Annotated in this window: 48 protein-coding genes and 3 pseudogenes (1 of these 51 running past the window's edge); 30 read left to right on the top strand and 21 right to left on the bottom strand. The window is 69.2% G+C overall.

Annotated elements, in window-relative coordinates:
- Positions 1–90: 90 nt before the first annotated feature.
- The 3 genes and pseudogenes from ACIP6N_RS08800 to ACIP6N_RS08790 form a co-directional block, all read left to right on the top strand.
- Positions 91–1,276: pseudogene (locus ACIP6N_RS08800) on the top strand (AAA family ATPase); the annotation flags it as partial.
- Positions 1,277–1,377: 101 nt separating this feature from the next.
- Positions 1,378–2,206 (top strand): annotated as a pseudogene (locus ACIP6N_RS08795) (IS5 family transposase).
- Complete coding sequence (locus ACIP6N_RS08790; protein WP_401814006.1) at positions 2,203–2,649, top strand: hypothetical protein; 447 nt, start codon at positions 2,203–2,205, stop codon at positions 2,647–2,649. Before ACIP6N_RS08795 ends, ACIP6N_RS08790 begins: the two are co-directional and overlap by 4 nt.
- 718 nt (positions 2,650–3,367) lie before the next feature.
- On the opposite strand, the gene ACIP6N_RS08785 is transcribed toward ACIP6N_RS08790, so the two are convergent.
- Positions 3,368–4,369 (bottom strand): RHS repeat-associated core domain-containing protein, encoded by a 1,002-nt coding sequence (locus ACIP6N_RS08785; RefSeq protein ID WP_401814005.1) that lies wholly within the window; start codon positions 4,367–4,369, stop codon positions 3,368–3,370.
- Positions 4,370–5,526: 1,157 nt separating this feature from the next.
- Here ACIP6N_RS08785 and ACIP6N_RS08780 point away from each other — a divergent pair.
- Complete coding sequence (locus tag ACIP6N_RS08780; protein WP_401814004.1) at positions 5,527–5,970, top strand: hypothetical protein; 444 nt, start codon at positions 5,527–5,529, stop codon at positions 5,968–5,970.
- A 230-nt stretch (positions 5,971–6,200) separates the two neighbouring features.
- On the opposite strand, the gene ACIP6N_RS08775 is transcribed toward ACIP6N_RS08780, so the two are convergent.
- Positions 6,201–6,755: an NUDIX domain-containing protein gene (locus ACIP6N_RS08775; protein ID WP_401814003.1), complete on the bottom strand. Its 555-nt coding sequence runs from the start codon at positions 6,753–6,755 to the stop codon at positions 6,201–6,203.
- On the bottom strand, positions 6,752–7,162 hold the full coding sequence (locus ACIP6N_RS08770) for an ATP-binding protein (protein ID WP_401814001.1): 411 nt from the start codon (positions 7,160–7,162) through the stop codon (positions 6,752–6,754). The genes ACIP6N_RS08775 and ACIP6N_RS08770 overlap by 4 nt, the downstream gene beginning before the upstream one ends.
- Positions 7,163–7,365: 203 nt before the next feature.
- Between ACIP6N_RS08770 and ACIP6N_RS08765 the strand changes: the two genes are divergently transcribed.
- The 3 genes from ACIP6N_RS08765 (at position 7,366) to ACIP6N_RS08755 (ending at position 8,687) form a co-directional block, all read left to right on the top strand.
- Entirely contained in the window at positions 7,366–8,217 is an 852-nt protein-coding gene (locus tag ACIP6N_RS08765) for a helix-turn-helix domain-containing protein (RefSeq protein WP_401814000.1), read from the top strand.
- Positions 8,214–8,420, top strand: coding sequence for a DUF397 domain-containing protein (locus ACIP6N_RS08760; RefSeq protein WP_401813999.1), 207 nt, complete (start codon positions 8,214–8,216; stop codon positions 8,418–8,420). The genes ACIP6N_RS08765 and ACIP6N_RS08760 overlap by 4 nt, the downstream gene beginning before the upstream one ends.
- A 63-nt stretch (positions 8,421–8,483) precedes the next feature.
- The gene (locus ACIP6N_RS08755) at positions 8,484–8,687 is read left to right on the top strand and encodes a DUF397 domain-containing protein (protein ID WP_401813998.1); all 204 of its coding nucleotides are present in this window, start codon (positions 8,484–8,486) and stop codon (positions 8,685–8,687) included.
- Here ACIP6N_RS08755 and ACIP6N_RS08750 read toward each other — a convergent pair.
- A complete protein-coding gene (locus ACIP6N_RS08750) occupies positions 8,674–9,501 on the bottom strand; it encodes an alpha/beta fold hydrolase (protein WP_401813996.1) in 828 nt (275 codons plus the stop codon). The genes ACIP6N_RS08755 and ACIP6N_RS08750 overlap by 14 nt on opposite strands.
- Positions 9,502–9,641: 140 nt before the next feature.
- Between ACIP6N_RS08750 and ACIP6N_RS08745 the strand changes: the two genes are divergently transcribed.
- Both ACIP6N_RS08745 and ACIP6N_RS08740 read left to right on the top strand, forming a co-directional pair.
- The gene (locus ACIP6N_RS08745) at positions 9,642–10,052 is read left to right on the top strand and encodes a hypothetical protein (protein WP_401813995.1); all 411 of its coding nucleotides are present in this window, start codon (positions 9,642–9,644) and stop codon (positions 10,050–10,052) included.
- A gap of 139 nt (positions 10,053–10,191) precedes the next feature.
- Positions 10,192–10,683, top strand: a complete 492-nt coding sequence (locus tag ACIP6N_RS08740; RefSeq protein WP_401813993.1) for a hypothetical protein — start codon at positions 10,192–10,194, stop codon at positions 10,681–10,683.
- A 65-nt stretch (positions 10,684–10,748) separates the two neighbouring features.
- On the opposite strand, the gene ACIP6N_RS08735 is transcribed toward ACIP6N_RS08740, so the two are convergent.
- Together ACIP6N_RS08735 and ACIP6N_RS08730 are read right to left on the bottom strand one after the other, a co-directional pair.
- The gene (locus ACIP6N_RS08735) at positions 10,749–11,372 is read right to left on the bottom strand and encodes an NAD(P)-dependent oxidoreductase (RefSeq protein ID WP_401813991.1); all 624 of its coding nucleotides are present in this window, start codon (positions 11,370–11,372) and stop codon (positions 10,749–10,751) included.
- 28 nt (positions 11,373–11,400) lie between these two features.
- Complete coding sequence (locus ACIP6N_RS08730) at positions 11,401–12,234, bottom strand: inositol monophosphatase family protein (protein ID WP_401813990.1); 834 nt, start codon at positions 12,232–12,234, stop codon at positions 11,401–11,403.
- Between the two features lie 110 nt (positions 12,235–12,344).
- Here ACIP6N_RS08730 and ACIP6N_RS08725 point away from each other — a divergent pair, with 110 nt between their 5' ends.
- A complete protein-coding gene (locus ACIP6N_RS08725) occupies positions 12,345–13,256 on the top strand; it encodes a LysR family transcriptional regulator (RefSeq protein ID WP_401813989.1) in 912 nt (303 codons plus the stop codon).
- Positions 13,257–13,393: 137 nt separating this feature from the next.
- Here ACIP6N_RS08725 and ACIP6N_RS08720 read toward each other — a convergent pair whose 3' ends face one another.
- From ACIP6N_RS08720 to ACIP6N_RS08710, 3 genes are all read right to left on the bottom strand, one after another.
- Positions 13,394–13,972 (bottom strand): hypothetical protein, encoded by a 579-nt coding sequence (locus ACIP6N_RS08720; RefSeq protein WP_401813987.1) that lies wholly within the window; start codon positions 13,970–13,972, stop codon positions 13,394–13,396.
- 71 nt (positions 13,973–14,043) lie between these two features.
- Positions 14,044–16,212 carry a hypothetical protein gene (locus ACIP6N_RS08715; RefSeq protein ID WP_401813986.1) on the bottom strand — a complete coding sequence of 723 codons (2,169 nt, stop codon included), beginning with the start codon at positions 16,210–16,212 and terminating at the stop codon, positions 14,044–14,046.
- Positions 16,212–16,667, bottom strand: a complete 456-nt coding sequence (locus ACIP6N_RS08710; protein ID WP_401813984.1) for a hypothetical protein — start codon at positions 16,665–16,667, stop codon at positions 16,212–16,214. The genes ACIP6N_RS08715 and ACIP6N_RS08710 overlap by 1 nt, the downstream gene beginning before the upstream one ends.
- 232 nt (positions 16,668–16,899) lie before the next feature.
- Here ACIP6N_RS08710 and ACIP6N_RS08705 point away from each other — a divergent pair, with 232 nt between their 5' ends.
- Positions 16,900–17,400: an MOSC domain-containing protein gene (locus tag ACIP6N_RS08705; protein WP_401814409.1), complete on the top strand. Its 501-nt coding sequence runs from the start codon at positions 16,900–16,902 to the stop codon at positions 17,398–17,400.
- A gap of 30 nt (positions 17,401–17,430) precedes the next feature.
- Here the strand turns inward: ACIP6N_RS08705 and ACIP6N_RS08700 are convergent, their stop codons facing one another.
- Positions 17,431–17,964 carry a DinB family protein gene (locus ACIP6N_RS08700; RefSeq protein ID WP_401813982.1) on the bottom strand — a complete coding sequence of 178 codons (534 nt, stop codon included), beginning with the start codon at positions 17,962–17,964 and terminating at the stop codon, positions 17,431–17,433.
- 64 nt (positions 17,965–18,028) lie between these two features.
- Here ACIP6N_RS08700 and ACIP6N_RS08695 point away from each other — a divergent pair, with 64 nt between their 5' ends.
- Together ACIP6N_RS08695 and ACIP6N_RS08690 are read left to right on the top strand one after the other, a co-directional pair.
- Positions 18,029–18,847, top strand: a complete 819-nt coding sequence (locus ACIP6N_RS08695) for a hypothetical protein (protein ID WP_401813980.1) — start codon at positions 18,029–18,031, stop codon at positions 18,845–18,847.
- 72 nt (positions 18,848–18,919) lie between these two features.
- Positions 18,920–19,294 carry a hypothetical protein gene (locus tag ACIP6N_RS08690; RefSeq protein WP_401813978.1) on the top strand — a complete coding sequence of 125 codons (375 nt, stop codon included), beginning with the start codon at positions 18,920–18,922 and terminating at the stop codon, positions 19,292–19,294.
- A gap of 21 nt (positions 19,295–19,315) precedes the next feature.
- Here the strand turns inward: ACIP6N_RS08690 and ACIP6N_RS08685 are convergent, their stop codons facing one another.
- Together ACIP6N_RS08685 and ACIP6N_RS08680 are read right to left on the bottom strand one after the other, a co-directional pair.
- Positions 19,316–19,729 (bottom strand): nitroreductase/quinone reductase family protein, encoded by a 414-nt coding sequence (locus tag ACIP6N_RS08685; RefSeq protein WP_401813977.1) that lies wholly within the window; start codon positions 19,727–19,729, stop codon positions 19,316–19,318.
- On the bottom strand, positions 19,726–21,054 hold the full coding sequence (locus ACIP6N_RS08680) for an SAM-dependent methyltransferase (protein ID WP_401813976.1): 1,329 nt from the start codon (positions 21,052–21,054) through the stop codon (positions 19,726–19,728). Before ACIP6N_RS08680 ends, ACIP6N_RS08685 begins: the two co-directional genes overlap by 4 nt.
- 109 nt (positions 21,055–21,163) lie before the next feature.
- On the opposite strand from ACIP6N_RS08680, the gene ACIP6N_RS08675 reads away from it, so the two are divergent.
- The 3 genes from ACIP6N_RS08675 (at position 21,164) to groL (ending at position 24,514) form a co-directional block, all read left to right on the top strand.
- Positions 21,164–22,126 carry a polysaccharide deacetylase family protein gene (locus tag ACIP6N_RS08675; RefSeq protein ID WP_401813975.1) on the top strand — a complete coding sequence of 321 codons (963 nt, stop codon included), beginning with the start codon at positions 21,164–21,166 and terminating at the stop codon, positions 22,124–22,126.
- A gap of 350 nt (positions 22,127–22,476) precedes the next feature.
- Complete coding sequence (gene groES / locus ACIP6N_RS08670) at positions 22,477–22,785, top strand: co-chaperone GroES (RefSeq protein ID WP_023539274.1); 309 nt, start codon at positions 22,477–22,479, stop codon at positions 22,783–22,785.
- Between the two features lie 97 nt (positions 22,786–22,882).
- The gene (gene groL / locus ACIP6N_RS08665) at positions 22,883–24,514 is read left to right on the top strand and encodes a chaperonin GroEL (protein ID WP_401813973.1); all 1,632 of its coding nucleotides are present in this window, start codon (positions 22,883–22,885) and stop codon (positions 24,512–24,514) included.
- Positions 24,515–24,662: 148 nt separating this feature from the next.
- Here groL and ACIP6N_RS08660 read toward each other — a convergent pair whose 3' ends face one another.
- Together ACIP6N_RS08660 and ACIP6N_RS08655 are read right to left on the bottom strand one after the other, a co-directional pair.
- On the bottom strand, positions 24,663–25,436 hold the full coding sequence (locus tag ACIP6N_RS08660; protein ID WP_401813971.1) for an SDR family NAD(P)-dependent oxidoreductase: 774 nt from the start codon (positions 25,434–25,436) through the stop codon (positions 24,663–24,665).
- 143 nt (positions 25,437–25,579) lie between these two features.
- The gene (locus ACIP6N_RS08655) at positions 25,580–26,278 is read right to left on the bottom strand and encodes an MOSC domain-containing protein (protein ID WP_401813969.1); all 699 of its coding nucleotides are present in this window, start codon (positions 26,276–26,278) and stop codon (positions 25,580–25,582) included.
- Positions 26,279–26,359: 81 nt separating this feature from the next.
- Here ACIP6N_RS08655 and ACIP6N_RS08650 point away from each other — a divergent pair, with 81 nt between their 5' ends.
- On the top strand, positions 26,360–27,250 hold the full coding sequence (locus ACIP6N_RS08650) for a LysR family transcriptional regulator (protein ID WP_401813968.1): 891 nt from the start codon (positions 26,360–26,362) through the stop codon (positions 27,248–27,250).
- A 267-nt stretch (positions 27,251–27,517) separates the two neighbouring features.
- Here ACIP6N_RS08650 and ACIP6N_RS08645 read toward each other — a convergent pair.
- Positions 27,518–27,841, bottom strand: a pseudogene (locus ACIP6N_RS08645) (WhiB family transcriptional regulator); the annotation flags it as partial.
- 370 nt (positions 27,842–28,211) lie between these two features.
- Between ACIP6N_RS08645 and ACIP6N_RS08640 the strand changes: the two are divergent.
- From ACIP6N_RS08640 to ACIP6N_RS08625, 4 genes are all read left to right on the top strand, one after another.
- On the top strand, positions 28,212–28,823 hold the full coding sequence (locus tag ACIP6N_RS08640; RefSeq protein ID WP_003948568.1) for a response regulator transcription factor: 612 nt from the start codon (positions 28,212–28,214) through the stop codon (positions 28,821–28,823).
- Positions 28,824–29,097: 274 nt separating this feature from the next.
- Positions 29,098–29,673 (top strand): sigma-70 family RNA polymerase sigma factor, encoded by a 576-nt coding sequence (locus tag ACIP6N_RS08635; RefSeq protein WP_401813967.1) that lies wholly within the window; start codon positions 29,098–29,100, stop codon positions 29,671–29,673.
- 144 nt (positions 29,674–29,817) lie between these two features.
- Positions 29,818–31,320 carry an IMP dehydrogenase gene (gene guaB / locus ACIP6N_RS08630; RefSeq protein ID WP_401813966.1) on the top strand — a complete coding sequence of 501 codons (1,503 nt, stop codon included), beginning with the start codon at positions 29,818–29,820 and terminating at the stop codon, positions 31,318–31,320.
- Between the two features lie 134 nt (positions 31,321–31,454).
- On the top strand, positions 31,455–32,579 hold the full coding sequence (locus tag ACIP6N_RS08625; protein WP_401813964.1) for a GuaB3 family IMP dehydrogenase-related protein: 1,125 nt from the start codon (positions 31,455–31,457) through the stop codon (positions 32,577–32,579).
- Positions 32,580–32,675: 96 nt separating this feature from the next.
- Here the strand turns inward: ACIP6N_RS08625 and ACIP6N_RS08620 are convergent, their stop codons facing one another.
- Positions 32,676–33,938 (bottom strand): nucleotide sugar dehydrogenase, encoded by a 1,263-nt coding sequence (locus tag ACIP6N_RS08620; protein ID WP_401813962.1) that lies wholly within the window; start codon positions 33,936–33,938, stop codon positions 32,676–32,678.
- Positions 33,939–34,170: 232 nt separating this feature from the next.
- Between ACIP6N_RS08620 and ACIP6N_RS08615 the strand changes: the two genes are divergently transcribed.
- Positions 34,171–35,877 (top strand): glycerol-3-phosphate dehydrogenase/oxidase, encoded by a 1,707-nt coding sequence (locus ACIP6N_RS08615; protein WP_401813961.1) that lies wholly within the window; start codon positions 34,171–34,173, stop codon positions 35,875–35,877.
- Between the two features lie 355 nt (positions 35,878–36,232).
- Here ACIP6N_RS08615 and ACIP6N_RS08610 read toward each other — a convergent pair whose 3' ends face one another.
- Positions 36,233–37,477, bottom strand: coding sequence for a serine hydrolase domain-containing protein (locus tag ACIP6N_RS08610; protein ID WP_401813960.1), 1,245 nt, complete (start codon positions 37,475–37,477; stop codon positions 36,233–36,235).
- Between the two features lie 202 nt (positions 37,478–37,679).
- Here ACIP6N_RS08610 and ACIP6N_RS08605 point away from each other — a divergent pair, with 202 nt between their 5' ends.
- The 5 genes from ACIP6N_RS08605 to ACIP6N_RS08585 all read left to right on the top strand — a co-directional run bounded on the left by ACIP6N_RS08605 (position 37,680) and on the right by ACIP6N_RS08585 (position 48,743).
- Entirely contained in the window at positions 37,680–39,662 is a 1,983-nt protein-coding gene (locus tag ACIP6N_RS08605) for a serine/threonine-protein kinase (protein WP_401813958.1), read from the top strand.
- Between the two features lie 190 nt (positions 39,663–39,852).
- The gene (locus tag ACIP6N_RS08600; RefSeq protein WP_401813957.1) at positions 39,853–43,128 is read left to right on the top strand and encodes a protein kinase; all 3,276 of its coding nucleotides are present in this window, start codon (positions 39,853–39,855) and stop codon (positions 43,126–43,128) included.
- A gap of 91 nt (positions 43,129–43,219) precedes the next feature.
- On the top strand, positions 43,220–45,034 hold the full coding sequence (locus ACIP6N_RS08595) for a protein kinase (protein ID WP_401813956.1): 1,815 nt from the start codon (positions 43,220–43,222) through the stop codon (positions 45,032–45,034).
- Positions 45,035–45,144: 110 nt separating this feature from the next.
- Positions 45,145–46,854, top strand: a complete 1,710-nt coding sequence (locus ACIP6N_RS08590) for a succinic semialdehyde dehydrogenase (RefSeq protein WP_401813954.1) — start codon at positions 45,145–45,147, stop codon at positions 46,852–46,854.
- A gap of 53 nt (positions 46,855–46,907) precedes the next feature.
- Positions 46,908–48,743, top strand: a complete 1,836-nt coding sequence (locus ACIP6N_RS08585) for a GMC oxidoreductase (protein WP_401813952.1) — start codon at positions 46,908–46,910, stop codon at positions 48,741–48,743.
- Positions 48,744–48,806: 63 nt separating this feature from the next.
- Here ACIP6N_RS08585 and ACIP6N_RS08580 read toward each other — a convergent pair whose 3' ends face one another.
- A complete protein-coding gene (locus ACIP6N_RS08580) occupies positions 48,807–49,874 on the bottom strand; it encodes a hypothetical protein (protein ID WP_401813951.1) in 1,068 nt (355 codons plus the stop codon).
- Positions 49,875–50,385: 511 nt separating this feature from the next.
- On the bottom strand, positions 50,386–50,679 hold the full coding sequence (locus tag ACIP6N_RS08575) for a chorismate mutase (RefSeq protein ID WP_401813949.1): 294 nt from the start codon (positions 50,677–50,679) through the stop codon (positions 50,386–50,388).
- Between the two features lie 341 nt (positions 50,680–51,020).
- Here ACIP6N_RS08575 and guaA point away from each other — a divergent pair, with 341 nt between their 5' ends.
- Complete coding sequence (gene guaA, locus ACIP6N_RS08570) at positions 51,021–52,604, top strand: glutamine-hydrolyzing GMP synthase (RefSeq protein WP_401813948.1); 1,584 nt, start codon at positions 51,021–51,023, stop codon at positions 52,602–52,604.
- Between the two features lie 78 nt (positions 52,605–52,682).
- Here guaA and ACIP6N_RS08565 read toward each other — a convergent pair whose 3' ends face one another.
- Entirely contained in the window at positions 52,683–52,940 is a 258-nt protein-coding gene (locus ACIP6N_RS08565; RefSeq protein ID WP_401813946.1) for a hypothetical protein, read from the bottom strand.
- 310 nt (positions 52,941–53,250) lie between these two features.
- Between ACIP6N_RS08565 and ACIP6N_RS08560 the strand changes: the two genes are divergently transcribed.
- Both ACIP6N_RS08560 and ACIP6N_RS08555 read left to right on the top strand, forming a co-directional pair.
- Complete coding sequence (locus ACIP6N_RS08560; protein ID WP_401813945.1) at positions 53,251–54,516, top strand: hypothetical protein; 1,266 nt, start codon at positions 53,251–53,253, stop codon at positions 54,514–54,516.
- Positions 54,517–54,766: 250 nt separating this feature from the next.
- On the top strand, positions 54,767–55,285 hold the full coding sequence (locus ACIP6N_RS08555; protein ID WP_401813943.1) for a DoxX family protein: 519 nt from the start codon (positions 54,767–54,769) through the stop codon (positions 55,283–55,285).
- A 162-nt stretch (positions 55,286–55,447) separates the two neighbouring features.
- Here the strand turns inward: ACIP6N_RS08555 and ACIP6N_RS08550 are convergent, their stop codons facing one another.
- Positions 55,448–56,692, bottom strand: partial view of a PspC domain-containing protein gene (locus ACIP6N_RS08550; RefSeq protein ID WP_401813941.1) — the 3' portion only. The gene runs 234 nt beyond the window's last position; only the last 1,245 of its 1,479 coding nucleotides appear in the window; its start codon lies beyond the right edge, outside the window; the stop codon is at positions 55,448–55,450.

Raw genomic sequence — 56,692 nt, 5'->3', positions numbered from 1 at the left:
ACCGTCCGTCCGAGCGTCTACGCTGACGGCATGGTGGCCTTCCCGGGCCGCATGCCTTCCCTGCGATCCGCCAGCCGATAGGTTCACCCCATGCCCGGCCGCCTTCGGGAACTCCATGTCGAGAACTTCCGCAGCCTTCGTGACGTGACCATCCCACTCGGGCCGCTCACTGTTCTTGTCGGCCCGAACGGTGTGGGCAAATCGAATGTCCTCAAAGTGTTCGACTTCTTGCCGCGATCATTCGAACTGACCTACAGCCCGCGCTGGATGAGCGTGGCGGATTCGATGAAGTGGGATTCTGGGGAGGCGACAAACCTCCGACCTCGATGGTGATTCACCTCAAGGCAGACTGGACGACTCATGCCAGTGCCAAAGCGCCGGACGAGTACTCGCTGACCATTCGCAGACGGTCCACGCCGAACAGCCGTGGCTCCTAAACTCTTTCGCGTCAAGAGAGCTTCGCGTTCAAGCGCACGCAAGCCAGGGGGCAGGCGCATCACGATCTCGGGCGGCGAAGCCCGCGTCGTTGACGCAAAGGCGGGGCGCGAGTCCGATGGGGGCAGTTTTGGTATTCAACGGCTGAGTAGCGGGTTGTCTACGCTGCCCCGGCTGGGGCGTTCGGACGGAGGTGAGGAAGTCGCGCGAGTCGCCGACCGGCTTTCGTCCTTCCGGGTTTTCGATGTGGATGTGACAGCTGCGCGGCAGCCCACGCGTACCCGTTCCCTACGTTCCGGCCGCCTGGAGCCTCACGCCGAGAATCTGGCCGCTTTTCTGATTCACCTCAGCACAGATGAACAGCGTTGGGATCTCTTGATGAGAGATGCGCGACGTGTTCTGCCTCAGCTGGAAGCCATCGAGTTCGAGCAGGTCGGAGGCTATACCGACAGACTCGCGGTGGTTCTTCACGAACGAGGACTGCGCCGGCCCACCCCGCTGGCGGATGCCTCGTTCGGCACAGTTCGCCTCCTGGGGCTGCTGGCCATGCTCTACGATCCGCACCCGCCGGCCCTGACCTGTGTGGAAGAGATCGATCATGGCTTGCACCCGCAGGCCCTTGAGTTGATCGTGGAACGGTTGCGCGAGGCGTCTCAGCGAACGCAGTTCATCGTGGCGACCCCACTCATCCGCGCTTGTCGATCGACTGGAGCCGCAGGAGCTCATCGTCTGCGACCGCGACGAAGGGGGTGCTTCCATTATTCCCGCCCTGACCGCCGTGGAGATCGAGGAGATCGTGGCGGAGACAGGGGATCAGCCTCTTGGAGAACTGTGGTTCTCAGAGTGCGGTTCGCACTGTAATGCCGGGTTTGGTGTCGCTCGATGGGGTGGCGTTGTGGCATCTCTGCCGGTCGGGCGTTCGGGATTCGCTTGGGTGGCGGGATGAGTGGTCGCAAGCCGTACCCGAGTGATCTCGCCGACGAGCAGTGGCAGTTGATCGAGCCCGTTATCAGTGCCTGGAAGGCCGAGCACCCCTCGGCCACCGGCCATCAGGGCAGATACGCGATGCGGGAGATCGTCAACACGATCCTCTATCAGAACCGCACCGGCTGTCAGTGGGGATACCTGCCGCATGATCTGCCGCCGAAGAGCGCGACGTTCTACTACTTCGCCGCCTGGCGTGACGACGGCACCGATCAGAGCGTGCACGACCTCCTGCGCTGGCAGCTGCGCGCGAGCCGGAAGCGATGAGCCGACCCGACGCTGGTGGTCCTGGACACCCAGAGCATCCACGCCGTCGTCGGCGTCCCGGCCGACACGACCGGCAAGGACGCCTCGAAAAAGGGTGCCGGGCAGGAAAAGATGCCTGGCCGTGGACGTATTGGGCGTCGTCGAGGCCGTCGCCCTGCCCGCGTCCGCGCACGACAACGCCGCCGGCATCGCCCTGCTCAACGGAGTGGCCGCGCAGACCGACACGGTGCGCAAGGCCCTGGTCGACCAGGGATTCAAGAAGAGCGTCGTCGACCACGGCGGGACTCTCGGCATAGATGTCGAGATCGTCGAACGCAATCCGGCCGAGAAGGGCTTCGTTCCGCAGGGCAAGCGGTGGATCGTGGATCAGACGAACGGGATCCTGATGTTCTACCGCCGTCTCGTGCGTGACTACGAACACCGGCTCGCCACCTCCCGCTCGCGGGTGTTCTGGGCGATGACGTCGGTCATGGCCCGCCGTCTCACCGGCATCGCCCTCGCCTGCTGGAGGAGCGCGTGAGTGAGATTCTCCAGGTCGAAGCCGTACTGGCCTACATCGAGGTCCGGATAAGCGAAGTCGCCGAGCAGGCCGGACGAATCCGGAACCAGATCGCCGAACTCACTTCCCACCTACGCGAGTTCGAGACCGAGAGCGAGAATCTGCAGATCACCCACAAAACCCTCCTTGGCCTCCCCAGACCCGCACCCGCACCCGCACCCGCACCCGCACCGGTCGACGATCCACCCCGCGCCGAGGTGCCGGAACACCCCGCCTACCAGCAGATCCTCACGGTCCTCGCCGACACCGGCGGTCCGATGCGGGCCCGCGACATCTGCGACGCCCTCGACCTGCCGATCCTGCCGAAGAACACCGAGGGCATCCGAGCCAAGCTGAAACGCCTGGTAGACCGTGGCATCCTCACCGAACCCGAGCCCGGCCTGTTCACCCAGCCCCGCCCCTGAGGACCAGACCACCCCACCGAGCAGGACACCTCACCCAGACCTCACCGCGAATCGGGCATCACCGCGCGAACCGCACTCTGAGAGCGGCAGTCAGTCCTTACGTCGTGACCGCACTACAAGCAACCTGAAGATACTGAACTTGCTCCAGCTGAAAAAGTTTTCCCTTTCCTGGCAATGATGAAGCAGACTCCGCCAAGACTATGAGCAATCCGATCACCATGGGAAATATCGCGAGGGTCTGCCCTCTTGTGGCATTATTGACAGCCATCATGAACAGGAGCAGCCCGCAATAGACGGCCACTGGTGCGCCCACCACTACGAAGGTTCGTCTCACTTGGCGCACCCTTCGGTCATCAGGGACTCAAACCGCCGGAGTCCGGCCACTGACGGAGGCTCCCCCCGTTTGCCGGGGTGGCGGCCTTTGCCGTTTCGCGCTCAACGCTCTCAGCTTGGCGATGAATTCCGAGGACCGCGGATCATAAGCACAGTCAGGGTAATGGCACCGAGAATTGCCCCGATGCCCAGGACAAGTGGAATTATCGGTTGGTGACCGCCACGTCCAGAAACACTCAGGAAGATTGCGGCGGCGCCGACAAGGTATGCCACCGCGATTGCAACTTTAAGCTTCAGCATTGATTCAAGCCTTTCCTGATCCTCAGCTGTACGTCCGGCGATCCATGGCGATACTGGCTCGCCGGACGTTCCTCAATTCAGTCCGTTACTGGTAGGTGATGATATCCGCCCCGTAGTAACCAGCAACTCCTCCGACCAAGCAGCTGGTGCCGACCGCCACACCCGTGCCTACGGGACCGAAAACGCTCGCAGCTTCGATCGCTCCGGAGGTGGCCGCTGCGCCAATTCCACCGATGCACCCCGAAACGACACCGAAAATGTTGCTGCCTATGTCAAGCGCGCCGGACCAACTGAAAAGTCCAGTGGGATCGACCCGATTGATCGGGTCACCCGCAGCGTAGAGGTAGAGATTCTGTTCCTTGCCGCTGGGATCGGGTTGGGTGAAGCGGCCGGTGGTCTGGTCGTAGTACCGAGCACCCATTTTGTACAGCCCGGTGATGTCGAGGTAGGCGCCGGCGTAGCCGAAGGGTTCGGCGACGGGGGTGGTGGTTTCTGGGCGGGCGTTGCCGGTGGGGCCGTAGTCCCAGCGGTTTTGCTCTACGCCGGTGTTGTCGACGAGGACGGACGGGGCGCCCTGGTTGTTGGTGACGTAGTAGTACGGGTTGGCGCCGCTTGTCATACCGATCAGGGTTCCCGCTGGATCCCGTACGAATCCCGTGTTTTGCCCGTCGGTGGTCGTGCTGGAGATGCCGGCGGGGCCCTGGTCGATGCGGGTTGCGTCGGCGGTGAGGCGGTTGGAGCTGTCGGTGCCCGCGTAGGTGTAGTGGCTCGTGGTGCCGCCGGTGGTGATCGCGGTGAGCTGGTTGAAGTCGTTGTACGTTTCGCCGGTGCGCGGGAGTTGGCCGGCGGCGGAGAGTTCGTTGCCGTTCTTGTCGTAGGACCAGCCGGTGGTGTTGCCGTTCATGCCGGTGATCTCGTTGGCCGTGTTGTAGGTGTACGTTGTCAGGCCGGAGGTTGCCGAGCAGGCTGACGCGGAGCCGGAGGTGGCGGTCGGGGGCTGAACTGGCCATGACTGCTGCGACGTTGGTGAGGAAGGCGCGGCAAGGCGAAACTGAAGGCGGGACAGTTCGTGGGCATTACCGTCCACGAAGACATGGACGCCTGCCCCAGCCTCGCTTACGACACAGCGCGCCGTGCGGTCTCCGCGGCGCTTGCCAAGGCGAGTGAATCAACCTCGTCCGTCTATGCTCTCGCGGCTGCGGAGTCGGAGGGATGGCTCCTGCTCCTCCCTGACGCCTTCCCGCTCTACAGGTCGTCATGGAGGATCCCGGCGCAATGGCAGGGCCGTGACACGGGTAGGCGGCTGACTCCCAAGGAAGACCTGGAGGCTGAGCTCGCCGGTCCTCGTTTCAGGGAGAGCGACGGGCCCGAGATCGTTTCCAAGGCTCTGGCTGCGGGGCTGCTTGCCTCGCCCAACGGATCCAATCGTTCATACAGCGAGTTCGTCGAAGACCTTGCCCAGTGGGAGGTCCCCCGCAGACCGAGCCGGTGATGCGCCGCAGCGGGCACAGCGGTTCGACACGTTGGTGCTTCCCTGTCCGGCGGGAGGGATCCGCACCGGATCCGTTCAAGAATCCGCGACCCCGCCCTCTTCGCACCAAGTGGATCCGGGATGATTGCGCCTCCCTGGCAGGCGCGTTGGGTACGGACCGACCGGAGACCTCGGTCGTCGGCGGCGGGGCGAAGTATGAAGAGCGCGCATGTGGGGCTCGGCGCATTCGAGACGAAAGCGGGCGAGGCAGCGCGGACCCTGCTGCACAACCAGGGGTACGACGGCGGCTGGGGCTCACGCTGACCTCGGTGTCATCGATCGTCTATACCAGCGAGGTCCTGGCGATCCTGCGGTCCGCCGGGATCGCGGGTCGGCCGGCCCGTCAAGCCCTCGGCTTCCTGGCCGGTGCCCTCGCGGAACACTGCCGGCCTCGGCAGAGGGGCGGCCGGGGTGAGCACATGCGCCTACTGCCCCGCACGATGTCCCAACCCCGCTGGACGTTGAAGCGACATGGGGCAACCATCCCACCTGGAGCAACCAAACCACACGGGGCAATCGCCCTGCACGGGATCATTGGGCAAAGAGTCCTGCTCTCTTTGACAACCGACCGAGCTGGGACAACTGGAACGAGAAAAAGTAGCCGTGCCGGTGCCGACGCCTTCGGGGGGCCGGCACCGGCCGCGCCGAGTCGCCGCGCTGAGAGGTTGTTGTGGATACCCGCACGATCCCCGGCACGAGCGTCACTTTCGACGGTGGGAAGTACCGCTGCCTGGACCTTCGAGGCAACGACCTCTCCCAGCTCCGCGGCCTCGGTACACCGGCCGCTGCCGAGCCTCGACGCAGGTGATCTGACGGGGCGCCTCGACGTCGCCGCCGTCCTCGATCCGCTCAACGGCCACTGGCCGTCCAAGCTCCTGGGATGCGCGGTCGCTCCCGCCAACCGGGTCGCCACCACGCAGGACTTCACCGCCCAGCGGCGCACCGGCCTTCACGCCGACGATTTCGATCGCCTGCCGCACGCCGCGCGTCCCCGAGGCCGCCGCCGGCTGTGCCGCAGCCTTGGCCCGGCCCGCGTTACCTCCTGGTGGGCAACCGGGACCTTCGGCAGATCTGTTGAGCCGTGTACCCCGAACCGGAACGGCACCACCCCCACACCGATGACGTGCGCCGGTACGTTGCCGCCGGACACCGGCTGAGCTGACTGCGCATCGGCCTCGAACGGGGCGGCGGATACATCGCTCCGACCGAGTTCCTGCCCCACGACGGCTCGATCGCCGGAATCGACCAGCCATCTGTTGCCGCCTTCTGGCTCGGCCGGCCCTGACCCGGCGGCGACGGGGTCGTCAGCCCCGTAGAACTGCGACGGCCAGTGCCGAGCCGATCGTCAACACCGCGCATACGTAGGCGACTTGCTGCGCCACCGGGCTCATGGTGCATCCGTCAGAGTGGCGCGCAGGCGGGCCCTGAGGAGCGGGTGGCCGATCTCTTCGAGCGGGACCCAGCGGGTGCGGCTCGGCGTCGGCGCTTCGGCGGGGAAGAGGACGCCGGAGTGGGCCCGGAAGAGATACCGGAAGCCGTACCGCGTCCGTCGTCCGTCCTCGGGGTCGGCGGGCGAGATGTCGATCAGGAGAGGATGCTCGGCCCCGGGAATCGTCCACACGTCGCAGGCCCCCGCAGCCTCCGCCAGTATGCGTACGGCGGTCCTGCTGAGCGAGTGGTCTGCCACACTCGGATCCCCCTCGGCGAAGACCCAACTGCCGGCCCGCTTCAACGCGAGCGCCCGTCCGCCCTCGTTGACGAGTACCGCACCGGCCTTGACGATCGGACACAAGCCATCGTGCAGGCAGTCCCCTTGGCGGGCGTGGTCGAGGAGCGTGTCGAAGAGCGGCATCAACGCCGGTGTCTCGTCCGGGAAGTGCAGTAAGTAGGAGTTCAACTCCTTGACGACGACGCTCTCTTCGATGGTCTCTTCGATCCTCATGATCGGCCCTCCCCGGTGTGTGCGGCAGGCATGCGGATCACACACCTGACGTCCTTGCCGGAAGCGGTGAGCACGGTCTCCCAGTGCTCGGTCAGCTCATTGATGAGAATCAGCCCCCGGCCTTCTTCGGCGGTCCTGGAGTACGGGCGCTTGGTCGGTACGTCTATCAGCCGGTCGCTGACGGTGATGAGGAGATGCGGTTCCACCGGCACGACCAGCAGGTCGCACTGACCCCCGGCGTGCTTGTAGACGTTGGTCAGCAGCTCCACGACAACGAGAACAGCGATCTCCGAGACCGGCGCGAATCCCCAGTCCTCAAGCCGTTTGACCATGTCACGGCGGATGAGGCCCAGTTCATCGGGCTGCACGGTGAGGCTGAGCCGCAGTTCTCTTCCAGTACCGGCCACGCACACCATGGCTCCTCCACTGCCGCCCTCGCGGGCAACACGGTTGATCGCAGCGAGTCACCTTGGCGGTGCGCTGCGTTGCGAGATGATGGTGGAGGGTGAAAGGTTGTCCTGGCAAGTTATTCCGTGTTGAATTCATCTCTAGGGGTGAATCTGACGCATGAACCCTGTGAACACTGGAACTGCCGCCCCATCATGTGGTCATGCCTCAAGACAACATGCCCACCATGCGGAGCAAGCGACTCGGCAACGAGTTGAAGCGTCTACGAGTCGAACGGGGGTTCCGAGTCCAGGACATCGCCGACAAGCTGCAGTGCGGTCAGCCGAAGATCTCGCAGATCGAGAACGGCAAGCGCGGCATCAGGCCGCTCGACCTGACGGTGCTGATGGAGTTCTACGCGATTGATGACGCCGGGTACATCGCGAGCATCCGGCGACTGGCGAAGGACATCCACAAGGTTGACTGGTGGAGTAGCCAGGGACCCTTGCTCTATGACGAGCTTCGGGACTACCTGACCCTGGAGGCCGACTCCGAGTTGGTCCGTGAGTACAACCCGGCGGTGATCCCTGGGTTGCTCCAGACCGAGGCGACCATGCGGCAGATCTTCAGCGCCGGTTCTCCTCCAGAGAAGGTCGGCCCGCTCGTCGAGACGCGCATGAAGCGGAAGGAACTCCTTGAGGCGCATCTGGACTTCAGGCTGCGCACGATCATCGATGTGACGACACTGCACCGCATCAGTGGGACGCCGGAACAGGTGCGAGAGCAACTTGAACATTTGCTGGAGATGGGCAAGTTGAGCAGCGTCAACCTCCAGATTCTGCCGCTCGACGCGTCACTCCCGGCCGCGCAGTACGTGCCGTTCATGCTCCTCTCGCTCCGGGGCGAACCGTCGATTGATGTCGCCTGGTTGGAGCACTTGACCGGTGGTACTTTGTTGGAGCAGCGGAGTGACGTTCAGGAATACGGCCAAGTGTGGGACGAGCTCACAGCCGCAGCCCTCTCGCCGTCCGCGTCTCAGAAGTACATTCGTGATCTCATCAAGGACAGTGGATGACCTCCGAAGAGTTCGTCGGTGCGTTTTGGCACAAGAGCACCTACAGCGGGAACAACAACGCCTGCGTTGAGCGCGGCATGCTGTGCTCCGGCCGTCAGGCTGTCCGTGACACCAAGGATCGTGCGCGTGGCGTGGCAGTGTTCGAGCCGGCGTCCTGGCAGGTGTTCGTCGCCGCTGTGCGGTCCGGCGAGCTGTCTGTCTGAGTCGCCAAGTTCGGCCGAATTGGGCCCCAACTCCTCGTGGAGTCGGGGCCTATGTTCTGTGTCATGACCTCTGACGCGTTCGATGGAGCGCTCTGGCACAAGAGCACGTGCAGCGGCAACAACAACGGTTGTGTTGAGCGCGGTGTGCTGCGCTCCGGCCGTCAGGCCGTCCGCGACACCAAAGGCCGCACGCGCCCCGCCGTTGTGTTCTCGCCGACCGCCTGGCAGGCGTTCGTCAGCGCCGTCGGGTCCGTCAGCTCTCGATGAAGGCCATCAGGTCCGCGTTGAACGTGTCCTGATAGGCGGGGAGTTGGGCCAGGCCGTGCGGCGCGCCGGGGTAGACCTTGAGGGTGGAGTCCTTGATGATCCGCGCCGACTTCTGGCTCGCGGCCACGATGGGCACGATCTGGTCGTCGTCGCCCTGGGCGACGAGCGTGGGGATGTCGAAGAGCTTGAGGTCTTCGGTGAAGTCGGTCTCGGAGAACGCCTCGATGCAGTCGTACGCGCCCACGAGGCCGACCTGCATGCTCCACATCCAGAACGAGTCGTGGATGCCTTGCGAGACAGCGGAGCCGGAGCGGTTGGCTCCGTAGAAACTCTCGCTCAGGTCCTTGTAGTACTGCGAGCGGTCGGTCGCGACACCGGTGCGGATGGCGTCGAAGGCGTCGATAGGCAACCCTTCCGGGTTGGCGTCCGTCTTGAGCATCAGCGGCGGGACGGAGGCGAGCAGGACGGCCTTGGAGAGCCGGTCGGTGCCGTAGCGGCCGATGTAGCGGGCGACTTCGCCGCCGCCTGTCGAGTGGCCGACGAGTATCGCGTCGCGCAGGCCGAGTTCCTCGAAGAGCTGGGCGAGGTCGTCGGCGTAGGTGTTCATCTCGTTGCCGTGCCCCGGCTGGCTGGAACGGCCGTGGCCGCGACGGTCGTGGGCGATGCCCCGGTAGCCGTGGTCGGCGACCAGCTTGAGCTGGGTGTCCCAGGCGTCACCGTTCAGGGGCCAGCCGTGACTGAACACGACGGGCCGTCCGCTGCCCCACTCCTTGTAGAAGATGCTGGTGCCGTCTTTGGTGATGATCGTGGACATGATCCATTCCTCCGAATCGGGACAGCGGGATATATCCGACGATACGGCGGATATTGGCCCCCGTCGTGCGGGGCCGGAACGAGTGCACCGCGCTCCGGCTCCGCGCCCGATTGTCAGTGGCCGCTGCGAGCATGTGCGTCATGACACCTTTACTTCTGACTGACATCGAACGCGCCATCCGCAGCAGCTGGGGTGCCGACACGTGCACGCCGGAGTACCGGTCGCGCTGGAGTACCGACAACCCGGCCCGGGACCAGTGCGGCGTCACCGCCATGGTGGTCAACGACCTGCTGGGCGGCGAGCTGATCCGCGGCGAAGTCCGGGTCAACGGCGAGCAGACCGACTTCCACTGGTGGAACCGCCTGGGTATGGGGGTGGAGATCGACCTCACGCGCGAGCAGTTCGGGCCGGAAGAGATCGTCACGGGAGGCGACGTCATACCCCGTCCGCCGGTCGGCGAGCTGCGCCGTCTCCGTGAGGAGTACGAGCTGCTGCGCGACCGCGTGGTGTCGGAGCTGAAGCAGCGGGAGGCGGTTTCCCCGCCGAGGTAGTTCGCGTGCGGGTCGCGGTGGACAGGGGTCTGGGAGGCCCGCGTACCGGCGGGTTCTCCCGGGCCGCCGGGTTGTTCGCCCGGTGGGGCGGGCAGCCGGTCCGGAACTGACCACGTACTGAAGGAACGAGGGATGGGCGATGGATCTGGTACTCGACCCGCCGCGCGGAGTCGCGCCGATCATGCTGGGCATGACGCTCGACGAGGCGGTCGCCGCCGTGCCCGACGGCTGGGGCGCGCCCCGCGTGTGGCGGGAGCCTGGCCCGGCGAAGGCGTGCTGGGACCTCGACCACGTCGACGTGCAGGCCCTGGTCGAGGGTGGCACGCACGTCACCGCGATCGAGTTGTGGTGGCCCGGTGAGTGCCGTACCTCCAGCACGCGTGTCCTGATCGAGGGAGACGAGGTGTTCACCACCCCCGCCGAAGATCTCTTCCGGTCCGCCGCAGCGCGGGGCTGGACCGTCGATACGTCGGATCCTGAATACCCGGTGATACCCGGTGTGTCGCTGGGCTTCACGCGGCAGACCTCGCAGGAGGCCGAGGAGGACGCCGACGGCTTCCCGAGGCACGTCACCTCGGTCCTGGTGGGCGGCCCCGACTACTACGACTTCCGTTATGAAGAGCGCGGTTGATCGGCTTCGGGGTTGATTGCCTTCGATTTCGGGGTTGACTGCCTTCGACGGCCCGCGGGCGTGGCCTACCGGTGGCCGAACAGCGTGATGACGTCCTCGCCGGCGAAGCGGGCGTCTTCCGCTTCGTTGAGCATGAGGGTGGCGACACCGGCCCGGGGGGCCATGGGCGGCATCATCCTCGGCTTGAACGTGCCGGCGCTGACCAGGCGTCCGCCGCCCTCATAGGGCTTGTTGGTCAGAGGACCCGCGTACACGACGGTTCCTCCGGCGCTGTTGACCGCCCGGCCGGCAACGCCTTTCGCGTCCCACTCGTGGCGCAGGACGCGCTTGAGCAGGGCACCGTTCACCTTGCCGAGAGCGCCCTCGGTCGCGCCCAGTCCCAGCGAGCTGAGCCAGACCACGCGGGGGGCCGCCGAGGCCAGCAGGCGCGCCCCGTCGACCAGGACGCTCGGGTCCTGCTTCTTCGTGATGCCCAGGCCGCTGACGACGACATCGGCGCCTTCGAGGGCGGCCAGGACGGTGGACGGCTCGTTGGTGTCCGCGCGTACCACGCGCAGCGCGCCGGTCGCGAGGTCGGAGAGCCGGGCAGGGGTGCGGGCCAGGGCGATGACCTCGTGGCCGCGGGCGAGGGCCTGGGTGACGAGCAGGCGGCCGGTCTGGCCGGTGGAACCGAGTACGGCGATCTTCATGGTGTGCTCCCGGAGGGGTTGGTGCGGCTCAGTACAGTGTGGACAAAACGTGCACGGTTTCTGCGTGGATACCGGGCGCGGCGGCGAGGAAGTCGCGGCTCGCGAGGGTCCACGGCCTGCCATGGGTGTCGGTCACGGCGCCGCCGGACTCCATGACGAGCAGCGCGCCGGCAAGCAGGCCCGAGCGGACGTCGGAGAACTGCCAGAAGGCGTCCATCCGCCCGGCGGCGACATGGGCGAGCTGCAAGGTGGCCGGCACGGAGACACGGAGGAGAAGCGCGCTGCTCAGCATGGCGGTGACGGACGCGCCGATGCGCTGGTAAGTCGCTTGGCCCTCGCCGGGCTTGGCCTGGCCGGTGCCCACCATGGCCGCGTTCAGCTCCGTCTTCGCCGACGGGCGCAGCGGCTTGCCGTTGAGGTGCGCGCCGCGGCCGGCCAGCGCGGTGTAGGTGTCACCGGTCAGCGGGAGGTGGACGACGGTCAGCACCGGGGTGTTGTCACGCACCAGCGTGGCGGTCACCGCCCACTCGGTCAGGCCGTGGACGTGGTTGATGTTGCCCTCGACGGGGTCGACGACCCACCACTCACCGGTCGGCAGGACCCCGCTCTCCAACTCGTCCTCCACCCATCCGGAACCCGGGCGGGCCGCGAGCAGTGGCGCCTTCAGGACGCTGAGGACGGTTTCGTCGTTGGCGTGGGCCGCGGTGGCGATCTCCCTGAGGTCCCACAGGCGGGCGTCGGGCGAGAACCGCTCGCGCAGGTACGTGCCGGCCGCGAAGACGCAGGCCGTGACCTGGGAGAGCAGGGCATCGTCCTCGACGGAGGCGGGCCGTGTGGTGCCGGCCGGCTGGTTGTCGGACATGGAGCCCTCCTCGGAATCGGTGCTTGGCGGAGTTGGGCCGCCTTCATTCGAAGGTAGGGCCGGTCATAGTTATCGACAAATGCAGTCTTGTTATGAATAGAATTACCTGCATGCAATTGGATTTGAACCTGCTGACCGCACTCGACGCGCTGCTGGAAGAGGGCAGCGTGGCCGCCGCGGCCGACCGTCTCCATGTGTCCGCGCCCGCCATGAGCCGGACCCTGGGACGCATCCGGCGCGCGACCGGCGACCAGATCCTGGTCCGCACCGGCCGGACGATGACCCCGACCCCTCACGCCGTCGCCATCCGCGAAAGGGTGCACAGCCTGGTGCACCAGGCGCATGCGGTGCTCGCGCCCGATCAGGACGTCGACCTGGCGACCCTGGAGCGCACATTCACTCTGAAGTGGCACGACTCCCTCATGGACGCGTGCGGTCCGGCCCTGCTCGCGGCCGTCCACGCGCAGGCCCCCGGGGTCCAGCTGCGGTTCATGGCCGAGACGAGCAAGGACAGCCAGGACCTGCGGCGCGACGAGGCCGACCTCGAAGCCGGTTCCGCCGCGCCGTCGCTGCCGGAGATCCGCCGCGAGAAGGTCGGGGAGGGCAGGCTGATCGTCGTGGTCCGCGCCGGTCATCCGCTGACGGAAGTCCCGCTCACCCTCGACCGGTACGCGGCGGCCGAGCACATCACCGTCTCGCGGCGCGGGCGCCTCAGCGACCCCATCGACGACACGCTGCAAGCCCACGACCAGCGCCGCCGTGTCGTCGCCTCGGCGCCGACCGGCTCCACCGCGCTCCAACTCGTCCGCCACAGCGACCTGGTCGTCGCGGTTCCCGAACTCACCAACAGGCCAGAGCCGAACGACCTCAGCCTGCGCACGCTGCCGTTTCCCCTCGACATGCCCGCGATCCCCATCTACCTGTCCTGGCACCAGCGTTACGACGGCGACCGCGCGCACACCTGGCTGCGCGACGAGGCCCGCAAGGCGGTGCGGGCGCTCACGCTCCCGCCGGAGGAGTAACCAGGCCGGGCCGGACGTGCCGGTTACGGCCGGACGGCGACGGCGCCTGCGCCTGTTGGGCATCCGCCGGGGAGCGCGTCCGCTGAAGCGCACTGCCTGGCGGCCGTGCCGCTCAACTCTCCTGTCCTGCGCGGCGGTTACGACCCGATCTCAGGCGCCCCGGCGGGCAGGGCGCCGGCGCCGGGGCACTTCAGGATGTCCTGGGCGGCGACCCGCAGGGTCTCGGCAGCCAGAGTGGCGAAGTTCTTGCGAACCTTCTCGTTCTCCTCGTCCGGGAAGTCCGGGCCTTCAGCGCTGACCGCGACGATTCCCTCGTCTTCCGGCGTCGTGCAGTCTGCGATGATTCCGGCACTGTGTGACCCGGAATAACCGACCGTGTTGCCACCGGTTACCGTGCGGAATTCCGACTGTTCGGCTTTCCGTTTGTAGTCCGTACGCCATTCGCGGACGAAATCGCTGCCTGTGATCTTATAGTAGACGAGGGTTATGCCTCGGTCGCCGGCCCAGAGGATGCATGTCGGAGCCGGACGGCCGTCCTGAAGTTCGAATTTGTTGTCGACGTCTTCGTTGAAGGCGCTGCCTGTCTTCGGCAGTAGTTCGGAGACAATTTTCCCGGACAGCTTCTCCCCGCACACGCGCTGAGGTATGGCTACTACGGGATCCTTTGACGGCCAGAAGTACCACACCACCAGTCCGGTCAAGGCGAGCGCGGTCAATATTGCGGAGATTGTCCACGACTTGCGCCTCGGCCTGTTTTCGGATGCTGATACAGAAGTGCTCATCGATATTATCCCGTCGCCCGCTGTCGTCCCTGGCTGTAGCTACTGCTGGCCTGCCGCTGAGCCGCATCGGCGTTGCTCGCCGCGTTCTCAGGATCGATACCGGCCTCGATTGCTGCGGTGTACGTCGCGTCGTACACCGCGGCAGCCGAACTCTTTCGCTGCCGCTCCAGAAAGGCGTCCCTTTCTTGTGCTGCCTCTTCGCTGGAGTCCCGGGTGTAATGATCGAGTACGGCTTCCCGGATGTCTCCCGTAACAGTGCTGACCACATCGCCGCCCACGGGAATCTTCCCTATTCCCATATCGATCACGCGCCCAACCCACATGTCGGCGTTTGTGATGCCTTCATTGAATTCTGCGTCGGAGGCAATTTTGTCGTCGTAAACAGATTGGGTTCGGGACTCGGCCATTATTCCGGAAATCTCAATACCCGGGGCGACTTTGTTGCTCACCTCGGCTGAGAGTTCTTTGAACTTGTCCCTGTCTTGGTATGTTTCATTGATGAGTTCAGTGGTGACGGCCTGCTGGGAGTTCAGGATGGCGCCATACGCATCGGGGTCCTTGCCCACTCCCGCCAGGAAGTTCTTCAGGGCGGCTGGATCGCCCCCGAGGTTCGCGTTGCTGCCGTATGTAGGGATCTCACGCTCCCCGTTCAGTCCGTCCTGGACATCTCGCATGTACTCGGCGGTTATGTTGCCGAGGCTGCTGCTCATCGGGAACTCCTCGATGAGCTTCGGGTCGCTGCCGAATGTCTTGACGATCTTCTGCACCAGCAGAGAGCTGTCGGCACTGTGTTTCCCCGGAGGGGTATCGCTCCCGTGCGGAACGCCGCTGGTGGCGGATTCCAGTGCGTGTCCGACCTTGCCATAGAGGTCTTCCTTGGCATCCGTGTCGGCGGGCCACTTGCGGGCTTCCTCGTCCTTGCCGAACAAGTAGTCCCAGTTGCGTTCGACCTCTTCGCCTTCGCCGGTCGAGGCGTTGAAGAAGTTCACTGATGCTTCAGGGTTGTGGCCGAGTGCTTCCATGAATCCGGCCATGGGGTCGTTCACGCCATCCGGATCGGGCGGATAGCTGAGCTGCAACTGACGGGTGGGGTGATCCCAGAGCCAGCCCGCGTCCACGTTCCGGGCTTTTCCGGTGAAGTCGCGCTCGAACTCGACCATTTTATCGCCGTAGGAATTCAGAAACTCCGTATCGAACTTCCCCTTGCTCATCAGGCTGCTCATGATCTGGAAGCCATACGGCTTGGTCATGACACCGTCGTGGCTGAACTGCTTGCCACCCGCCGCGAGGATGTCGTTCTTCCATGCCTCCATGGCCGGCGTGTGACCATGGGTGGCATTGGCGAGAGACATGCTGAGATTGCCCTGAACTTTTTCCAGGAGCTTGGCCCTGTCTCCCTCCGGGGTCTGGCCGTGCCCGGGGTCGGCCAGGTCGCGCCAGAACTGAAGCGTTCCGTCGGCGCCCATCCGGGTGGCGAATGTTTCCGTGAAGGCGGGGTTGTCGCGCTGGTTCTTCAGGACATCGTTGAAGCGCTGCAGGTCCTCGTCGCTCCACTCATCGGCATGTCCCTTTGCCGCTTTCTTGGCCCAGTACTCCGCGTCTTCCTTGCCTTGCCTGCGGTCAGCTTCCTTCAGGCTGGACGGGCCGCCGTCGGAGAATCCGTAATCTCCCTTCGCCAGCGCACGCAGAGCTCTGTTGGCGATCCGATCCGCTTCGTCAGCCTCCCAGAGGATGTCGGCTACCCGCCGCTGGGCGGAATCCAACTCTTCCTCCGTCGGCTGATGGAAGGTCCCACTGCCAGCTGCCGCACCGCTCGGGAGGGTGGCGATTGCGTGGCCCTGGTCGGTTATGTATATGCTCTGCTTCTCCATCTCGCCGACCGCCGCGTTCAGTTTCTTCTGGAAATCGGCCAGTTTTTCACGAGTGTCCTTCAGGATGTCGCGAATGGAAGTGGCCTGAGAGACGGCGTCGGTGAATTCCCCTGCCGTTTTGTCGATGAACTGCCGTGAGACGGTGGCGTTGACGCCGGCCCAACTGGCTTTTTCTGCCTTGCTCTTCATATCGTCCCGAGCGTCCTTCTCCAGCCTGGTGAGACTTTTGATCACGGATGACCAATCTTTGACCGTCTCGTCCAGCGCCGCGAAGTTGGCGTATCGCAACGTATCAAATTCCATCAGCTTTTACCCCCGTCATCGAATCCTCTGTCCAGTGTGGCGATACTACTGACAGCGGAAGAGATGAAGTGTTCGTCGCCCTGGTGAGCCTTCTCGGTGAAGTCCATGTGGTTCGAGATGTGCGCGCAGGCGTCGAGCAGTGATTGCAGTTGTTTCTCCCACTGCTCCTGCACGATATGAAGTCCACTGCCGAAGTCGAACTTCTGCGTCGTGAGGTTTCTGGCGGCCGTCTGACTGCTGGACCAGGCGTCACGGCCGTACCGGCCCAACTCCTCGAACAGCCTGAACGCGCTGTCCCCTACGGCAGCCAGATCCTGCTGGTTGACCTGAAGATCACCCTGCGGGCCATCGCCTCCATCTCCGCCGCCGCTCGCAGCCAGCTGATTGAGCTGCATCCGAGCGGAGTGCTTCTGGGCCGCCTCCGCCTTGAGCTGTTCCCATTCGTCCCATGCCATTGGCCAACTCCCCCTTGTGTACTGCGCAGTCAGCCTCGACTCTATGCAACGCGAAGTGTCGATGCTCTCGTTGAGGACGCATGGTCCCGGCCTTCGCGATCTCCCGCGCAAAACCGTTCGCCAACACTGTGGTTGTGTAAGTTCGTTGAGGCGGGTTCATCGCTACGGATGACGATGATGAGGGGCCGTACAGGAGTGGACGGTCACAGCGGTCAGCAGCAATGGTGAGCACCTGTTCAGCAAGCCCAATCGCGGCAGCATCACGCTGCTCGCCGGGCTCGGCGTGGAGGGCGACGCGCACGCCGGTGTGACGGTCAAGCACCGTTCGCGCGTCGCGCGTGACCCCTCGCAGCCGAACCTGCGGCAGGTCCACCTCGTACATGAGGAACTGTTCGACGCGGTCGGCGAAGAGGGCCTCAAGGTGGCGCCGGGCGAACTCGGCGAGAACGTCACCACCCGGGGCATTGACCTGCTGGGACTGCCGGCGGGCACGCTTCTGCGGATGGGTGACGAGGCGGTCGTCGAGGTCACGGGCCTGCGCAACCCGTGCGCGCAGCTCGAGAACTTCCAGCCGGGACCGCTCAAGCAGGTGGCCGGCCGTGACGAGGCCGGGAACGTTGTGCGCAAAGCCGGCGTCATGAGCGTCGTCAGGACGGGCGGAGTGGTGCGCCCCGGCGACGAGATCAGGGTCGAACTCCCGGAAGGGCCTCTGCGGCTCCTCGGACCGGTCTGAGGTCAGAACCTCGGTCGGCCGCCGGCACGTTCATGCGCCGACCACGCCGTCGATGCCCTCCCGCAGCAAGTCGGCGTGGCCGTTGTGGCGGGCGTATTCGTGGATCATGTGCAGCATCACGAACCTGAGCGAGACGTCCTGGCCCCACCTGGCCTGATGGCCGGTCATGTCCAGTGACCCCGCTTCCTTTTCGATACGGCGCGCGTGCGCGACTTCTGACCGCCAGGTGTCGAACGCCTCGGTGCCGGTCGACGCGCTCGCGTCGTACGCGGCCTGGAAGTCGCCTTCGGCGGACCATGCGAGCGGGATGTCCTCGGCGTTGATCACCCGGCGGAACCAGGTCCGTTCCACCTCCGCCATGTGCCGGACCAGGCCCAGCAGCGTGAGCGTGGACGGGGGCATCGAGCGGTCGCGCAACTCGTCGTCGGAGAGGCCGTCGGTCTTCATCGCGAGCGTCGCGCGGTGGAAGTCGAGGTAGGCGCGCAGCATTTCGCGCTCGCCTCCGGTGCAGGGCGGGCCGGTGCGAGTGTCGACGGGCAGTTCTGCGGCTGGGTCTTTTGGCATCGGAGGAGGATAGCGCCGGACCCGCAGCGCGGGTGCGGGTTTTCGCGGCGCTACTGTCGGCCGCATGATCAGCAGTTCTGAGGGGCCGGGGGAGTCGGTGGAGTCTGAGGATCCGGTGCGTGAGCGTGGGGATCCGGCTGGGCGTGCGGATCCGGGCGGGTCCGGGTGGCCTGCGGGGGCGGAGGGCGACGCGGGCGCGGGGCGCGGCGGTCAGGACGGTGACGAAGCCGCGGAGTACGGCGATCCGGACGGTGACGAAGGCGCGGAGTACGGCGATCCGGACGACGACCTCTCGTACTGGGCCGATGACGAGTCGCTGCTCGCCGACCGGACCGCCGCGATGCTCTGGCTGACCGGGCGCGGGCTGGCGGTCGAGCGGCTGCTGCTTCTCTGGGGTGCGGGGCTGGCCGCCGTGCTCGGCTGGGCGGCCGTCGGGCTGGCGGTGCAGAGCTTCGAGGCGGTGGGCCTCGGTACGGCGAGCGGGCTGGTGGCGCTGGGGCTCGGGGTGGTCCTCCTCGTGCCCGCCGTGATCGTGGCCGGGGTCTGGATCGGCCGGGGGCAGGACATACGCAGGCAACTGGTGGACTGGGCCGGTCTCGGCCCCGTACCGGTGACGGACGCCCGGCTGCGCGCCCAGCGCCGTTGCGTGCTGTGGCTGCTGCCGTCCGCCGCGCTGTGCGTGGCCGGGGTGGTGGCGACAGTACGGGCCCTCGTGCGACCGGCGGCTGTCACTGTCGGTGAGACGGTGTACGCACTCGGGTTCGGCGGTACGGTCCTGCTGACCGGTCTGTTCGGGGTGGTTCAGGCGGTGGGACACCAGCTCTGGTCAGGCACGTTGCTGAACGCGGTGCCCGTCCGCAGGCGCGGCGGCGCGCACCGCTGAGGCGGTTTTCACCATGTCCGCCCTATCCTGAAGTGGGAACGCATGCGCCATTTCAGGGTTAAGGGGCGGCGGATGAACTGGATTTGGTTGATTTTCGTCTTCTTCATGGTCGGCGGCTTCGGCTGGATAACCGATACCGGCCGTACGGCGCTCCAGACCCGCCACGAGCGAAGAATTGAACGGTTCAAATTGGCCGAGGAAGAGCGGCTGGCCCTGGAAGAGGCCCATAAGCCGCCGAAGTCCCCGGAGCCGGTGTGCGGCTGCTCGCACCACCTGGCAAAGCACGACCGGAAGGGCAAGTGCCACGAGGACGTGGAGGCGGCGACGGAGTGGGACGAGAACAAGAAGCCGCTGCGGTACGAGCGCAGGCAGTGCAACTGCCAGCAGTACGTCGGACCGCAGCCGCTGTCCCAGATCTACGCGGATGAGCTGACCGACCTGACGTAGCCGGCTCTCAGGGGCGGGCGTTCAGCCGGCCGGGGTGAAGCGCACGAGCGGGAAGGGGCGTGAGGTCATTTCCTCGTAGCCGTCGAGCGCGCCCGGATACGCCCTCTTGACCTCGGCGTAGAGCCTCGCCCGCTCCGCCGGGTCCGTGACGACCGACGGCGCCACTTCCAGGATGCGGTCGCCCACCTCGATCGTGGTCTCTGGCATGGCCGCGAGATTGGCGACCCAGGCCGGGTCCTTCTCGCCGCCCGCGTTGGATCCGCACACGACGTAATCGTCGCCGTCCCTGATGTACGCGACCGGGGTGACCCGCCGCAGGCCGGTGGTCCTTCCCGTGTGGTGCATCAGGATCAGGTGCATGCCCGACAGGTCGCCGCCCACCATGCCGTCGTTGGCGCGGAACTCGGCGATGATCCGCTCATTGAAGGTCGTCATACGCGGATGCTATGCCCGCTTTCGCTCGTTTCGGCGGGACCGCCGATCAGCATGGCCGGCGCGCCCGCGACCCGGGTGAGGAACACCGTCGCCGCGTGGCGTCCCTTGAGTTTCATCCGTCGGCGCAGTTCCTCCGGCTCCACTGCGGAGCCGCGCTTCTTCACGGTCAGGATGCCGACCTCGCGCTCGCGCAGCAGGGCCTTCAGCTTCTTGAGGTTGAAGGGCAGTTCGTCGGTGATTTCGTAGGCGGTGGCGTACGGGGTGGGGCGCAGGGTGTCCGCCGTGATGTACGCGATCGTCTCGTCGATCAGTCCGCCGGCCAGCTCCTCGGCCGCCTCGGCGACGAGATGGGCGCGGATGACGGCGCCGTCCGGCTCGTACAGGTAGCGGCCGACCGTACGGACCTGCGGGTCGGGGAGGCCGCGGCCGACGAGGGTGGCGCCGGAGGGGAGGAGGGTGGCGCGGCGGGCCCCGGGGGAGATGCGGTGCGGTCCGGCCGCATCAGCCGTACCGGCCGCATCAGCCGCTCCGGCCCCTTGGGTTGCCCGGTGCTCCTGACGTCCGCCGTGCCAGAGCACGGCCTCCTTGACGTCGCCTCCGTCGGAGATCCACTCCGCCTCGAAGTCGTCGGGGACCAGCTCGTGCGGGATGCCGGGCGCGATCTTGATGGCTCCTGCGCCGACCCTGCGCACCGCGTCGACCGCCCAGGACAGCGGCGGTGAGTACGCCTCCGGGTCGAAGATCCTGCCCCGGCCGCCGCGTCGCGCCGGGTCGATGAAGAGGGCGTGCGCGCCGTCCAGGCCGTACTCGCGTACGTCCGCGTGGGTCACTGTCGCCGGTGGCGCGTCCGGGGCCAGCGTACGGAGGTTGGTCCGGGCGATTTCGCAGGTCAGCGGGTCGAGGTCGACGGCCTCCACGGCGAAGCCCGCGCGCGCCAGCTCGATCGCGTCGCCGCCGATGCCGCAGCAGAGGTCGGTGACGCGCGCCTCCGGGGCGAGGCGGCGGAAACGGGCGGCGCGGTAGGCGGCGACGGTGGAGCGGGTGGCCTGCTCGACGCCGTTCGGCGTGAAGTACATCCGGTACGCGTCCTCCGCGCCGAACTTCGCCACCGCGCGCTGGCGCAGCCGCGCTTGCGCCAGGACCGCCGAGACCAGCTCGGCCGGGTGGTCGCGGCGCAACCGGGTGGCGACGGTCAGCTCCTGCGCCGGGTCGTGGTCGCGCAGCTCGGCGAGGAGCGCGCGCCCCTCCGGCGAGAGCAGCGGGGCCAGCAGTGGCGAGGCGGGGGCGGGGGCCGGAGAGGGGGTGCGGTCGGTCACCCGATCCATTGTGGGCCAGGTGGGGGACGGTGCGGATCGGGCGGCGGTGTCTGCCGGGCGGGCGCGGGGCGCGCTGACAGGATCCAGCACCATGCAACTAGTACGACAAAAAGAAAAAATGCCACGAAGCGCCCCGCAGATGGTGCTCCCGAGGATGGCGTCCCGGACAGGGCCGGTCCGGGCCGTACTCGCCGCGCTCCTGGTCGCCGCGATCGGCTCCGGCTGCGCGACAGAGGCCGGCAGTGACCAGGCGGAGGGCGTCCGGGAAGCCCGTAAGGCCCCTCACGCGGCGCCGCCCGCCGCCCCGTACGCCGGTCCCGCCGGTGCGCTCGCCGCGTACGCCGCGAATCTGCGGCGCGTCGAGGCCGCGCGCGTCGCCGTTGCCAGGAGGTGGAAACTCGCCAGGGCCCCGCTGGTCGCACCTCCGCCGCCCGCCGTCAAGCCGGTGATCACCACCCGCAAGGGGTTCGAGGTCGAGGACGCCGAGCCCGGGCTGCCGCCGGTCTTCACGACGGTCCCGGTCAAGGACCGCGTCGTCTTCCTGACGATGGACGACGGCGCCGAGAAGGATCCGCAGCTGCTCCGCATGATGTCCGAGCTGAAGATTCCCTACAGCGCCTTCCTGAGCGACTACCTGATCAACGACAACTTCGGCTACTTCAGGCAGATGCAGGACCGCGGTGTCGTCCTGGGCAACCACACCCTCCACCACCCGTATCTGCCCGGCCTCTCGTACGAGGAGCAGCGCGACGAGATCTGTGACCAGCAGCGGAAGCTCACGAAGCGCTACGGAAAGGCGCCCGCGCTGTTCCGCCCGCCCTTCGGCAACTACAACGGCGACACGCTGCGCATCGCGAAGGCGTGCGGCGTCAAGGCCGTGCCGCTGTGGGCGGCCGAGGCGTTCCCGGACCACATGGAGTGGCGCGAGGAGGACCAGGACCTGCACCCCGGCGACATCATCCTCACGCACTTCCGCGGCCGCGAGGAGTGGAAGGGCTCCATGCCCGACCTGGTCCGGGCGGTCATGAAGGTGATCACGGACAAGGGGTACGCCGTGGCCAAGCTGGAGGACTACGTCTGAGGCGCGGGCCGGGGTGCCTGCGGCGGCAGCCCTGCGGGGTGAGCCTGCGGTGGTGAGCCTGACCGCAGGGGGATTCGTACGCCCGTTTTCCGAGCGGACGGGCATGCGGAATCTCCGCCGCTCAGGCCCTGTTCAGGCATCGCCAAAGAGCCGCCACGCGGCCACGCATTGGCACTCCGCTTGACCGAGTGCTAATCGCGGTCATAGTCTCTGGTCTGGCACTCCCCACTGGAGAGTGCCAACCGCGCGACTGGCGGATCCGGCACCCGCGACGACGGATCCATCTGCTCGCCACCCTCAGACAGTTGACGACAGTTGACCCCGAGATCTCCGAAGGGGGAGGTCGGATCGTGACGACCGCCAGCACCAAGGTTGCCATCAAGCCGCTCGAGGACCGCATTGTGGTCCAGCCGCTCGACGCCGAGCAGACCACGGCCTCTGGCCTGGTCATCCCGGACACTGCGAAGGAGAAGCCCCAGGAGGGCGTCGTCCTGGCAGTGGGCCCGGGCCGTTTCGAGAACGGTGAGCGGCTTCCGCTCGACGTTTCCGTCGGCGACGTCGTTCTCTACAGCAAGTACGGCGGCACCGAGGTGAAGTACAGCGGCGAGGAGTACCTCGTCCTCTCGGCTCGCGACGTGCTCGCGATCATCGAGAAGTAATTCACCAGACAGATTGCTTTTGAACTGCGCCCTCGGCCCCCCTGCGATTGCCGGGCGGACGGGGGCGCAGTTCATTTGAGAGGACACAGAAGCTCTAATGGCGAAGATCCTGAAGTTCGACGAGGACGCCCGTCGCGCCCTCGAGCGCGGCGTCAACAAGCTTGCCGACACGGTGAAGGTGACGATCGGCCCCAAGGGCCGCAACGTTGTCATCGACAAGAAGTTCGGCGCCCCGACCATCACCAACGACGGTGTCACGATCGCCCGCGAGGTCGAGCTGGACGACCCGTACGAGAACCTTGGCGCGCAGCTCGTCAAGGAGGTCGCGACCAAGACCAACGACATCGCGGGTGACGGCACCACCACCGCGACCGTCCTGGCCCAGGCGCTGGTCCGCGAGGGCCTGCGCAACGTCGCCGCCGGCGCGTCCCCCGCCGCCCTCAAGAAGGGCATCGACGCGGCGGTCGCCGCCATCTCCGCGAACCTGCTGGAGACCGCGCGTCCGATCGACGACAAGTCCGACATCGCCGCCGTGGCCGCGCTCTCCGCGCAGGACCCGCAGGTCGGCGACCTCATCGCCGAGGCGATGGACAAGGTCGGCAAGGACGGTGTCATCACCGTCGAGGAGTCCAACACCTTCGGTCTGGAGCTGGACTTCACCGAGGGCATGGCCTTCGACAAGGGTTACCTGTCGCCGTACATGGTGACCGACCAGGAGCGTATGGAGGCCGTCCTCGACGACCCGTACATCCTGATCAACCAGGGCAAGATCGCGTCCATCCAGGACCTGCTCCCCCTGCTGGAGAAGGTCATCGCGGCGGGTGGCTCCAAGCCGCTGCTGATCATCGCCGAGGACGTCGAGGGCGAGGCGCTCTCCACCCTCGTCGTCAACAAGATCCGTGGCACCTTCAACGCCGTCGCGGTGAAGGCTCCCGGCTTCGGTGACCGCCGCAAGGCCATGCTCGGCGACATCGCCACCCTCACGGGTGCGACCGTCATCGCCGAAGAGGTCGGCCTCAAGCTCGACCAGGCCGGTCTCGACGTGCTGGGCTCCGCCCGCCGCGTCACGATCACCAAGGACGACACGACCATCGTCGACGGCGGCGGTAACAGCGCCGACGTCACCGGTCGCGTCAACCAGATCAAGGCCGAGATCGAGTCCACGGACTCCGACTGGGACCGCGAGAAGCTCCAGGAGCGCCTCGCGAAGCTGGCCGGCGGTGTGTGTGTGATCTCGGTCGGCGCCGCCACCGAGGTGGAGCTGAAGGAGAAGAAGCACCGTCTGGAGGACGCCATCTCCGCGACCCGCGCCGCGGTCGAGGAGGGCATCGTCTCCGGTGGTGGCTCCGCTCTGGTGCACGCCGCCAAGGTGCTCGAGGGCAACCTCGGCAAGGAGGGCGACGAGGCCACCGGTGTCGCGGTCGTCCGCCGCGCCGTCGTCGAGCCGCTGCGCTGGATCGCCGAGAACGCCGGTCTCGAGGGCTACGTCATCACCTCGAAGGTGGCGGAGCTGGACCTCGGTCACGGCTTCAACGCCGCGACCGGCGAGTACGTCGACCTGGTGAAGGCCGGCGTCATCGACCCGGTCAAGGTCACGCGCTCCGCGCTGGAGAACGCCGCGTCGATCGCCTCGCTGCTGCTCACGACCGAGACCCTGGTCGTCGAGAAGCCGGCCGAGGAAGAGGCCGACGCCGGCAACGGCGGCCACGGCCACGGCCACAGCCACTGAGGTCACACCGACTGAATCGTTGACCCGCCGCCGGTTCGCCCGGCGGCGGCAGCCGGATCAGTACGAGGCCCGGTGCCCCCGTTCGCGGGGACACCGGGCCTCGGTGCGTCCGGGCACGGTCTCGCGCCGGCCCGACGCGGTGGCGTCTCTACTGAGGCCCGTACTTGCGGCCGCCCTTCGAGGTGATCTCGCCGAGCAGCCCGCGCGGCGTGAACTTCACCGCTCCCATCAGCGCCTTGTAGCGCGGATCCGGTACGGACATGGTCCTGCCGCGCGCCAGATCGGCGAGCGCGGCCGTCACCAGCTTGTCCGCGTCCAGCCACATCCAGTCCGGGATGTTGTCCGTCCCCATCCCCGCCCGTTCGTGGAACTCGGTCCTCACGAAACCGGGGCACAGGGCCATCAGCCGCACCCCGGAACCGCCGAGATCGCGCGCGGCGCCCTGGGTGAACTGCACGATCCACGCCTTCGAGGCGCCGTACGTCCCGCGCGGCAGGAAGGCGGCCACCGACGCCACGTTGACGACTCCGCCGCGCCCGCGCTCCCGCATCCCCACGACCGCGGCCGAGGTCAGCCGCAGCACGGCCTCGCAGTGGACCTTCAGCATCGTCAGCTCGTCCGCCATCGGGACGTCGAGGTAGCGTCCCTTGTTGCCGAACCCCGCGTTGTTGACCAGCAGATCGACGGAGTGTCTGCGGTCGGAGAGCCGCTTCTCGACGGCCTCGATCCCCCGGTCGGTGGCGAGGTCGGCGGTCAGCACCTCGGCCTCGATGCCGTGCCGGTCGTGCAACTCGGTGGCGTGTTCACGCAACCGCTCGGTGTTGCGGGCCACCAGCACGAGGTTGTGCCCGTCGGCTCCCAGCCGCCGCGCGAAGGCGGCGCCGATTCCCGCGGTCGCGCCCGTGATCAAAGCAGTCGTCATATGCGGCACGTTAGTGCCTGCGCCGGTAGCTCTGATGAACACGGTTCAACCGTGGACAGCCTGCTTCCTGTCCTGGCGTCAGTTCACGTAAGCGTTCCCGCCGACTCCGGCCCGGACCGGCTCAGGCTCCCGCCCGGACTCGCTCAGACTGCCGCCCCGTCGTAATTCCCGGACGCCGGGCCGTATTTGGCGACGTACTGACGCGCCACGCGCAGATTGTCGGCGTTCAGGGTGTCGCTCGCGGCGAGGAGCCGCGGCAGCAACTCCCGTTCCAGAGTGATCGCCCGGAAGGCCATTCCCACCGTCACTTCGTGGTCGGGACGGTGCACGATCGTGATCGGATCGCCTGCCTGGACCTCGCCAGGGGTGATCACACGCAGGTACGCGCCGGTCGCGGCATGCCGCGTGAAGCGCCTGACCCAGCCCTTCTCGCCCAGCCAGCCCTGGAACGTACGGCAGGGAAAGCGCCCGCTCGTCACTTCGAGGACAAGCCCGGAACCGATCCGCCAGCGCTCGCCGACCTTCGCGTGCGTGATGTCGAGCCCGTGCGTGGTGAGGTTCTCGCCGAACGTGCCGTTGGTCAGCGGCCGGCCCAACTCCCGCTCCCAGAAGTCCAGATCCTCGCGGGCGAACGCGTACACCGCCTGGTCGCTGCCGCCGTGGTAACGCAGATCGCAGACCGCGTCCCCGGCGACACCGCTCGCGCCCTCGCCCTTGGGGCCGGGATCGGCCACGCGGACCCGGGAGTCCGTCGGCTGCTTGTCAATGCCCGTGGTGCCGCTCGGAGCGTCGGTGTATTCCTCGGCTCGCGGGCGCCCCACGTTCACGGTCAGAACCTTCATGGCCAGCACGCTAACCGCCCGCCCCTCAAAGAATCCACTTCTTATCGCATCCTTACTCCAAGGAGTGCTTATAGTCGGGAGATGATTGAAGCCCGTCATCTCCGAGTCCTGCGCACCGTGGCCGCCACGGGTTCCTTCTCCGCGGCCGCCCGCGAGCTGGGATGCACCCAGCCGGCCGTCAGCCAGCAGATGAAGTCCCTGGAAACGGCCGCGCGGACCCCGCTGCTCGTCCGCACCGGGCGTGAGATGCGGCTGACGCAGGCCGGTGAAGTGCTCGTACGGCACGCGACGGGCATCCTCGCCGGGCTCACCGCGGCCGAGGAGGAGATCGCGGCCATCGCGGGGCTGCGCGCGGGCCGGGTCAGGCTGGTGTCGTTCCCGAGCGGCAGCTCGACGCTCGTCCCGGCGGCGCTCGCCGCACTGCGCGGCGCTCATCCCGGGACCAGGGTGTCCCTGGTCGAGGCGGAGCCGCCCAGTTCCGCGGCGATGCTGCGGGACGGCGACTGCGATGTGGCGCTGGCGTTCCGGTACGGCGAGCGGTCCGAGGAGTGGGACGACCTCGTCGTACGGCCGCTGCTGGTGGACCGGCTCGTGGGCCTGGTCCCCGAGGGGCACCGGCTGGCGGAAGCGGGAGCCGTGTCCATCGGCGAGCTGGCCGGGGAGCCGTGGATCGCGGGCTGTCCGCGCTGCCGCAAGCAGCTTGTCGACGCCTGCGAGGAGGCCGGGCTCACGCCGCGTATCGACTTCGCGACGGACGACTACCCGGCCGTGGTCGGGCTGGTCGCGGCGGGTCTCGGCGTGGCGGTCCTGCCGGAGCTGGCGCTGCGCGCGGTACGCACCGAGGGCGTCCGTACGCTCCCGGTCGAGCCGTCGGTCCACCGGGAGATCGTCGCGCTGACCCTGCCCGACCTGGAACGTGTCCCGGCGGTCGCGGCCACGCTCGACCAGCTGGTCCTGGCGGCCGCGCGCTGATCGCGGGCGTGGGCACGGGGAGGGTCAGGCATCCGCGCATGCCACCGCCCCGCCTGGGCCGCGCCGGGGCGGGGTGAGTGCAGGAACGTTTCTTCGGAAAGTCTTGGCCGCCGCTCTTCAGTCGTCCGAGTGGCCATTGACGCCGGACGAGCCCACCCCGGACGGGCCCACGCCGGACGGGCCCACGCCGGAGGAATCCATGTCCGGCGAGCCCGCCTCCGGTGCCGCCGGGCCGGAAGCGTCGGCGCCCGTGGAGCCATTCGAGTGATTCGAGCCGTTCGCGCCCCCGGAGCCGGGCGTCGTGACGAGCCGGGTGCGCGCCCGTCCCATCAGTTCCTCGCGCTCGTCCTCGGTGAGCCCGCCCCATACGCCGTACGGCTCCCGTACCGCCAGCGCGTGCGCGGCGCACTCCGCCCGGACCGGGCACCGCATGCACACCTCTTTCGCCGAGTTCTCACGCGCGCTTCGTGCCGCGCCTCTCTCCCCCTCCGGGTGGAAGAAGAGCGAGCTGTCGACACCCCGACAGGCCGCCAGGAGCTGCCAGTCCCACAGATCTGCGTTCGGTCCGGGAAGGCGGGAGAAATCTGCCATTGCTCATGTCCCCTTGAAACCTCGGCTCGGAACTCTGACGGTACATCTACTATGTAAGTAGATGTAAATATGACTCTTTGCGAATGTAGCTACAGACACCAGCAAAAGTGAAGAAAAGCCGCTGAATGGTGCATTACGTCCAGGCGAGATGTGAGGGAATCGCGACGCTCTCCTCTGTGTCCGAGCCCTCACGTAGAGTGCCGAAGTAGACCGTCCGACCCGTAACTCTTTCGAGTGACCGTCGTTGAATGTGCGAGGCGGTTGAGAGAAGGAGCGATCGGGCACATGTCCGAGAGCGTCAATCGCTCAGGTGACATATGTACTCAGCCTGGAGGCCCAACGTGACGCGCATCAGCTGGGGAGGACGGTCATGACATCCGTCCTCGTCTGCGACGACTCCCCGCTTGCCCGAGAGGCGCTCCGCCGCGCGGTTGCGACCGTGCCCGGTGTCGAGCGCGTGACGACCGCGGCCAACGGCGAGGAAGTCCTCCGCCGCTGGGGTGCCGATCGTTCCGACCTGATCCTGATGGACGTACGGATGCCCGGTCTCGGCGGTGTCGAGACGGTCCGCCGACTGCTCTCCGCGGACCCGGGTGCCCGGATCATCATGCTGACCGTCGCGGAAGACCTGGACGGGGTCGCGCTCGCGGTCGCCGCCGGTGCCCGCGGCTATCTGCACAAGGACGCGTCACGCGCCGAGCTGCGCGCGACCGTCACCCAGGCACTCGCGGATCCGACGTGGCGCCTCGCGCCCCGCCGGCTGCGTTCGGCCGAGATGGGCGCGGCGCCCACGCTCACCGCGCGGGAGATCCAAGTCCTCGAAGGCATGAGCCACGGCCGCTCCAACGCGGAGATCGGCCGTGAGCTGTTCCTCTCCGAGGACACCGTGAAGACGCACGCCAGGCGTCTCTTCAAGAAGCTCGGTGCCTCCGACCGCGCCCACGCGGTGGCGCTCGGTTTCCGCTGGGGCCTGGTGCGCTGAGGCGACCGGCCCGACTCCCCGCTCGCCGAGGTACCGGCCGGGACCCCAGGCGGGCGGGGCGACGTACGCGTCGGACGGGGCAACGTGCGCACGCGCGCAACCGTTTCCCGCGCGATGCCGCATCCTTAAGGATGTGGAGTTCCTCGGGGACGAGTCGGACGAGCGCGAGGGGAGAGTGCAGGGGATGACTTCCGCCGCACCCGCTCATAACGCTTCGGTGCACAACTACGGACGCGGCGCCGCCGATCAGCAGCCGCCAAGGCACCATGGACCGATGCACGACGACGAGACCACGGTGATCGGTGCGCTCGTACACCGTGCCGTCGACGGTGATGAACGGGCCACGCACGATCTCCTGGCCCGTGTGCATCCACTCGCGTTGCGCTACTGCCGTACGCGGCTGAGCCGATTGCCCGGTGACGCGCGCCACTTCGTTGAGGACCTCGCGCAGGAAGTCTGCGTGGCGGTCCTGATGGCGCTGCCGCGTTACCGCGACACGGGAAGACCCTTCGAGGCCTTCGTCTTCGCCATCGCGGGACACAAGGTCGCCGATCTCCAGCGGTCCGCCATGCGGCACCCGGGATCCACGGCCGTACCGTCCGACGAGATGCCCGAGCGGCCGGACGATTCGCTGGGTCCCGAGGAGCGCGCGCTGCTCAGCAGCGACGCCGAGTGGGCGAAGAAGCTGCTCGCCAACCTCCCGGACATCCAGCGCGAGCTGCTGGTGCTGCGGGTCGCGGTCGGTCTGACCGCGGAGGAGACGGGGCAGATGCTCGGGATGTCCCCGGGCGCGGTCCGGGTCGCCCAGCACCGGGCGCTCAGCAGACTCCGGGCGCTGGCCGAGCAGTAGCCGGTGCGCGGTTGAGGGGTGGCCGGTACGCGGCGGAGGGGTGACCAGGGTCATCTTCGCCGGCCGGTGACCGTGGAATGAGACGCATGCGGAGCCCGTTAGCATGGACATCCGCACCGATCAAGGCCATTTGGGGAAGGTGTCATGACTGCAAACGTCGACGGAGTGCCCGAGAAATTCGCGACGCTCGGGCTGACATACGACGACGTGCTGCTGCTGCCGGGCGCCTCGGAAGTCCTGCCGAACCAGGTGGACACCGCGTCCCTGGTCTCCCGCAACGTGCGGGTGAACATCCCGCTGCTCTCCGCGGCGATGGACAAGGTCACCGAGGCACGGATGGCCATTGCCATGGCCCGCCAGGGCGGCGTCGGCGTGCTGCATCGCAATCTCTCCATCGCCGACCAGGCCAACCAGGTCGACCTGGTGAAGCGCTCCGAGTCCGGCATGGTCACCGACCCGATCACCGTGCACCCCGACGCCACGCTCGCCGAGGCCGACCAGCTGTGCGCGAAGTTCCGCATCAGCGGTGTCCCGGTCACCGACGCGGCGGGCAAGCTGCTCGGCATCGTCACCAACCGCGACATGGCCTTCGAGGCCGACCGCGGGCGCCAGGTGCGCGAGGTCATGACCCCCATGCCGCTGGTCACCGGCAAGGTCGGCATCTCCGGCGTGGACGCCATGGAGCTGCTGCGCCGCCACAAGATCGAGAAGCTTCCGCTGGTCGACGACGCGGGCATCCTCAAGGGCCTCATCACCGTCAAGGACTTCGTCAAGGCGGAGAAGTACCCGAACGCGGCCAAGGACGCGGAAGGCCGGCTGCTCGTCGGCGCCGCCGTCGGAGCCAGCCCCGAGGCCCTGGAGCGGGCCCAGGCGCTGGTCGCCGCCGGGGTCGACTTCCTGGTCGTGGACACCTCGCACGGTCACAACAGCAACGCGCTGAGCTGGATGGCCAAGATCAAGTCGAGCGTCCCCGTGGACATCATCGGCGGTAACGTCGCCACCCGCGACGGCGCGCAGGCGCTGATCGACGCGGGCGTGGACGGCGTCAAGGTCGGCGTGGGGCCCGGCTCGATCTGCACCACGCGCGTGGTCGCCGGTATCGGCGTCCCACAGGTCACGGCGATCTACGAGGCCGCGACGGTCTGCCTGGCCGCGGGCATCCCGGTCATCGGCGACGGTGGCCTCCAGTACTCCGGCGACATCGGCAAGGCCCTCGCGGCCGGCGCCAGCACCGTCATGCTGGGCAGCCTGCTCGCGGGCTGCGAGGAGTCGCCGGGCGAGCTCCAGTTCATCAACGGCAAGCAGTTCAAGTCGTACCGCGGCATGGGCTCGCTGGGTGCGATGCAGTCGCGCGGCCAGGGCCGCTCGTACTCGAAGGACCGCTACTTCCAGGCGGACGTCTCCTCGGACGACAAGCTCGTCCCCGAAGGCATCGAGGGCCAGGTGCCCTACCGCGGTCCGCTCTCCGCCGTACTGCACCAGCTGATCGGCGGCCTGCGCCAGACCATGGGCTACGTGGGGGCCGCGTCCATCGACGAGATGGAGCGCAAGGGCAAGTTCGTCCGGATCACGGCGGCGGGGCTCAAGGAGAGTCACCCGCACGACATCCAGATGACGGTCGAGGCGCCGAACTACAACCGGCACTGAGCGCCGTCGCGTTACCAATGAGCTGCCCATGAGGGGCGGGCCCGGGGCTCCGGGACCGCCCCTCAGCGGCGTGCCGGGGATTCGGCGTGTCGGGGATACTGGGACGGCTGACGTAGAGGGAAAGGCCACACATCGTGACTGAGATCGAGATCGGGCGCGGCAAGCGCGGACGCAGGGCGTACGCCTTCGACGACATCGCCGTCGTCCCGAGCCGGCGCACCCGGGACCCGAAGGAGGTCTCGATCGCCTGGCAGATCGACGCCTACCGGTTCGAGCTGCCGTTCCTGGCCGCTCCCATGGACTCGGTCGTCTCGCCGCAGACCGCGATCCGGATCGGTGAGATGGGCGGCCTGGGGGTGCTCAACCTCGAAGGCCTGTGGACCCGTTACGAGGACCCGCAGCCGCTGCTCGACGAGATCTCCGAGCTGGAGGAGGAGACCGCCAACCGCAGGCTCCAGGAGATCTACGCCGAGCCGATCAAGGCGGAGCTGATCGGTCAGCGCATCAAGGAGGTGCGGGACTCGGGCGTCGTCACGGCGGCCGCGCTCTCGCCGCAGCGCACCGCCGAGTTCTCCAAGGCCGTGGTGGACGCCGGGGTCGACATCTTCGTCATCCGCGGTACGACGGTCTCCGCCGAGCACGTCTCGGGAGCGGCGGAGCCGCTGAACCTCAAGGAGTTCATCTACGAGCTGGACGTGCCGGTCATCGTCGGCGGCTGCGCCACGTACACGGCCGCGCTCCACCTGATGCGCACCGGAGCGGCGGGCGTGCTGGTCGGCTTCGGCGGTGGCGCCGCGCACACCACGCGCAACGTGCTGGGCATCAGCGTTCCGATGGCGACGGCGGTGGCCGACGTGGCCGCGGCCCGCAGGGACTACATGGACGAGTCGGGCGGCCGGTACGTCCACGTCATCGCGGACGGCGGGGTCGGCTGGTCCGGCGACCTGCCGAAGGCGATCGCGTGCGGCGCGGACTCCGTGATGATCGGCTCGCCGCTGGCGCGCGCCACGGACGCGCCCGGCAAGGGCCGCCACTGGGGCATGGAGGCCGTCCACGAGGACGTGCCGCGCGGCAAGCTGGTGGACCTGGGCATCGTCGGCACGACGGAGGAGGTCCTGACGGGCCCCTCGCACATCCCGGACGGCTCGATGAACTTCTTCGGCGCGCTCAGGCGGGCCATGGCGACGACGGGCTACAGCGAACTCAAGGAGTTCCAGCGCGTCGAGGTGACGGTGGCGGACTCCCAGCACCGCCGCTGAGGGCTTGAGACTGAACGCGCCATCACGGCGTGTGTACGGAGGGGCCAGGACCGGTGCCACGGTCCTGGCCCCTCCGTACGTTGTGTCCCCTGGCGGTCAGAGGCGGTGGGCCGTGCCCGCCGGGCTCGCGCCCCGCGTGTCCAGCAGGAGTTGCGCCTTGACCGAGAGGCCCTGGAGGTCGTACGTGCGGTGGTGCTGGAGCAGCAGCGTCAGGTCGGCGTTGGCGGCGGCCTCGTAGAGGGAGTCCGCGCGCGGTACGGGCAGGTCGCGGACGCGCCAGTCGGGTACGTACGGGTCGTGGTAACTGACCGTCGCGCCCAGGTCCATCAGACGGCAGGCGATCTCGGTGGCCGGCGCGCTCTGCTGGTCGGCGAGGTCCGGCTTGTAGGTGACGCCGAGGAGCAGGATGCGCGCCGCGCGCACCGACTTGCCGTGCTCGTTGAGCAGGGTCGCGCTGCGCTGGATCACGTACTGCGGCATCCGCGTGTTGATCTCCTGGGCGAGGCCCACCATCCGCAGCGGATGGCCGGGCGTGCGGCCCGCGTGCGGCAGATAACCGGGGTCCATCGTGACGCCGTGGCCGCCGACTCCGGGGCCGGGGCGGAAGGCCTGGAAGCCGAAGGGCTTGGTCTCCGCGCAGCGGATGACGTCCCAGAGATCCACGCCGAGGTCGTGGCACAGCACAGCCATCTCGTTGACCAGTGCGATGTTCACATGGCGGAAGTTGGTTTCGAGGAGCTTGACGGTCTCGGCCTCACGGGGGCCTCTGGCGCGTACCACCTTGTCGGTGAGCCGGCTGTAGAACGCGGCGGCCGATTCCGTGCAGGCCGAGGTGAGGCCGCCGATCACCTGGGGGGTGTTCGCGATGGAGTACGTGCGGTTGCCGGGGTCGACCCGGCCCGGGGAGTACGCCAGGTGGAAGTCGCGGCCGGCGCGCAGTCCGGAGCCCTCCTCCAGGACACCGCGGAGGAAGCCCTCGGTGGTGCCGGGGGCCACCGGCGACTCCAGCAGCACGGTGGTGTGTGGCCGCAGCCGTGCGGCCAGTGCGCGCGCCGCGTCGCCGATCGCGCTCAGGTCCGGTACGCGGTCCGCGCCCAGGGGCGCGGGCACGCAGATGACGGCGGTACGGACCCGGCCCAGCTCGGTCGGGTTGGTGGTCGGCCGGAAACCACCCGAGAGCATCCGGCGGATGGCGGAGGCCGAGAGCGATCCCTCGACGGGGGGCTGGCCGGCCGCGAGCCGCGCGACCCGGCGCGGATCGGCGTCGTAGCCGATGGTGTCGATACCGGCGGCTACGGCGGCCTGGGCGAGGGGCAGGCCGAGATGGCCGAGTCCGATGACGGCGAGATCTGCGGGCATGGCGGTGGCCGCCCTTCCCTTAACCGGAGTGGACAGTGAGCGCAACCCGTGTGGACAGAACGGGCGAGCGCTATGTCAGACTAGGCGTAAATATGACCGTTATGCGGCATTGCGCGGCCGGAAGCGGCTGACTTGTGGGTCGGTGTTATCCACAGGCGGTGGCTGAAGTCGGAGATCGCGGACAGAATCGAAGCTGTGAGCCCGACCACACGGGGGACGACGGGAGGCAGCAGTGAGGACAGCGACACTGGGACCCGCGGAGCGCGCGGAAGCGCTCGCGGCGATGGCCGAGCGTGAACTGGACGTGCTGGTGGTGGGCGCGGGCGTGGTCGGAGCGGGTACCGCTCTGGACGCCGTGACCCGGGGCCTCGCCACCGGGCTCGTGGAGGCGCGCGACTGGGCGTCCGGCACGTCGAGCCGGTCGAGCAAGCTGATCCACGGCGGCTTGCGCTATCTGGAGATGCTGGACTTCGCACTCGTGCGGGAAGCCCTCAAGGAGCGGGGGCTGCTGCTGGAGAAGCTGGCACCCCACCTGGTGAAGCCGGTGCCCTTCCTGTATCCGCTCCAGCACAAGGGCTGGGAGCGGCTGTACGCGGGATCGGGCGTCGCGCTGTACGACGCGATGTCGGTGTCCTCGGGGCACGGCCGCGGACTTCCCACGCACCGCCACCTCACCCGGCGGCACGCGCTGAAGGTGGCGCCCTGCCTGAAGAAGGACGCGCTGACCGGCGCGTTGCAGTACTACGACGCGCAGATGGACGACGCCCGCTATGTGGCGACACTGGTCCGTACGGCCGCGAGCTACGGCGCGCATGTCGCGAGTGGCGCCCGGGTCGTCGCCTTCCTCCGTGAGGGCGAGCGGGTCGTCGGCGCGCGTGTGCAGGACGTGGAGGCCGGCGGCGAGTACGAGATACGCGCCAAGCAGGTGGTCAACGCGACCGGGGTGTGGACGGACGACACCCAGGGGCTGATAGCCGAGCGCGGGCAGTTCCACGTCCGCGCCTCCAAGGGCATTCACCTGGTCGTGCCCAAGGACCGGATCCACTCCACGACGGGCCTGATCCTGCGGACCGAGAAGTCGGTGCTCTTCGTCATCCCGTGGGGCCGCCACTGGATCGTGGGCACCACCGACACCGACTGGGATCTGGACAAGGCGCATCCTGCCGCCTCCAGCGCCGACATCGACTACCTGCTGGAGCATGTGAACGCGGTGCTTCACGTACCGCTGACGCGGGACGACGTGGAAGGGGTCTACGCGGGGCTGCGCCCGCTCCTCGCCGGGGAGTCCGACGCGACGAGCAAGCTGTCGCGCGAGCACACGGTCGCGCATCCGGTGCCCGGCATGGTCGTCGTCGCGGGCGGCAAGTACACGACGTACCGCGTGATGGCGAAGGACGCGGTGGACGAGGCGGTGCACGGCCTCGACCAGCGGGTGGCGTCCTGCGTCACGGAGGACGTGCCGCTGCTCGGTGCGGAGGGCTATCACGCGCTGTGGAACGGGCGGGCCAGGATGGCGGAGCGCACCGGCCTCCATGTGGTCAGGATCGAGCACCTGCTGAACCGGTACGGCTCGCTCGCCGGGGAGCTGCTGGACCTGATCACGGCGGATCCCGGTCTCGGCAGGCCGCTCGCCAACGCCGAGGACTACCTGCGCGCCGAGGTCGTCTACGCGGCCTCGCACGAAGGGGCACGCCATCTCGAAGACGTCCTCACGCGGCGGACGCGCATCTCGATCGAGACGTTCGACCGGGGCACGCGCAGTGCGCGTGAGTGCGCGGAGCTGATGGCGCCGGTGCTCGGCTGGGACAAGGAGCAGATAGAGCGGGAGGTCGAGCACTACGAGAAGCGGGTGGAGGCGGAGCGCGAGTCGCAGCGGCAGCCGGACGACCTGACGGCGGACGCGGCACGGCTCGGCGCGCCGGACATCGTGCCGACGTGACGGGAACGTTCTGATGTGACGCGGCCTGTCGTCCCTGACGCGCCTGCGGTGGCCCGTTGCGCCTGCGGTGGGTGACGCGGTCCGAGGCGGGGTGACGGGCCGGGGCGGCTGACGGGCCGTCGGTCGGCGGGCGGACGGCGGCTGAGGGGCCGGCGGCTGAGGGGCCGGCGGCTGAGGGGCCGGCGGTGCCGGACGCCCTCGGCCGGTGCGGACGGTGCCGGCGGCGCGCCGGACGCCGGTCTGACGGCCGGTCGATCGGTGCGCGTGCCTGCGCGTGCCGGGCCGTCAGCTCGCCGGACTGTCAGCGCTTCGGCGGGCCGTCAGTTCTCCGGGCCGTCAGCGCGTCGGCGGGCCGTCAGTTCTCCGGCGGGCCGGTCGGGTGCGGCGTGCGGTCGGGCCCGCAGAACTCCGCTTCCAGGAGCGCCGTTTCCAGGGAATCGTCCGCGAGGGTGTCCGTGTCGACGCGGAAGGAGAAGGTGTGGTGGCCGTCGGCGGTGGCCGCGGTACGGACGTAGCTGCCCGCGATTCTGCCGTTGTGGCCCCAGACCGTACGGCCGCAGGACAGCCGTTCCGGAAAGATGCCCATGCCGTAGAGGCCGTGCGTGGCGCGGGTGTTCAGCAGCTCGCGCCGCTGGGACTCGGGCAGCAGCTCACCGTCCAGCAGCGCGGTGAAGAAGCGGTTCAGGTCGTCCAGCGTGGAGATCAGCTCACCCGCCGCGCCGGCCGGGCGCGGATCGAGATCGGTCACGTCACGCAACGGGCCCTGTGAGCCGTGCGTACGGGTGTAGCCGCGGCCGTGCGGGACCGGCAGCGTGCTGCGGGCGCCTGGGAAGGACGTACCGGTGAGGTGCAGCGGCGCGATGATGCGGCGCTCGGCCTCGGCCGCGTACGACCGTCCCGTCACCTGCTTCACGACCATGCCGAGCAGCACGTAGTCGGTGTTGGAGTACGTGTAGGTGCCGACGGGCGCCGGGGCGTGCGAGAGCGCCGTACGGACGGCGGCGCGCGCGGTGTCCGGTTTCGGCGCGGAGTGGTCGGCGGTGTAGTCGTACAGACCGCTTGTGTGGTTGAGAAGGGAGCGCAGGGTGAGGGCACGGCCGTCGTTGCCGTGACCGCGGACAAGTCCGGGGAGGTGCTGGTCGACGGTGTCCGACAGGTCCAACTCGCCTGTGGCCGCGAGCTGCAGAATGACCGTCGCCACCAGCGTCTTCGTGATGCTCCCGGCCCGGAAGCGGTCGGCGCGGCGTATGCCGGGGCCCGTCGCCTCGAATCGTGACGCGGAAAGGGAACGGGGAAGGGCAGAGGGAAGGGCAGAGGGAAGGGAAGGGGCTGTGGCGGGCGCGGAATCCAGGGGAACGGCGGGAGTTGGCGCCGGAGCGGGTGCGACGGCCGGGACCCGCGTACGGGTTCGGGCGAGCAGCGCGGCCCCCGGGGCGCGGCCCTCGGAGACGAGCAGCGGAAGGAGGCGGGCGGTGGCGCCGGCATGCGGTCGGCCGCTCGGCGTTTCCCTGGTCCGAACGTCCGTGCCCAGCATGGTTGTGCCAAGTCCGAACAGGACGGTGGCCAGCAGGGTGATCAGTCCGGCCCGGGGTAGTGACATGGTGGGGGTCCCTTCCTCCGGACCCATCCTGGTGGACGCCCGCCCCGGGAGCACTGGCGGTCCCGGAATGAGGGACAATGAAGCCTCTGTCAGGGCGCGTTAGGTCCTGTCCGGCCCAGGGAGAACCGGCTCGGACGGGAGCGGTGCGACGCGCGCTCGGACAGCAGGCGCGGGCCACGATCAGGTATCTCAGAGGGGACGCATGTCGGAGGCGGAGCAGTCGCGGGACACGGCGCAGGAACCCCGGCGGGAGCCCGAGGGCGACCAGCGCGAAGGCGTCGCCGAAAAGGCGGAAGGGCGCCTGCTCGCGGGCAGGTACCGGCTCGGTGAAGTGCTCGGGCGCGGTGGCATGGGCACGGTCTGGCGGGCCCTCGACGAAACGCTCGGCCGCACGGTCGCGGTGAAGGAGCTGCGTTTCCCCTCCAGCATCGACGACGAGGAGAAGCGCCGGCTCATCACGCGCACGCTGCGCGAGGCCAAGGCGATCGCGCGGATCCGCAACAGCGGCGCGGTCACGGTCTACGACGTCGTGGACGAGGACGACCGGCCCTGGATCGTCATGGAGCTGGTCGAGGGCAAGTCCCTCGCCGAGGTCATCCGCGAGGACGGCACGCTCGCACCGAGGCGCGCCGCCGAGGTGGGCCTCGCGATCCTCGACGTACTGCGCTCCGCGCACCGCGAGGGCATCCTGCACCGTGACGTGAAGCCGTCCAACGTGCTGATGTCCGAGGACGGCCGTGTCGTGCTCACCGACTTCGGCATCGCGCAGGTCGAGGGCGACCCGTCGGTCACCTCCACCGGCATGCTCGTCGGCGCCCCTTCGTACATCTCGCCGGAGCGCGCCCGTGGCCACAAGCCGGGCCCGGCCGCCGACATCTGGTCGCTCGGCGGGCTGCTCTACGCGGCGGTGGAGGGCTTCCCTCCGTACGACAAGGGCTCCGCGATCGCCACGCTGACCGCGGTGATGACCGAGCCGGTCGACCCGCCGAAGAACGCGGGCCCGCTGACGGACGTCATCTACGGCATGCTCGTCAAGGACCCGGACCAGCGCCTCGACGACGCGGGTGCGCGGGCGTTGCTCCTCGGCATCGTCAACGCCCCTGACACGGACGGCCTTCCCGAGCCGGCCGCCGACGCCACACGCGTCGTTCCGCTGCCGCCGGTGCCCGAGAGCGGCGACGCGGCCACCCCGTCCGAGGCACAGAAGGCGCAGAAGGCACAGAAGTCCGCGAAGTCAGCGGGCGACACGTCGGCGGACCGGGTGCGGGGCGCGCTGCGCTCGGTACGGAACGCGGCGGCGGCCGATTCGGCGTCCCCGCCCGCTGCCTCGCCGGCGAGCGCCACGACCGTCTCGCCGTCGGAGGCGCCGTCGCGTGCCTCGCTCACGGACGTGGTGTCGAGGCGAACGCTGGTGATCATCGGGGCCGTTGTCGTGCTCGCCCTGCTCGGCGCGATTCTCGCGGCCGCGCTGGGCGGGAGCCTCGACGGCGACACGGCCAAGGACGACTCGGGCAAGGGCGGCGCCGCCGCCTCCGCCAGTGCCACCGCCGGTGCTCAGAGCGGCGGCCAGGCCGCGGAGGGGGGCCGGCCCTCGGGGACGAGCGACGACGACAAGAGCCAAGGCACGGACGACAAGGGCGGCGAAAGCGCCTCCGCCGGTCAGCAGTCGGACGAGCCCGGGTCGACCGCGTCCGGATCGGGCGGGGGAGGGAAATCCGGCGCGGGGGTGCCTGCCGGATACAGCAAGGTCGACGGCGCGCAGTTCCATTTCACGATGGCGATGCCCGACGGGTTCCACAAGACTTCTACGGCGGGCCAGAATTCGGGCGGCATATACAGCGCGAACGGCGGATTCCCGCGGGTGCAGGTCGACTTCACGACGAGTCCGACCGACGACGCCGTGGCCGCCTGGGAGCAGCTTGAGCCCGCGGTCAGGAGCAGCAGTACCGATTACCAGCGCATCAGCATCAAGAAGGTCGAGTACAACGGTTATCCGACCGTGGCCGACTGGCTGTTCGAGCGTGTGACGAATGGCGTACGGGTACGGGTTCTCGACCGCGGATTCAAGATCGACGCCAAACACGGCTATTCGATCATGGTCAGCTGCAAAGCGAGCGAGTGGGACGCCACCGAGTGCAAGACGTTGCGGGAGACGGCTTTCGAGACGTTCGAGCCGACGCGTTGACATACCGGTTCTGTCACCGTGGCGCAACGTTCCCCTGCCGGTTGCCCCGACCCTGCGGCGCGTTGGGCTCCCGCCACGTATCGTGAGAACTCGCGAACCGTACGCATACACAATGGGCCGGTAACCGACCGGAATTGGCGGTGTCGCGGGTCTCCCGAACCGGGAGGCCGCGCATTGTGCGGGAGGCGTTGTGGACGACTACGCGGGGCGGGTGCTCGCTGACCGCTATCGCCTGCCGCTGCCGCCTTCCGACGAGTACGAACTCGCCGAGACGCGCGCCTTCGACACGTACAGCGGCCAGGAAGTCCTCATCAGGCAGGTTCCGTTGCCCGAGGTGGTCGAGGCGGAGGTGCTGGAGGCGGACGGCGTGGCGGCGCCGCGCCGGGCGCCCGGGCGTACGGCACGCGGCCCGGCCGACCCGGCGGTGCGCCGGGCCATCGAGGCCGCGCAGAGCGCCGCGCAGATCCCCGACCACCCGCGTCTCGACCAGGTGTTCGACGTGTTCGCGGAGTCCGGCTCGCTGTGGATAGTGAGCGAGCTGGTGGGCGCCAGGCCGCTCGCCGCGCTCCTCGCGGAGGAGCCGCTGAACCCGTACCGCGCGGCGGAGATCGCCTCCGACGTGCTCACGGCGGTGCGCGTGCTGCACGCGCACGGCTGGACGCACCGCAACATCACCGCCCGCACGGTGCTCGTGTGCGAGGACGGGCGCGTGGTGCTGACCGGGCTCGCGGCGGGCGCCGCGGAGGAGGCACTGTGCGGGTACGCGCCGGTTCCTGAGCACGTGGGCGTGGAGGCACCGGAACAGGCGCCGGGACTGCCCGGCGCGCAGGACGGCCCGGACGTGCCGGGCGCGCGGGAGATGCCGGGCGTGCCGGGCGCACCGGTGCGGGAGCGCCTCGGTGAGCAGGTGCGCGAGGGGATCGAGGAGCAGCCGGCCCCGCCCGGACTGCCGTACGGAGCCGACCCGTACGCGCTCGGCGGGCACCAGCCGGGCACGACGGCCGGCATGCCGGGACCGCAGGGGCGCGCCGCGCTCGGTCCGTACCGGGAGGACTCCTCCGGCACATCGGGCGCGATGCCGAGGCCGCCGCAGCAGGGCGGTATGCCCGCGCTGCCGGGCGCCGGCGCTTCCGGCAGCGCCTCGGGCGACATCCGCGCGGCGCGCGCCGGCGCGATCGCGGCGTACCGCGCGGGCGCACGCGCCGCGGCGCGTGTCACCGGCGACGAACAGCGCACGGACACCGGCACGGTCGCGGGCACGGAGACGGGCGCGCAGACGGGCGCGGAAGCGCTGCCCGCGGCGCGCCCCGGCGCCGGAGAACCCCCGCAGGCGCCGGGCGAGAGCCCGGCCGGGCCTCCGCGCGGCACCGACCCGGACTGGTGGGCGCAGCCGCCGCACGCCTTCGACGAGTCCGACCCCGACGATGACGACGACCCGCCGGCGCCCTACCGTGCCCAGCTGGCCGGCACCTGGCGGGACGGCCCGGCTCCCTGGAACGACGCCTCGGGCCAACTCCCCGCAGGCGGCGGGCCCAGCCCGTACACGTCCGGGATCCCGGTCGGCGGGGGCCGGCCGGGACCGCCTCCCGGGGACGGCGGTCCGGACGGTTCCGGCGGTACGGACGTCCCCGCGCTGCCCGAGGGCTTTCCCGCTGCCGGTGACCGGCCCGGTTCGCGGCCCGGCGGCCGTCGTGACGACCGGTCCGGCGACCGGCCCGCGACGCCTCCCGGGCCGGGCGCCGCCGTGGCCCGTACCGGCGATGGCGACTCCCCGTACTCCGCGCCCGGCGGCGGCAACGACGCCCTGCGCGCCGACGCGCAGCGCCACCGGCAGGAGCAACAGCCGTTCCTGGAACCGCCGTTGCCTGTCCCCGCCGGCCACGGCGCGGGCCACGGGCGGTGGGACGAGCCCGTACCCGTCGGAGCCGGGCTCGCGTACCGCGGCCCCACCACCGTCCTCGCCGCCGAGCGTGCCCGGCAGGCGCGGATCGCGGTCGTCGGCGCCGTCACCGAGCGCTGGGCGCCCGAACAGGCGGGCCCTGTCCACGAGAACTGGCAGCTCGCCCCGCCCATCGGCCCCGCCACCGACCTCTGGGCGCTGGGCGCGCTGCTCTACCGCGCGGTCCAGGGGCACGCCCCGTACCCCGAGGAGAGCGCCGCCGAGCTGGTGCAGCTCGTCTGCGCCGAGCCGCCCGCCTTCGCCGAGGAGTGCGGCGCGCTGCGTCCCGTCGTGGAGTCGCTGCTGCGCCAGGACCCCACGGAGCGGCCCGACTTCGAGGAGCTGCGCGGCTGGCTGCGTTCGCTCATCAGGTCGGCCCCGGAGCCGGAGGCGGGCCAGGACGTCGTGGAGCTGCCGTCCATCGACGGCAGGCTGCCCATAGTGCGCCGCAGGGGGGAGCTGGTACGGCGCCGCCGCCGCGGCGAGTCGGGCCGCCACCGGCACAAGAGGGGCAGGGCCAAGGAGCGCAAGGAGCAGCGTGGCGCCAAGGGAGCGGTGGCCCAGGAGCGTTACGCGGATACGGGAGTGCGCGACGGCTTCCAGGAGCCGGACGAGCGGTCGCAGACGTACGGCCACCCGGCCGCCGAACGCGCCGGACACGGTGAACAGGTCGACGGAGCAGGCCAGTTCGAGCAGTTCCAGCAGTTCCGGCGCTATGAGGAGCCCGAGCGTCCCGGAGAACAGGAGCGTAACGCGGAGCACGGGCGGTACGACGGAGGCGGGCGGTACGAGGAGGCCGGGCAGCCCGGTGCGCGCGGCTCCCGTCATCTCGGCCGCACGCTGCTGATCGCTGTCCTGATCGTGCTGGCCACAGGTGTGGGGTACGCCGTGGTGGTCATGCCCAAGTCGGGTACGCAGGAAGGCGGGAGCGTCGGAGAGGCGAGCAGTCCCGGCTCGTCCGCGCAGGCGCAGTCCCCGGGCCCGCAGTCCCCGGCACCCGGGTCCTCGGCTCCGGAGAAGCCCGACTCCCCGTCCAAGCCCGCGTCGCAGGAGACCGTGCCGGCAGCCAACCTTCCCAAGGGCTACGTCCTGCGCAAGGACACCGAGGGCTTCCAGGTCGCCGTTCCCCAGGCCTGGCAGCGCAGGCCGGTCAATGACAGTCAGCAAGTCCGCTACGCCGACGGCGGGTTCCAGCTGATCGTCGTCACCGGCCGGGACAGCGTTCAGGACATGGGCGGTGACCCCATGAAGTACCAGCTCGACAAGGAACCGGAGCTGACCCAGTACCGCACGTCCAGCTGGGCCACGTCGGGCAACCTGCTCCGGATAGACGTCGGCCGGAAGGCCACCGCCGAGGGCCTGTTCACCTGGCAGGACAGCAACGGCATCGAGGTCGCCGTGCGCAACGACGCGATGATCATCGACGGCCGCTACCACATCGTCCAGGTCATCGGCCCCAAGACCGAGAGCGACAAGGTCAAGGAGGTCTTCGAGCAGGCCAAGGCGTCCTACCAGGTGACCCGTTGACCGTCACAGTGCTGTCCCCGTCCGCGACCCGTGGTTTCGTGCGCCCGCTCCTCCTCCGTAATCTGTCCTCCCAAGCAACTGGGCGGGGGACGTGGACGATTCACAGAGCACGGGCGCGGGTACGGGAGCCGGGCAGGTGCTCGCCGGGCGTTACCGGCTGAGCGAGGCCATGGGCAGTGGCGGCATGGGCAAGGTGTGGCGTGCCCACGACGAAGTGCTGCACAGAACCGTCGCGGTCAAGGAGTTGACCGCCGGACGCTACGCCTCCGACGCCGACCGGGCCGTACTGCACCAGCGCACCCAGAAAGAGGCCAGGGCCGCGGCCAGGATCACGCACCCGGGCGTCGTCACGGTCCATGACGTCCTCCACCACGACGACCGGCCGTGGATCGTCATGCAGTACGTCGACGGCCCCTCCCTCGCCGACACGGTCAAGGAGGCCGGGCGCATCGACTCCGGCGAGGCCGCCAGGATCGGGCTCCAGGTGCTCGGCGCGCTGCGTGCCGCACACGCGGCGGGCGTACTGCACCGTGACGTCAAGCCCGGGAACGTCCTGCTCGCGCGGGACGGCAACGTCCTGCTCACCGACTTCGGTATCGCGGCGATCGAGGGCGACTCGACGATCACCAGGACCGGTGAGATCGTCGGCTCCGTCGACTATCTGCCGCCCGAGCGGGTACGGGGCCACGATCCGGGCCCCGCGTCCGACCTGTGGGCGCTGGGGGCGACGCTCTACGCGGCGGTGCAGGGAGGTTCGCCCTTCCGCAGGAACTCCGCGCTCTCCACGATGCAGGCCGTGGTCACGGACGAACCGCCGTACCCGGACCACGCGGGCCCGCTCGCGCCGGTGATCGCCGCGCTGCTCGCCAAGGACCCGGCGGCCAGGCCGGACGCGGCGGCGGCCGAGCAGATGTTGCGCGAGGTGCTGGACGGACGCGCGCGCACCCAGGCGTACGCGTACCCGCACGTCCAGCAGCAGCCGCCGACACAGCACCAGGCACAGCAGCACCGGGCCGAGCAGCACCGAGCCCAGCCCTCGGGCGGGCGCGCGCCCAGCCAGCACACACCGCCCGCGCACACCTCGGCGCCGCGGGCGGCGGGGCAGGACCAGCGGTCCTCCGCCGGCCGGCTGCCCGAGGAGGCAGCCGCTCCTCAGCACCCGGCCCAGGGGCACGGCCGCTCGCCCGCACCCCCGACCGCCTCTGTGCCCGCTCCCGGCCAGGCGTCCCGCCAGAGGTCCCGGGGCCGTCGCCGCAAGGAACTCCTCGCCATCCTCCTCGCCGCGGTGGTCGGCGGGGGCGCGGAATTCGCCGCGATCCAGTTCGGTGGGGGCGGCAGTCCGAGCGATCAGGGTGCTGCGACGGCCGGTCCCTCGGCGAGCGGCGGGAGTTCGGGCGACGGGAGTCCGGACGACGCGCCGTCCGGCACACCGGACGTTCCCGAGGGCTGGGAGACGGTGCACGACGACCAGGAGGGCTTCACCATCAGCGTCCCCGAGGGCTGGGAACGCGACACGACGAGCAAGACCATCGACTACACCCCGGACGGCGGCGATCACCTGATCCGCATCAGCATCGACGAGAACCCGGACTTTCCCGCTCCGGAGGACCATCTGCGGAACCTGGAGAAGTCACTCTCGGTGCTCAAGCAGTACGACCGTTTGCAGCTCGGCCACTACGACTTCCGGGACCAGCGGCAGTCCGCGCGCTGGGAGTTCAGCTGGGATCAGACGGCGGACAACGGGACGCCGGGACCGCGTCACGCGGTCGACCACATTTACTACGCGGACGACGACGGCGTGGAATACGCCATCTTCATGTCCGTTCCCGAGGACGACTGGGCGACGGCGCAGAAGCAGTTCGAGACGGTGCTGCGCAACTGGCAGCCGACGGACACCACGGACTGACGGGTTGGCGCCGAGGTGGTCCGGGACGGTTGTGAGCGCGCCGTGAAACGCGGTGAAAAGGTGTTACCCGCGGGTACCCAAAGCCTCCGGCGCGGCATACTCTCGCCCCCATGACGCCCACGCCGGACTCACAGGCTTCTGCCGCGGACTCCTCCGAAGGGGGCTCCTCCGCCCCGGATCCTTCCGCCGCAGGTCCCGCCGCCAAGCCGGTAGCCGCCGCCGAGCCGGTCGCCGCCGGCACCAACCCGGTGGCCGCGGTCCCGGCCGGTTCCCGTACCGCGGCCGATGTCGTGACGCCCGCGCTGCTCGCCCGCCTCACCCGCGGGGTCGTCGGCTCGGGACGTACCGTCAGCCACACGCCCCTCACCGGCGAGAAGCTGGCCGACCTCCCCGAGTCCACGCCCGAGGACGTCGCGACCGCCTTCGAGCGCGCCCGTGCGGCGCAGCCGGGCTGGGCCGCGCTCCCGGCCGGCCGGCGGGCTGCGGTACTGCTGCGCTTCCACGACCTCGTCCTGGCCCGCCAGGCCGAGGTGCTCGACCTGATCCAGCTGGAGACGGGCAAAGCCAGGCTGCACGCGCACGAAGAGGTACAGGCCCTCGCCATCGAGGCGCGGCACTACGGGCGCAAGGCGCCGTCGTATCTCAGGCCGAGGCGTCACACGGGCGCCATTCCGGTGCTGACCAAGGTCACCGAACTGCGCCGGCCGCGCGGGGTCGTCGGCCAGATCGCACCGTGGAACTACCCGCTCGAACTGTCCGCGGGCGACGCGCTCCCCGCGTTCGCCGCGGGCAACGCCGTGGTGATGAAGCCCGACACCGAGACCGCGCTGACCGCGCTCTGGGCGCGCGACCTGCTGATCGAGGCGGGCCTGCCCGACGGGGTCTTCCAAGTGGTCCTGGGCGAGGGCCCGGTGATCGGTCCCGAGGTCGTCAGGTACGCCGATTACGTCTCCTTCACCGGCTCCACGCGCACCGGACGCGAGGTCGCGCGCGGCGCCGCCGACCGACTCATCGGTGTGTCACTGGAGTTGGGCGGAAAGAACGCGATGCTCGTCCTCGCGGACGCGGACATCGAGAAGGCCGCCGAGGGCGCGGTCCGCGCCTGCTTCTCCTCGGCGGGACAACTGTGCATCTCCATCGAGCGGTTGTTCGTCCACGCGTCCGTCGCCGACGCGTTCGTGGCGCGCTTCGCCGCCCGTACGAAGGCGATGCGGCTCGGCAACTCCCTCGGCTACGGCGCCGACATGGGCTCGCTCGTCGGCGAGCGCCAGCTGAAGACGGTCGCCGGTCATGTCGAGGAAGCCGTCGCCAAGGGTGCCACCCTCGTCGCGGGCGGTGTGGCACGTCCCGACATCGGCCCGTACTTCTACGAACCCACCATCCTCGACGGCGTCCGGGCGCCGATGGCCGTCTGCGCGGAGGAGACCTTCGGCCCCGTCGTCTCCGTCTACCGCTTCAGCGACGAGGAGGAGGCGGTCGGCCTCGCCAACGCCACCCCGTTCGGCCTCAACGCGAGCGTCTGGACGAAGGACGCCGGGCGCGCGGCCGCGATCGCGGCCCGGCTGCGTACCGGCACGGTCAATATCAACGAGGGCTACGCACCCGCCTATGCCAGCGTGCGGGCGCCGATGGGCGGCATGAAGGACTCCGGGCTCGGCAGGCGGCACGGCTCCGAGGGCATTCTCAAATTCACCGAGTCCCAGACCGTCGCCCACCAGCGGATCCTGCCGATCGGGCCGTCGATGGGGATGGACGACGAGAAGTACGCGGCCTTCATGAGCCGCGGCCTGCGGGTGATGAAGGCGCTGCGCCTGCGCTGAGACCCGCCGGCCGTCCCGGACAGGACCTGCGGCCCCGGCCGCGAGGAGGACCAATGGCAGTTGATGAAGCGACGTACGACTACGACGTGATCGTGGTCGGCTCCGGTTTCGGCGGCTCGGTCACCGCGCTCCGGCTGACGGAGAAGGGGTACCGCGTCGGCGTCCTCGAAGCGGGCCGCCGCTTCGGCCGCGCGGACCTGCCCAAGAACTCCTGGGACCTGAGGAATTACCTCTGGGCGCCCGCTCTCGGCCTCTACGGCATCCAGCGGGTCCACCTGCTCGGCCATGTGATGGTGCTCGCGGGCGCCGGGGTCGGCGGTGGCTCGCTCAACTACGCGAACACCCTGTACGTGCCGCCCGCCGCCTTCTTCGAGGACCGGCAGTGGGCGTCGATCACCGACTGGGAAGGGGAGTTGAAGCCGTACTACGACCAGGCGAAGCGGATGCTCGGCGTACGGCTGAACCCGACCATGACCCCCTCGGACGTCCATCTCAAGGCGGCCGCCGAGGCGATGGGTGTCGGCGACAGCTTCCATCTCGCCCCCGTCGGCGTCTACTTCGGGGACGGCGAGGACGCCGGGGGTACGTCGACGAGCCGGCCGGGGGAGAGCGTCGAGGACCCGTACTTCGGCGGGGCGGGTCCCGCGCGCAACGCCTGCACCGAGTGCGGCGAGTGCATGACGGGCTGCCGGCACGGCGCGAAGAACACCCTCAACGAGAACTACCTCCACCTCGCGGAGCGCGCCGGAGCGGTCATCCACCCCATGACCTCGGTCATCGAGGTGACGGAGGACGAGTCCGGCGGCCACCGCGTCATGACCGTCCCCACCGACGCGCGCGGAAAGGCCGTGACGAGGGGCCGCGCGAAGAACCGTACCCGCGTCCTGCGCGCCAGGCAGGTGGTGATCGCGGCGGGTACGTACGGCACGCAGACCCTCCTGCACACCATGAGGGACACCGGGCTGCTGCCCCGGCTGTCGCCGAGGCTGGGCGAGCTGACCCGTACCAACTCCGAGGCCCTGGTGGGCGCGCAGACCGACGACCGCCGCTACCGCGCGCGCCACGGAACCGGGGCGAAGGCAGACTTCACGCGGGGCGTGGCCATCACGTCCTCGATGCATCCGAACGCCAGCACCCATGTCGAGCCGGTGCGTTACGGCAAGGGCTCCAACGCGATGGGTTCGCTGTCGATACTGCAAGTGCCGCACAGCGAGCGGCGCGTGCGGGCCTGGCTCAAAAGCGCGGTCAAACACCCGGCACAGCTGGTGCGTTCGCTCTCCAACCGCCGGTGGTCGGAGCGGACCATCATCGGCCTGGTCATGCAGTCGCTGGACAACTCCCTGACGACGTACCGCAAACCGGGGGGCGTCGGAAAGGGACTGCTCACCGCGCGCCAGGGCCACGGCGCGCCGAACCCCGCGCAGATACCCGAGGCGACCCGTGCGGCGGGCCTCTTGGCCGAGGAGATCAACGGTTTCGCGGGCAGCAATGTCGGCGAACTGATGGGCACACCGCTGACCGCACACTTCCTGGGCGGCTGCCCGATCGGTGCCTCGGCGCGGGACGGTGTCATCGACCCGTACCACCGGCTGTACGGGCACCCCGGCATCTCGGTGGTCGACGGATCGGCCGTCTCGGCGAACCTGGGCGTGAACCCGGCGCTGACCATCACCGCACAGGCCGAGCGCGCGATGTCGTTCTGGCCGAACAAGGGCGAGGCGGATCCGCGCCCCGCACAAGGGGAGCCGTACGTACGGCAGGACCCGGTCGAGCCGGTGTCGCCGGCGGTTCCGGCGGAGGCGTTCGGCGCGCTGAGGCTGCCGTTCCTGGGCATGCCGAAGATGCCGCCGAAGCGGCGGGAGACACCGAAGGCGCCCGAGGCGCCCTGACGAGCGCGTGAAAAAGGCGCTGCACCCCCCTCCGAGTGCAGCGCCTCCTTCGTCCAGGCGGTGTTACGCGACGGCGCCACCCCTGCGGCGCTTCACGGTGAACATCGCACCGGCACCGACGACGACGGCGATACCGCCGACCAGGCCGATGACGGGAACCATGGAGGACGAGCCGGTCTCGGCGAGCCTGCCCTCGGGCTTGATCTCGGTGTTGCCGACGGGCTTCGTCGTGAGCGGCTTGTGGCCGCCCTGCGGCTTGGCCTCGTTCGGCGTGCCCGCGTTCTGGCCCGCCGCGATGATGTCGAACTCGTAGTACGCGTCGTCGTCCGCGATGACGCAGTTGCCCTTGTCATCGGCGTAGAGGCCGAGGCTGAAGGCGTATCCGAGGCCGGCGGGGGCCGACTTGTCCACGCTCAGGCGCATGTCGATGGAGAACGACTCCTTCGCCTTCACGCTGGTGAAGCCGAGGTAGCCGTAGCCCTCGTCGTTCATGTCGAGCGAGATGGCGGTCCAGGTACCGGACGTGGGGTCCTTGTACTGGAGCGTGAGGTGACCGGAGGTCTCCTCCCACGTGTCCTCGTCGAGCTGGCCGGCGAAGACGCCGAGGTCGACCTGCTTGTAGTCGTTCTTGCCCTTGTTCGAGACATTGAGCTTGAACGAGTGGAAGCCGCTGCCCGCGACCACCTTGTCCGGCAGTCCGCTGAGGCTGGTCTGCAGGTTCTTGTCGAACTTCACCTCGCCGTCGGCCAGGCAGTCGTCCGGGTAGTTGCTCGGCTCGCCGGAGGGAGTGCTGGGGGAGGCACTGGGCGAGCCCGTGGGCTTGCCGGGGGTGTCGCTGGGGGAGGGGCTCGGGCTGGTGGCCGGGTCCGTCTCCGGAGCGGAGGGACTCTCGGCCGGAGTCGACGGGCCTCCCTCGGGCGCGGTCGACTCGCTCGGCGCCTCGGACTCGGGGGATTCGGAGTCCTCGGGAGCGTCCGTCGCGGAGTCCTCGGGCTCGGGCTGCTCGGTGGGGCTGGTCTGCACGGTGTTCGAGCTGTTCTCGTCCGCGAACGCGGACGGCGCCGCCAGGAAGGCGGCGGGGGCTATGACGGCGGTCGCGGCAGCGACGGCCATAGCGCGGCGAAGCTTCATGAAGACCTCGGTAAGTCCGGCGCACCGCGAAACACACGGTGCGGAGTCTGAGGGCCTTCCCGGGTGGGGGTCACAGGTGTGGCCGTTGTTGACGCAAGCAAGACCTGTGAACCGTTGTGAAGGTTGCATAAGAATTCACGGAATCTTCAAGTGACCTGCGTCACGGACCGGCCGGCTCGCATCTTCCCGGGCTCGCGTCCTCCCGGGCTCACGTCTTCACGGCCTCGCGCGGCTCACAGACTCGTGGACTCAAAGACCGGGCGCGGCCGGTTCCGGGCGTCCCCAGAACCGGCCGCACGTGGCGTGACCGGGCCGGCTGTCCCCTGCCGTCCGGTCACGGGAACCGGGGCGAGGTCCCACGACGCACTTTCGGTACGTCACACGCCCCGGCACGACATGGGGACCAACGAAGCCCGCCCCGGCGCGGTCACGCGCCGTACGGGTGAGAGCGGTGCCCGAACGCAGGTCCGGCTCCTATCCGTTCCGATGGTCCGTGGATTCGGGCGGACGCTCAGACGCGGCCCCGGCTCAGCTCCAGCAGCGTCATCGCCAGTGCCGTACCCCGCTTGCCGAGGGCGTCCCTGTAGTGGTTGAGGATCTCCATCTCGCGCGAGAGGCTGACCCGGTGGCCGCCTTGGGAGATACGGGCCTCCTGGACGGCGGCCGAGACGGTGTTCCGTTCCAGAATGAGCGCGATGATCTGTTCGTCGAGTGCGTCGATGCGTTCACGGGCGCCGTTGATGAGGGCGGCGAGTTCTTCCGTACACGCGTCGGTGCCGGTCCTGGTGTCGTTCGTGGCCTTCATGGGCGGGACTCCTTTTCGGGAGGAACGGGGCAATGAAAGCAGGGCCCCGGGAGCGGCACGGCCCCGAACGCGACAGGCGCCCCGGGCCATTTCGGCCCGGGGCGCCTGGGAAGTCGCTTGTCAGCTCAAGCAGCACGACCTGTGGCAGCCGGACGGGCCGGTGCCACAGGTAAAGACGGAGGTCGGTTGCGTGCGCATGGCGCCAGTATGGCCCGGACGGCACCGAAGGCGGCAATCCGGGCCGGGACGGCTCGGACGGTGAGACACGGTGGACGCGGGGCGGTCGGTCACCGCCGGTAGAATCGACGTACCAACCCCCGTTCACCGCCGGAAGGCCGCCCGTGCCAGCAGCGCCCCCCGCCGCCCCCGACGTCGTACTCGTCGTCGACTTCGGCGCGCAGTACGCCCAGCTCATCGCCCGCCGCGTCCGCGAGGCCCGGGTCTACAGCGAGATCGTCCCGTCCACGATGCCGGTGGCCGAGATGCTGGCGAAGAACCCGAAGGCGATCATCCTCTCCGGTGGTCCCTCGTCCGTGTACGCGGAAGGGGCTCCGCGTGTCGACAGCGCGCTCTTCGAGGCCGGAGTGCCGGTCTTCGGCATGTGCTACGGCTTCCAGCTGATGGCGACGGCGCTCGGCGGAACCGTCGAGCACACGGGCGCGCGCGAGTACGGACGTACCGACCTGCACGTCTCCCTGCCCGGCTCCACCCTCTTCGAGGGCACCCCGGCCGAGCAGACGGTCTGGATGTCGCACGGCGACACCTGCTCCGCCGCTCCCGAGGGCTTCACGGTCACGGGGTCCACGGACGTCGTGCCGGTCGCCGCGTTCGAGAACGACGAGAAGAAGCTGTACGGCGTCCAGTACCACCCCGAGGTGCTGCACTCCACGCACGGCCAGCAGGTCCTCGAGCACTTCCTCTACCGGGGCGCGGGCATCGAGCCGACGTGGACCACGGCCAACGTCGTGGACGAGCAGGTCGCGCTCATCCGCGAGCAGGTCGGCACGAAGCGCGCCATCTGCGGTCTGTCGGGCGGGGTGGACTCCGCCGTCGCCGCCGCCCTCGTACAGAAGGCCATCGGCTCCCAGCTGACCTGCGTGTACGTCGACCACGGTCTGATGCGCCAGGGCGAGACGGAGCAGGTCGAGAAGGACTTCGTCGCCGCCACGGGCGTACAGCTCAAGGTGGTCGACGCGGAGGAGCGCTTCCTCACCGCGCTGAAGGGGGTCTCCGACCCCGAGCAGAAGCGGAAGATCATCGGGCGCGAGTTCATCCGCGTCTTCGAGCAGGCCCAGGCGGAGATCGTCGCGGAGGCGGGCGCGGAGGGCGAGGACGTCGCGTTCCTCGTCCAGGGCACGCTCTACCCGGATGTCGTGGAGTCGGGCGGCGGCACGGGCACCGCCAACATCAAGTCGCACCACAATGTCGGCGGGCTGCCCGACGACATCGAGTTCGAGCTGGTCGAGCCGCTGCGCAAGCTGTTCAAGGACGAGGTCCGGATGGTCGGCCAGCAGCTCGGCCTCCCGGAGGAGATCGTCCAGCGCCAGCCGTTCCCGGGTCCCGGGCTCGGTATCCGCATCATCGGCGAGGTCACGCGCGAGCGCCTCGACCTGCTGCGGGAGGCGGACGCGATCGCCCGTGCCGAGCTGACGGCGGCCGGTCTCGACCGTGACATCTGGCAGTGCCCGGTGGTCCTGCTGGCGGACGTACGTTCCGTCGGCGTCCAGGGTGACGGCCGTACGTACGGTCACCCGATCGTGTTGCGGCCGGTCTCGTCCGAGGACGCGATGACGGCCGACTGGACGCGGATGCCGTACGAGGTGCTGGCGAAGATCTCGACGCGGATCACGAACGAGGTCGCCGACGTCAACCGCGTGGTGCTCGACGTGACGAGCAAGCCGCCGGGCACCATCGAGTGGGAGTGATCTCCCGCCAATAGGCAGAACGCGAGGAGGGGCGGAGCCGACCGGCTCCGCCCCTCCTCGCGTCGTGCGGGGTGCTGCTCAGTGCATCAGGTCGTTCGCGGACTTCACGGTGTCGCCGGCGCCCTTCACCACGCCCTTCAGCGCGGTCACCTTCTTGCCCGCGGTGTCGCCGAGGACCTGGTCCACGACGGGCGCGGCCTGGCTTCCGACGGCGGAGGTGGTCTTCGCGGTGCCGCTCAGCGTGTTGCCGAGGTCGAGCGCCTGGGCGGAGGGGGTGACGACGGCGAGAAGAGCGGAACCCGCGGCGGCGGTGGCGAGGAATCGGTACATGTTCATGTCCGGGGTAACGCCCGGGGAGGGCAGAGGGCACGCGATGTGCCGCCGATGGAGGAGTGCGGACGCCACCGCCTTGACCCGGCCGTGCATATGACGGTGTGACTATGCCGGGACGTGCGCCCTGTGCGGCCGGATCCGGGCCGATCCGTCCGTTGTCGCGGGGCCACCGGGAGCGCCGGGTCAACATCGTGACGGGGTCGTCACCTGCCCTGACCGTGACTACGGCGGTTGCGCCCCACTCGGTACGGCACAATTCGCAGGAATCACAAGGAAGTTCACCGGTGCAGGACGGGGAAGGCGGCGTTTCGGCGTGGCAGTGCAAGAGGCAGGACTGGCCGCACACAGCGGCGGCTGTACGTGCGGCGACTGCCCGCACGGGGCACGCCAGGGGCACCGGCAGGCCGTCGCCGCGTTCGTGGCGAAGCGCGACGAACTGGCCGCGGGGCAGGGGCTGCCCGCCGCCGTCGCGCACTCGGCCGGAGCGTCCAGGCAGTGGGTCTCCGACGAGCTGACGCAGTCCGCGCGGATGGTCGCCGAACGCAGCCGCGAGGCGGGCGAGGCCTGGCTGCACACCGTCTGGCGGCAGACGCTGTTCGTCGTCTGGGGCGCCGTCGCCGTGCTCGCGCTGGCGCAGACAGGGACCGCGATCGGCGCGGGCTGGAGCATGGCGCGTACGGCCGGGCTGGTGGCCGCGGTGGTGGTCGCCGGGCTGCTGACCGCCGCCGCCCGGCTGCACCGCGCGCGCGGCGGACTGATCGCGCCGCTGATCGGCGAGGACAACAGGCTCTCCACCTCGCGGACGGTCGCCTCCGCGTGGGTGCTTCTCGTCGTCTTCGCCGTCCTCGTCCTGGCACTCGAACTCGCGGGCGCCTCCGCGCACGCCGAGCGCGACGCGCTGATCGACGGGCTCGGACTGACCCGTGGCGCGGGCCTGCTGATCGTGCTGGCCGCGACCTGCGCCCTCACGGTTGTCGTACGCGGTCTGGTGGCGGGACGGGTGTTCGGCCAGCGGTTGCAGAAGGTACGGGCCGAACGGCCCCGACTGGCCGACCTGCTGTGCGACGACGCGGGGCGCGGCAGCTTCACCGACGCGCAGTACGTACTGGTGAGCGCGGTCGCCATGGCCTTCTCCTGCGTACGGCTGGCCCGGCGGCCCGGCCAACTGCCCGATCTGCCCTGGGCGCTCGCCCTGCTGGTCGTACTCTCCGCCGCCGTCTACTTCGCGGGCAAGTACGCGGAGGGCGGGCGGCCCGTCATCCTGTCGGTCGTGCGCGCGCGGGAGGCCGGGGATCTGGACGGTCCGATCCGTACCGGCGACGACATCGAGATCCGCGGCGCCGGCTTCGTGCCGGCGGGGGCCGCGACTCCGGACCAACTCGCCCTGATGGTCGTCCGGATCGGCCCCGTCCACGTGCACGTGCCGCTGGTGCCGGTGCCCGGCGGCTTCGCCAACCCGTCGGACACGGTCCTGACCGTGCCGGTGCCGGTGGACGTGGAGCCGGGACCCGTCGAGGTGCAGGTCGTGACGGCCGCCGGGGTGGAGACGAACCGGGTGACCGTCGAGGTCATGGACTGACCACGTCGGGTCCGGTACGTCTCCCGCGGGCACGCCTTCCGCTCGGCACGTCTCCCGCAGGACGTGTCACGCCGGGACGTCTCTCGCGGGCACGTGTCACGTCGGCACGTCTCCCGCAGGCGCATCTTCCGCTCGGCACACGTCCCTTACGGCATCCCTCTCGACATCCGCCGCCCGGCGTAGGCATATGAGAGGCCCGCGAGGCGGTACGCCCTCGCGGCCTCGGTGTGACAGGGAAGGCAGAGCGGCCATGACACAGGGATACGGGCCCGGCGGCTACGGACAGGCCGGCGGTGAACGGCACGGCCTGCGCGCCTCCGCCGCGCGCCACGCGCTGCTGCCTCTCCGGGTCTTTCTCGGCGTGACGTTCATCTACGCGGGCCTCGACAAGCTCACCACCAGCGCCTTCTTCCACGCGACAGGCCCCGGCTCGATTGGTGAGGTGATGCGGGGCGTACACGACAGCGCCGCCATCCCCGCACTCGTGACGCTGGGGCTCAAGAGCCCCGGGGGGTTCGGTTACGCCATCGCCCTGGGCGAACTCGTCGTGGGCCTCGGGGTGCTGTTCGGGGTGTTCGGCCGGCTGGCCGCGTTCGGCGGGGCGCTCATCTCGCTGAGCCTGTGGCTGACGGTGAGCTGGCAGGTCACGCCGTACTACTACGGGAACGACCTCATTTATCTGATGGCCTGGCTGCCGCTGCTCCTCGCCGGTACGCCGTCGTTCTCAGCGGACGCGCTCAGGGCCGCCGGGCGGCGGCGCCGGCTGTAGCGGCGGTGGGCCCAGCCCACGAGGGCCGCGACCCACAGCATGTCGAAGGTGATGGGCAACGCCACGAACCAGGGCGTGTCCCAGGCGCCCGCCGCGTCGCCCGCGTACGCGCACGCCGTCCCGAGGGCGCCGAGCCCCAGAACGAGCCTTCCGGGCCTGAACTCAGCGCGCGGCAAGGGATTTCTCCGCTCGGCTCACTTGGTTCACCTGGCTCGCTTGACTCACTTCGGAACGGCTCGTCACTGGAGGGTTCGCCCGCGACCGCGTCACCTCCACCTGGCCGACGCCCACGTCGAGCCGGAGCACCAGCGTGCCGGCCGGTTCCGTGCCCGCTTGCGGGGACAGTGTCCGCTCCTTGGACTGGTCCGGGGCGACGTCCACGTCGTTGGGCGGCTCACCGGGAAGCCGGATGTCCCCGACGCCCGCCTCCACACGCATCTTCACGGTCAGTCCCGCGGGTACGACGACTTTGAGCCGGCCCACTCCGACCTCGGCCGACGTACGGACCGTCCGCCCCTCCGGGACGGAGAGGCCGCTGAGATCAAGGGTGCCGACGCCCGAGCCCAGTGTGTAGCGCGGCTGTACGGAGGCGGCCGAGGCGGGCTTCCAGGTCTCGCGGCCCCACTCGGTGCCGATGTCCTTGGGGATCGCCGCCGACGCCGCGAGCAGCCCCGCCGTGATGACGGTCAGGAAGACCGTACCGATGCCGACGCGGCCCAGGAACGCGCCGGCCACCAGACCGAGCGCGAACACGGTCAGCGCCGCCACCAGGCCGATCTCCAGGCTTGTGCCGAGGGGCTGGGAGTTCCAGGACAGGCCCGTGCCGAGGCCGGCCGCGATCAGCGCGAGGAGGAAGACGAGGCCGCCTCTCCCGCGCGGCCGGCCGGTGACGACGACGGGTACGGCCCCGCCGAAACCGGCGGACCGGTCCACCGGGCGGCCGGGCTCCCCGTCCGCCGGCCGGCCGGGCTCCCGGGACGCGGGGCCCGTGAGGAAGTCGGCGGGCCCCCACAGATAACCACCCGCCACCGGGCCCGTCGTACCGTCCTTGATGATCGGATCCCGCCACCAGGAAGGTGAGCCGCCCGGTGCCGGCGGCGCCTTGGTCTCCGGGGGCGCCTCCACCACCACATGCGGCGCCGAGGGGGCGGACGAACCGTCCGGGGGCGACGCGACGCGGCGGCGCTGCGACCAGACGGCGGAACCGACGACGGCGACCGTGAGCATCGCGGCGAAGCCGAGCGTGCCGCCGTCGCCCAGCATGGACAGGAAGAGCCCACAGCCGATCAGGGCGAGCAGGATGGCGATGAGCGAGGAGCCGTCCACGCGACCCGTCAGCATCCTGCGGGCCTCGTTCTCCTCCTCGCCCTCCAGCGGTATCAGCAGCCAGGCGAAGCCGTAGAAGAT

This window comes from Streptomyces sp. NPDC088725 (genome assembly GCF_044751305.1).
GTDB lineage: Bacteria > Actinomycetota > Actinomycetes > Streptomycetales > Streptomycetaceae > Streptomyces.
Note: the sequence above shows the minus strand (reverse complement) of the source record. Positions and strands in the feature narration are given on the sequence as shown.

Excerpts from the sequence above, each read along its gene's own strand:
- ACIP6N_RS08775 (WP_401814003.1), bottom strand. The coding sequence starts at position 6,755 with ATGAGGATCGAAGAGACCATCGAAGAGAGCGTCGTCGTCAAGGAGTTG.
- ACIP6N_RS08765 (WP_401814000.1), top strand. The coding sequence starts at position 7,366 with ATGCCTCAAGACAACATGCCCACCATGCGGAGCAAGCGACTCGGCAAC.
- ACIP6N_RS08760 (WP_401813999.1), top strand. The coding sequence starts at position 8,214 with ATGACCTCCGAAGAGTTCGTCGGTGCGTTTTGGCACAAGAGCACCTAC.
- ACIP6N_RS08755 (WP_401813998.1), top strand. The coding sequence starts at position 8,484 with ATGACCTCTGACGCGTTCGATGGAGCGCTCTGGCACAAGAGCACGTGC.
- ACIP6N_RS08750 (WP_401813996.1), bottom strand. The coding sequence starts at position 9,501 with ATGTCCACGATCATCACCAAAGACGGCACCAGCATCTTCTACAAGGAG.
- ACIP6N_RS08745 (WP_401813995.1), top strand. The coding sequence starts at position 9,642 with ATGACACCTTTACTTCTGACTGACATCGAACGCGCCATCCGCAGCAGC.
- ACIP6N_RS08740 (WP_401813993.1), top strand. The coding sequence starts at position 10,192 with ATGGATCTGGTACTCGACCCGCCGCGCGGAGTCGCGCCGATCATGCTG.
- ACIP6N_RS08735 (WP_401813991.1), bottom strand. The coding sequence starts at position 11,372 with ATGAAGATCGCCGTACTCGGTTCCACCGGCCAGACCGGCCGCCTGCTC.
- ACIP6N_RS08730 (WP_401813990.1), bottom strand. The coding sequence starts at position 12,234 with ATGTCCGACAACCAGCCGGCCGGCACCACACGGCCCGCCTCCGTCGAG.
- ACIP6N_RS08725 (WP_401813989.1), top strand. The coding sequence starts at position 12,345 with ATGCAATTGGATTTGAACCTGCTGACCGCACTCGACGCGCTGCTGGAA.
- ACIP6N_RS08715 (WP_401813986.1), bottom strand. The coding sequence starts at position 16,212 with ATGGAATTTGATACGTTGCGATACGCCAACTTCGCGGCGCTGGACGAG.
- ACIP6N_RS08710 (WP_401813984.1), bottom strand. The coding sequence starts at position 16,667 with ATGGCATGGGACGAATGGGAACAGCTCAAGGCGGAGGCGGCCCAGAAG.
- ACIP6N_RS08700 (WP_401813982.1), bottom strand. The coding sequence starts at position 17,964 with ATGCCAAAAGACCCAGCCGCAGAACTGCCCGTCGACACTCGCACCGGC.
- ACIP6N_RS08695 (WP_401813980.1), top strand. The coding sequence starts at position 18,029 with ATGATCAGCAGTTCTGAGGGGCCGGGGGAGTCGGTGGAGTCTGAGGAT.
- ACIP6N_RS08690 (WP_401813978.1), top strand. The coding sequence starts at position 18,920 with ATGAACTGGATTTGGTTGATTTTCGTCTTCTTCATGGTCGGCGGCTTC.
- ACIP6N_RS08685 (WP_401813977.1), bottom strand. The coding sequence starts at position 19,729 with ATGACGACCTTCAATGAGCGGATCATCGCCGAGTTCCGCGCCAACGAC.
- ACIP6N_RS08680 (WP_401813976.1), bottom strand. The coding sequence starts at position 21,054 with ATGGATCGGGTGACCGACCGCACCCCCTCTCCGGCCCCCGCCCCCGCC.
- ACIP6N_RS08675 (WP_401813975.1), top strand. The coding sequence starts at position 21,164 with ATGCCACGAAGCGCCCCGCAGATGGTGCTCCCGAGGATGGCGTCCCGG.
- groL (WP_401813973.1), top strand. The coding sequence starts at position 22,883 with ATGGCGAAGATCCTGAAGTTCGACGAGGACGCCCGTCGCGCCCTCGAG.
- ACIP6N_RS08660 (WP_401813971.1), bottom strand. The coding sequence starts at position 25,436 with ATGACGACTGCTTTGATCACGGGCGCGACCGCGGGAATCGGCGCCGCC.
- ACIP6N_RS08655 (WP_401813969.1), bottom strand. The coding sequence starts at position 26,278 with ATGAAGGTTCTGACCGTGAACGTGGGGCGCCCGCGAGCCGAGGAATAC.
- ACIP6N_RS08650 (WP_401813968.1), top strand. The coding sequence starts at position 26,360 with ATGATTGAAGCCCGTCATCTCCGAGTCCTGCGCACCGTGGCCGCCACG.
- ACIP6N_RS08640 (WP_003948568.1), top strand. The coding sequence starts at position 28,212 with ATGACATCCGTCCTCGTCTGCGACGACTCCCCGCTTGCCCGAGAGGCG.
- ACIP6N_RS08635 (WP_401813967.1), top strand. The coding sequence starts at position 29,098 with ATGCACGACGACGAGACCACGGTGATCGGTGCGCTCGTACACCGTGCC.
- guaB (WP_401813966.1), top strand. The coding sequence starts at position 29,818 with ATGACTGCAAACGTCGACGGAGTGCCCGAGAAATTCGCGACGCTCGGG.
- ACIP6N_RS08620 (WP_401813962.1), bottom strand. The coding sequence starts at position 33,938 with ATGCCCGCAGATCTCGCCGTCATCGGACTCGGCCATCTCGGCCTGCCC.
- ACIP6N_RS08610 (WP_401813960.1), bottom strand. The coding sequence starts at position 37,477 with ATGTCACTACCCCGGGCCGGACTGATCACCCTGCTGGCCACCGTCCTG.
- ACIP6N_RS08605 (WP_401813958.1), top strand. The coding sequence starts at position 37,680 with ATGTCGGAGGCGGAGCAGTCGCGGGACACGGCGCAGGAACCCCGGCGG.
- ACIP6N_RS08590 (WP_401813954.1), top strand. The coding sequence starts at position 45,145 with ATGACGCCCACGCCGGACTCACAGGCTTCTGCCGCGGACTCCTCCGAA.
- ACIP6N_RS08585 (WP_401813952.1), top strand. The coding sequence starts at position 46,908 with ATGGCAGTTGATGAAGCGACGTACGACTACGACGTGATCGTGGTCGGC.
- ACIP6N_RS08580 (WP_401813951.1), bottom strand. The coding sequence starts at position 49,874 with ATGAAGCTTCGCCGCGCTATGGCCGTCGCTGCCGCGACCGCCGTCATA.
- ACIP6N_RS08575 (WP_401813949.1), bottom strand. The coding sequence starts at position 50,679 with ATGAAGGCCACGAACGACACCAGGACCGGCACCGACGCGTGTACGGAA.
- ACIP6N_RS08565 (WP_401813946.1), bottom strand. The coding sequence starts at position 52,940 with ATGAACATGTACCGATTCCTCGCCACCGCCGCCGCGGGTTCCGCTCTT.
- ACIP6N_RS08555 (WP_401813943.1), top strand. The coding sequence starts at position 54,767 with ATGACACAGGGATACGGGCCCGGCGGCTACGGACAGGCCGGCGGTGAA.